Below are 57,671 nucleotides of genomic sequence, written 5' to 3'. Positions count from 1 at the left end.
ATGACAGATTCGAAAAAGCGCAATCTTGCAAGGAGATTTGCCCGGAAATGGACGGCCGCGAGCGCGGCTGTCCTGTTGGCGTTCCACTTGGCGGCCGTATCGCCCGTCTCCGCCGACAGCCCGGGCTTCGTGGAGAACATTGTCGTGAGTCAGGCAGGCTATAGCGCGGGGGATTACAAAGTCGCTTTTGTAACCGCTTCCGGGCCGCTGACCGACACTTCGTACGAAGTTTGGGACGGCGCTTCCGCGGTCGCTGCGGGAACGATGAAGGATGAAGGCGCAACGTGGAACAAGCGGGTGTACTCCATCGATTTTTCCGCCGTGACGCAGATCGGAACGGGTTATACGATACGCAGCAATGGGACTTCTTCGTACACGTTTCCGATTCAGGCGAACGTGTGGGACAGCTACAAGGACGAGATGACGGCGTTTTACCGGATTCAGCGGGCCAACGTCGCCACATCCGACGCCTATCCGGCCGGGTACAGCAGCGTCGCTCCCTCGCCGAAGGTTTTCCACCCGGCCGGACATCTCGACGATGCCAAATCGGCGGACGGGACGGTCCAATACGATCTGACGGGCGGCTGGTACGACGCGGGAGATTACGGCAAGTTCGCGGGCAACCAGTGGGTGACCGGGGAAATCGCGCTGGCGTATCTTCGTCATGCGGACGCGTCCGGCGTCCGGTTCGACAACGACAGCAACGGCGTGCCGGACTTGATCGACGAGGCGAGGTTCGGCAGCGAATATTTGCTGAAATTCGCCGACCAGCTCGGCGGAGCGATGTACGACCTGAGCAATAACGCCGGGTTCGTGCACCCGGAGAAGTCGACGGACAACGTGCCGGGAACGTCGGACGACCGGCAGCTTCGCAACCTCGGCGTCGGGGGCTCGGCGAAAGCGGCGGGCGCGCTGGCGGCGACGGCAAGGGCGATCGGGCATGCGCTTGCCAACGGGCACATCGATGCCGGTCTTGTCGCGGAGTTCGAGCAGTTCGCCGACGACAGCGCGGCGGCAGCGGAAGTATTTTACGACTACGCGGCGGCCAATCCGGACGGGCCGATGGGCTCGTATCCGACGCGCAATGGCGGACTTGCCAATTCGATGCTGTGGGCGGAGACGGAACTGTTTTTGCTGACAAGCGACGCCGACTACGGCAGTACCGCCGCCACGCGAATCAACGGACTGGCGTTCGGCGATCTCTCGACGACCGATTATTGGGATTTGCGGCCGATTTCGCTGGCGGAATTTTATCCGGTCGCGGATTCCGCAACGCAGGCGCATATCCACGACTTGCTGAAGCAGCAGGCGGAATATTTTATGTCGATCGCCGACGATACGCCTTACGGGGTGTACAACGATTATAACGATTTCGGCGTTAACGAGCCGCACGCTTCGTATGTGGGCGACGTGATCCGCTATTACGAGCTGTTCGGGGACCCTGCCGCGCTTCGCGCCGCGCTGAAAGGCCTGTACTGGATATTCGGGGCCAATCCGTGGAATATCAGCTGGGTGTCGGGCATCGGGGCCGATCACGTGGATTTCCTGCATACCCGGCTCGACGAAGAGGTTTACGACCGCAATAATACCGGCATTATCGTGCCGGGGGCGATGGTCAGCGGACCGAACTTCCGGGACACGAAGGACAAGAGAAGCGTAAGCCCCTGGTACGAAGATCGCCCGCTCTGGGCGGACGATATCGACCAGTGGCGGTATAACGAGTACAGCATCAGCATCCAGGCCGGACTGTTCTATACGATCATGGGCTTGATCGGCTTGGACGGAAGCTCGTCCGCGGGAGGCGCCGAGCCGGATCGGATCGTCATTACGTCTCCGAAAATCGGCGATTTTGTGACGGGGGACGTGACGATATTCGCCGAGCCGGATGACGGCGTGAGCGCGATTGAATACGCGGGAGCCGCTTACGCTCCAATGACGGTTGCCGGGGCCGTCTATACCGGGGTCGTCGCTACCGACACGAATGCGTCCTACGCCACGCGCAGAGTGACGGTCAGAGGCATCGACGCTGCGGACAAAATCACTTACAGCAACACGCATTTCGCCGTGGCGCCTCCGCTGCCGGATCCGTCCCATCCGCTGCTGTACGACGACTTCGGCAAGCTGGGAACCTGGGGAAGCCGCGGCGGCAACGAGGGCTGGGTCAACTGGTATAACCAGGACGGAGGCACGGGAGCTTACGTCATGACAACGGTTGACGGAAGGAGCGCGGGCAAATTCGCGCAGACCGCTTCGTCGTCCCGATCCCAGGCCAAATTCGAGCCGTGGAAGGATACGATCGATTTGTCCGGTTATCATTCCTTAAACGTGACGATGAAAAATCCGGGTTATCCGAACGCGCGCATTAAAGTGTCGGCGAACGGCACGAGCTTGTCCGGCGGGGCGATAGCGGTAGCGGACGAGTGGACGACGTACAGCTTCGATCTGGACCAGCTGTTCCCGCTGGACAACGTTCATCTTGAGCTATGGCTCAGCCAGACGGCCGGAGGTTACGGAGAAATCTTGATCGACGACATCACCGCCTCGAACGAGGAGAACGGAACCGCCCCCGTCCTGCTGGCGGATAGCTTAAACGCGGCGATGGGCAGCGAGGAGACCGAATTCGTCTTTGCCGTCTCTTATTCCGATGCGGACAATGACAGGCCGCACGTCGTGCAAGTCGTCATCGACGGCGTTATTCGCGACATGACGGCGGCGGAGCCCGAAGACAAGACGTATTCGGACGGCAAACGGTACGAGTATGCGACAACGCTGGTGCCGGGCGTTCATTCGTACTATTACCGGGCGACGGATACGACGACCGATGCGGTTCGCACCGCGGTTCAATCCGGCCCGACGGTCGTTCGCGGCTTCGTCGATACGGTACCGCCCGGCGCGCCGACCGGCTTGACTGCATTCGTCGTATCGTCCGGCCGGATCGATCTCGAATGGACGCCGCCGGCGGACAACGTGGGCGTGACGGGCTACTTGATTTATCGCGACGGAGTCGAAGTCGGCCAATCGGCGGGCGTTTCTTACCAGGACGCGAATCTGGCTCCGGATACAACCTATTTGTACAAGGTGAAGGCGTTCGACGCGGCGAGCAATCTGTCGGCCGAGAGCGCCGGGATCGCGGCGACGACGAAGGAGCTCGACGTGGAGGCGCCAAGCGCTCCGGAGGATTTGACGGCGACCTCGCTGTCGAGCAGCCGAATTCGGCTCGACTGGTCGGCATCGACGGATAACGAAGGCGTCGCCGGATACCGGGTTCTCCGCAACGGCATCGAAATCGCCACGACGACGGATACCTCCTATCTCGATACTTGGCTGGGGGCGGCGACCTCCTACAGCTACAAGGTCAGAGCGTTCGACGCCGACGGCAACGAGTCCGAGTGGAGCGATACCGTCGTCGGCACGACGGCCGCGGTGCCGGTCGAAGTCATCGTCGACAATACCGATACGGGCAGCGTCTCGATTGTCGGCGATTGGGCGGCCATCAGCTCCAGCACGGACCGTTACGGTGCGGATTACCTCGTCGACAACAATAACGGCAAAGGGACGAAAACCGTCTCCTACGCGCCGAACCTGGCGCCGGGCACATACAACGTGTACATGATGTATCCGGCGAACGGCAACCGGGCGTCGAACGTGCCGGTCGATATCGTTCATGCCGGCGGTACGGATACCGTCACCGTCAACCAGCGGACCGGCGGCGGAGGCAAGTGGAATCTGCTCGGCACGTACAGCTTCGCCGGCGGTTCCGCGGACAGCGTCGTCATTCGCACGGACGGAACGAACGGCTACGTCATCGCCGACGCCGTGAAGTTCGAGCCGGTGTTCGACGCCGTCATCGTCGACAATCGCGATATCGACAACGTCTCTATCGTCGGCGCCTGGACGTCGAGCAATGCCGGAACGGGCAAATACGGCCCGGACTTCCTGCAGGACGGCAACGCGGACAAAGGCGCGAAGAGCGTGACGTTTACGCCGGAGCTTGCCGAGTTCGGGAGCGGAACCTATCGCGTATACGCGATGTGGTCGTCGCACGACAATCGGGCGAGCAACGTCCCGGTGGATATCGTTCACGCGGACGGAACCGCAACGGTGACGTTGAACCAGAAAACCGGGGGCGGGGTATGGCTGCTGCTTGGCACGTACCGCTTCGAAACCGGAGCTCCGGGCAGCGTAACCGTGCGCACGGACGGAACGAACGGCTACGTCGTCGCGGACGCGGTGAAATTCGAGCCGGACCCGTACGCGCCGGGGCCCCAACCGTAATCTTCGTCGGCAACGATGCAAGGCTGTCCCGTAAGCCAACTATATAAATGATCCGTTTATTACCACGGGGATATATCTCCTTCCGCTGCAATGCACCCCAGAAAGTGACGAGAAGCTTCGCAGCTTATTCCGATTACTTTCCGGGGACCCCGAAGCGCGGTCATGAAATTAAGAATGGATTAACCCATAACAGGGTAATTTCATGACCGTATGAGGCAGGCGCTTCGCTCTACAGGAGATATATCCCCATTCTTTTTTCGATCATTTTAGTTACCCCGGCTTGCTTACGGGATAGCCTCAAGCATCGTTCAGAAGTCTCCAGGAGCTGGCTGCGCTGTTCGCTTCTTCGATAACATGTCTCATTTTTCTATGCGTTCTCCGAAAGCCCGACGACCTCTACTTTTAAATCCGCGCCGTATCGAACTTCGACCTTGACCGGGAACTCCGTGATGGAGACGCGCCCGAACAAGGTTGCCCCGAGCGTTCCGTCGTCCAATACGCGATAGTATACAATTGCTCCGTAGCCGATCTCGTCGTTCCAGAACGTCGCGTCGGCTTCGTCGTAGGTTTTCTCGATTTTCTCTCCGTTTGCTTCGGCGGTTACGCGTACGCTGCCGTTCCGTTTCTCTATCGAGGAGACGACTTTCGACTGGACGGCCTCCGCGGCGTCTTCCGCCGGAAGCTCGGCAAGCGTGGACGCATCCAGCACATGCAGCTCTTCCATATGCAGCTCCGTTCCGGTTCCCGTCGTCAGAATGACCACGATCTCGTCGCGGCCGTCCCGGTTCGCATCCGCCAGCCTGACGACCGGCTCATAGGAGGAAACGCTCGTCCACGGGAAAGAAGCGCTGCCGTTCGGGGTTCGAACGGTCAGTCCCTGGTAGCTCCCGTCTTTCTTCGGCGAGTCGGCCAATACGGCAACGGTTCCGTCGGCGGTCTGGCCTAATATTTCCTCGGCGTTCCCGCTCGCCGCCGCCTGAATGAACGTTCGAGAAGCAAGATCCAGACGGAACAGCCGAGCCTGCCCGCCTTCGGGCGTTTCGCCGCCCGGCCCCTCCGTCGTGGACAAGACCAACCTGCCGTCGCGGATTTCCGGCTCGTCGCCCGGCATGTAATAAGAATTGTCCAGCGTGCCGTCCGCCGTGACGAAGGCAAGTGGATAAGCGGCCCCGCCGTTCTTCTCGACCGCGAACGCGTAAAACGTCAGCGCGTGGCAGTCGCGATATTGCGGAACGAGCAGGAAGACGTCGGCGTCCGGAAACGTCAGCCGCAGCATGGGAGCAGGCTCCTCCGAAGGCTGGATAAAGGAAAGATCGGGCAAGGACGCGATAACCTCGCGAGACTCGTCGGTTTCATAGATCGCCTTGTAGCTGCCCTCGGTGCGCACATCCGTGTCGACGCCATAGCAGCTCGCCGCGCCGAGCGCCTCCCGCTTTTCCGGGACGGACGCGTCGGGCGTTACGATGATCCGGCCGCCGTCGGTCTCTCCAATCGCCCTGACTATGTCCGGATCTGCGGTCGGTTCCGCGTTTTCCGATGAGAGGGGGGCGGCGGGTGGCCAAGCTCCGCGAATCAGCAGCGTCGACGCCAACACGGCCAGTATGGCCATCGCGCTTGCGGAGGCGATCAGGCGGTTCCTTCTTCGTCTGCGAGATGCCCGATCGGCAATCCGCTTCTCGACGGCCGCCATATCCTCCAATCCGGGAGCCTGCCGTCCGAACGGGCCTTCGCCGGCTTCCGCATACCAATCCGGCTTGCCCCCGTCCTCCGTCCGTTCGTGATCGTTCCTCATTCCTGTTCCTCCTTCCGCTTGTCTTCGACGATTCGGCGAGCTCTGCTGAGCCGCGATTTGACCGTTCCCGCGGGAATCCGAAGAAGCGCCGCCAGCTCCTTGACCGGCAGGTCGTAAAGAATATCCAGCGTCAGCACCTCGCGATACTTGTCCGGAAGGTCCATCACGATCCTCCAGAGCTCGTCCGTTTCCTGTCGGGACCAGTAAGCGGCCTCGGCCGATTCGACGGTTCGTTCCTCCGCCGGCGGACGGGGCATGAGGGTGACCCTTCGCCAGAAAGCCGATCGCTTATAGCGGAACGCGGTATTGCGCGCGATGGCGAGCAGCCAGGACTTGAAGGAAGCCTGTCCCCGATAGGTGGCGATTTTATAATAGGATTTGATAAACGCATCCTGCGCGATATCGCGAGCCATTTCCCTGTCCTTGGTCAGGAAATAAGCGTAGTTCCATATTTCGCTCCAGTATTGTTCCATGATCTCCCGCAGCGTCCCGTTATCCATGGAGTCCATATGACGCAAATAATCCCGATCCACATTCTCACCTCATCAATAAGACTCCATCAACGGGCGATCGGTTCCCGCTTTTTCGAAAACGGGCTCTTTTTTTTGCAGCCCGAAGAAAGCTTCGACGGGACAACCTTCAGGAACCTTTCGATACCCGATTGGCTTTCACGTATTTCAACTGGGCGACGATAATGACGCTGATGATGACCAGCAGGAACCACGAGCTGATCTTGCTGAAGCCGACCAGCTGCCAGCTCTGGTGCTGGTCGGGGTACTTCCAGGCGTTAAAGAACGTGGATATATTTTCGGCCAACCAGATGAAGAGGCCTACGATGACAAAAGCAAGCGTCAAGGGCATTCTATAGGTTTTGTTTCGGACCCGATAGACGATCCGGGTTCTCCAGAACACGAGGAGTACGAGTCCCTTCAGCCACCAACGAAAATCGGGAATAAAGTGATGGGTGAAGAAGTTCAAATAGATCGCGCCGCCCAGCAGCAGCGAAGGCGCGAGCCCGGGCCAGCCCGTCATGTCCATCCGCAGTCTCCGCCACACCTGGCACATAAAGCTGGCGACGCTCGCATACATAAATCCGCTGTAGAGCGGAACGCCGAACAGCTTCGTATACGCCGGGTCGGGGTACGACCACGACCCCATATTCACCTTGTATAACTCGAGCGCCAGACCGATCAGGTGAAACAGGCAGATGACTTTGATTTCATCGCGCGTCTCCAGTCCGCTGCGGTACATGAGATATTGCACGGCCAGCAGGACCAGCAGAATAGCGTCGTAACGGGGGAGGAAGGGGACCCGCACCGCGTTGGAGAGCGCCAAGGTTGCGAAAATCGCAAGCGGGAAAATGCAGCTCATCGCCTGATGGTAGCCGAAATGCAGCAATTGAACGATAGGTTTCACTAAGTTGATCTCCCTGCGCTCAGGAGCGGGCGCTTTTTTTACTTATCATATGGGCGCGGCGGACAGGAAAAAAGAGAAATTAACCGAGGCGAAATTGCGTATTTTGAAAAAAATCCGCGCGGATACAAATTCGATACAACACGGATATTTCTTTGAAATAACTCCGCTTTATAGTGGGATTATCACACCTGCTATGAAAAAGGAGAAGAAGATAAGATGAAAACGAAGATGAGAAAATCCGTCGTAACGTTGATGGTAGCCGGAATGACCGTAGTTGGAGCGGCAGGCGCATATGCGGGAACGAGTCTGCTCCGCAACGGGGCTTTCCCCGGCGAGAGCGTGGCAATCGGGACGAACGCGCCGGAAACGGCTCCGACCGCCGAAGAAGGGACGGAGGTGTCGTACGGCGATGCCCAAATCCGGGAGATCCTCGAAGCGTTCTCTGCGTTCGAAGGGTTCGAGACGGCGTATGCGCCGACGCGAATGGCGAGCGGCGATGCTTATCGAAAAGCGGTCGCCACGGGCGACGGAGTGAATCTGGTGTTCGATCATATGCTCGTGAATGTCTCGCCGAGAGACTATTCCTACGAGTACGAAGGGACGACGGTTACCCTGTCCAACGGCGTACAGGGCAAGTGGTATACCCCGTCCGATACGCCGATGCTCAGCTTCAAGGCGGACGATCGCACCGTCACGATCAGCGCGAGCGACGAAGCGCTGGGCAAGGGCGAGATCGAGCGAATAGCCGCAAGCGTCGAAAAGCTGAGCTGAGTCGGCGGGCAATCATACAGGTTGACAGACTCCGTTAGGCCGTCATAAACTGAGGATAGTTAAACATTAAACAATCTGCAGGGGATGGAAAAATGGAGGAGCTTCGACGCTACGTGATCCGGCAGCCGCTTGAAATAGAAGCTTTTTTCGGCATCGTGGATACGACGGCGGAGCTGGTCGGCGTCTCGGAGAAATACTGGTCCTCGCTCGGACTGAACGGGGCGCGAATCCGCATACTGGTCGAGATCGCCAAGGCCGGAGGCTCCATTCTTCCCTCCGTCCTGGCGGCCAGAATCGGAGTGACGAAGGCCAATATCAGCGTTCTGCTCGTCCCGCTGGAGCAGCAGGGCTTTACCCGAAGCGCCGCTGACCCGCTAGACGGGCGCAAGCGCAGAGTCCTGCTGACCGAGAGCGGGGAGAAGCTGCTGCTGGACGCGCTGCCGGGCAACCGGGCCGTCGTCTCCGCGCGGATGAACGCCCTGGACGAGGACGAGCTAAAGCTGCTGCTGTCGCTGCTGCGCAAATTGCAGAGAAAGAAGGAGTAAGCTTCTTCTTTATCGCCATTTGGTTAAATATTTAACTATTTTGCATGCGGGGAGAGGATCGTTTCATGAAAATCGCATTGACGGGTTCCACCGGAAAATTGGGAGGGATGATACTGAAGCGGCTGCTGCTTCGCTGCCGAGCGCAAGATTTGATCGTTAGCGTCAGACGGCCCGAAGCCGCGGAGGACTGGAGGGCTTCCGGGATCAGCGTCCGGTATGGCGATTACGATGCGCCGGAGTCTCTCGAGCCTTCTTTTCGCGGCGCCGACAAGCTGATGATGGTGTCCTCTCCAAGCACGGACGAGACCGTTCGCCTTCGCCAGCACCTTTCCGTCATCGAAGCCGCCCGCCAAGCCGGCGTCGGGCATATCGTCTATACGAGTATTTTTGCGCCGGAGAAGGGGAAATTGCCTGTCCACGAGCTTCACAGGAATACCGAGCAGGCCATACGCGAATCGGGGATCCCCTATACCTTTCTGCGCAATGCCTATTATACGGATATCGTGCATTTTCTGGGGATCAGGGAAGCGGCCGCAAGCGGGATTCTGCTCAGCCCTCCCGGCCATTGGAGCTTTAATACGGCCTCGCGCGAGGATCTGGCTTCCGCGGCCGCAGCCGTTCTTACGGAGGAGGGCCACGAGGGCCGGACCTACGAGCTGACCCCGCCCCGAACGTGGAATCTGGCGGAGCTGGCCAGAGCCCTGACGGAAGCGACCGGCCGCAAGGTCGTCCACCGCAAGGACCCGGACTATCACAACGGCATCTATCGGATGCTGCCCTACTCCGATATGAATGTCGTATCCGACGACTTGTCCAGGCTGGTCGGGCGGCCCCTGCGCTCCGTTGCCGACGAGGTGCGGGAGCTATTCGGATAGGCCGTGAACGAAGCTTCCGGAAACCGCAAGCCCGCGCTGCGAAATTCCGAACTCGCGGCGCGGGCTTCCTCGGCAGGCGGCTACCCCTTGATCGAACCCGCCAGCAAACCTCGAACGAAGTAGCGGCTAAGCAGCACATACACGAGCAGCGTCGGCAGCGCCGCGAGCAGCGCTCCGGCCATCTGCACGTTCCAATGCACGATCTGGCTGCCGGACAAGTTCTGCAGAGCGACCATGATCGGCTGCTGCTTCTGCGTCGTCAGCGTGACGGCGAACAGGAATTCATTCCATACGCTCGTGAACTGCCAGATGCACACCACGACGAATCCGGATACGGACAAGGGCAGCATGATTCTGCGGAAGATGCCGAAAAACCCTGCGCCGTCGATTCTCGCCGCTTCCAGCATTTCCGTCGGGATGCCGACGTAGAAGTTCCGAAACATGAGCGTGCAGATCGGAAGGCCGTAGACGACGTGAACGAGCACGAGCCCCGGGATCGAATTGTACAGCTTGATCTCCTGCATGAATTGGATCAAGGGAATCAGAATGCTCTGGTAAGGAATAAACATGCCGAACAGAATCAGCGCGAACAAGACGTTGGAGCCGCGAAAAGTCCATTTGGACAACACGTACCCGTTCATCGCCCCCATCGCGGCCGACAGCGCGGTCGCCGGAATGGCCAGCCAGAAGCTGTTCCGCAGGTTCGGAAGCAGCTTGTCGTAGGCTTCATGATAGCCGGAGAAGTCCAGGCCGGCCGGCAGCCGCCACATCCGGTCCAACGTAATCTCGTCCAGCCCTTTGAAGCTCGTGACCAGCATAATATAAACGGGAACCAGGAAGAACGCGGCCAGGACGACGGCCAGCGGGTACAGCAGAACAGGGGGAGATATTTTCTTGCTCAACTAACCCCGCTCCTTTCGAAAGCTCGAAATCAGATAAGGGACGATCAGCAGGGAGACGAGCAGGAGCATGATCATGGCGATCCCGGACCCCTGGGCATAATGATTGCCCCTGAACGTTGTTTCGAACATGTACACGCCGGGAACGTCCGTGACGAACATGGCGCCCGGTCCCGTCATGGCGTAGACGAGATCGAATATTTTCAAGGAAATGTGCGCCAGTATAATGATCAAGCTCATCGAAATCGGCTTTAGCTGCGGCAAAATGACCTTGCGGAAAATTTGATTTTCCGTGGCTCCGTCGATTCGGGCGGCTTCCCGAAGGTCGTCGGATATCGAGCGCAAGCCGGCCAGATACATCGCCATCGCGAATCCCGACATTTGCCATACGGCGGCCAGGACAACGGCAATGACGGCCAGGGGCAGGCCGAAATCGATCAAGCCGAGAGACAGCTTGGGCAGAATCGCGGTGCTGGTGTACCATTTGGGCACAGCGGATGCGCCCAGCGATTTCAGGACGAGATTAACGCCGGTCCCCGGGTTCAGCACCCACTGCCACACGACGCCGGTAACGATAAAGGAGAGCGCCATCGGAAACAGGAAGACGTTCCGGAAGAAAGCCTCTCCCTTGATTTTCGAATCCACAACCGTAGCGAGGAACAGTCCGCACAGCATCGTCAGTCCGATGAAGAACGCGGTAAAGGCCAGCGTGTTCCGCAAATCGGATTGAAACCGGAAGTCCCGGAACAGGAAAGCGTAGTTGTCCAATCCGACGAACCCGGTGGTTCTGACGAGCGTATTCCAGTCGGTGAGCGAGACGTATCCCGTCCAGGAAATAAATCCGTATACGAAGATCGCAATCGCCGCTGCCGACGGCAGCAGCATCAGGACAGGGATCGCTTTCTCGGATTTGTGCATCATTATGTCGTGCCTCCCATAGGGAAGGGCCAGATGCGCAGCTTCCCATCTGACCCCGTCAGTCGTTATTGAATGCTGGAAGCTTGAGCGGCTTTTAAGGTCTTCAGGGCTTGGCCGACATCCCCATTGGTGACGAAAATATTGACGATCTGATTGGCCTGCGTCGTAAAGCCTTCGGGAGCGGCCGAGCCGTGCGCCATGCTCGCGGCAAGCTTAGCCGTCTTGAAGTCTTCGATCGTCGACTGGCCGTATACGTCGTATTTCGATACGTCCGCATCGAGTCGTGCGGGAATGGAGCCCTTCAGCGGATTGAACACGTCCTGTCCTTCGACGGAACCGAGCACCTTCAGCCATTCTATGGCGTTGGCTTCGTTCTTGGCTCCTCTCGGAATCGCGAACGTATCCGTAATGACCATGAACAAGCCGTTCGTATCCGGCGTCGCCGCCCAGCCGAAGTCCTTGTTCGCTTCCAGCTTGAGGTCGGTCGTGAAGTAGCCCTTGGCCCAGTCGCCCATAATGTTCATGGCCGCTTCGCCGTTGGCGACGAGTTGAGCCGCGTCCTGCCAGTTGCGGGCGGCATGATCGTCGTTCACATAGGTGAGCATTTTCTTGAACAGCTCCAGCGATTGTTCCACTTTGGCGTCGTCGAAGGAAAGCTCGCCCGTCCACAGCTTCTTGTAATCGTCGGGACCGAGTACCCCGAGAAGGACGTTCTCGAGCACCATCGTAGCCGTCCACGGCTCTTTGTCTCCAAGGGCAAGAGGGGTAATCCCTTTCGCTTTGAGCGCGTCCGCGGCCTGGAAGAATTCGTCGAACGTGTTCGGGGCTTTCAGCCCGTTGTCGTCGAATATTTTCCGGTTGAAAAAAACGACGTTCCCGCGGTGAATGTTCACCGGTACGGAATAGATCTTGCCCTCGCTGCTGACGAGGTCGATCAGGTCCTGCGGGAATTTGTCCATCCAGCCTTCCGAGGCGAACAGATCGTTCAGCTCGATCACCTTGTCCGCCGCCACCCAACCGCTGTTGAGCTCCGCACCGCCGTGCACCTGGAACGCGTCCGGCGGGTCTCCGCCTTGCATGCGGCTGGCCAGGACGGCCTTCGCGTTCGTGCCGGCGCCGCCGGACACCGCGGCGTTGATGACTTCGATATCCGCGTGCTTGCCGCTGAACAAATCGATCAGACCGAGCAGCCCGGCCTCTTCTCCGGCGCCCGTCCACCAACTGAAGATTTCGACCTCTCCTCCGCCTGCCTGGGAAGCCGGAGCGCTGGCCTCAGGCTCCGGCGACTTCGACGGAGAACCCGAGGCGGACGGAGAGGCGCTGCCGGCCTCGTTGCCGCCGCCGCAGGCCGACAGCAGCAAGCTTGTCAACGCCACGGCGGTCACCGTAAGTCCCCATTTTCTTTTCACCTTAAAATGCCCCTTTCAGCTTAGGATGAAAGCGTTTTACGAATTCATCATAACCCGGACGGAGCGGCGGAGATAACGCGGTGGTTCTATCTTTTCTTCCGATATTTTTCACAATGACGGGTCTTAGGAGCGATAATGGGCATTCCGGTACTCGCCTGGGGTCATCCCCGCGTTCTTATGAAACCATTCGCTGAAATACCGGGGATTCGGGTAACCGACCGCCGCGCCGACCTCGTAAATTTTCATGCCTTCTTCGCTCAGCAGCAAAGCTCTCGCCTTGTCCATGCGGATCTCGGAGAGCAGCTCGACGAAGGATTTTCCCGTCTCCTGGCGGAATAACCGGCTTAAGTAATTGGGCGTGATGAACAATTCGTTGGCGATGTCCGCCAGGTGCAATTCCTCTCCGTATCGGGTCGTCAGGAGATGGATTGCTTTCTTGATCAGATAGGAGCCGGGTTCTTCCGCGTTGACTGCCGCGCCCTCGTTTTCCGACGGCCCGTTCGGGGTCGCCGGTGCCTGGGCCTCATCAACCCTCCGTTTCGCCTTGAGCAGCGCGGCTTCGATTTCCTCGACCTCCGTCGGCTTGAGCAGATAGTCGATCGCGCCCAGCCGCAGAGCCTCCTGCGCATATTTGAAATCTTCGAAACCGCTTAGGAAAATCACCTTGGGCGGCGTACACTCCGGGCGAACGCTCCTGCGTTCGTGAAGCTTGGCCAGCAGTTCCAGTCCGGTCATATTCGGCATGCGAATGTCGGACAGGACGATGTCCACCGATTCCCGTTCGAAATAAGCGTAAGCTTCGGCTCCGTCCTGAAATACGCGTACGAGCTCGATCCCGAGCTTGCTCCAGCCGATATATTCGCTTAATCCTTCGCGGATCCAGGCTTCGTCGTCGATAATGGCGGCTCTGTATCCGTGCTTCGTCATTTTCGATCCCCTCTCGTTCCTTTATTTGCCCGACAACCGGTTCAGATCGTTGGTCGCCTCCTTCATCGCGTCTTCGGGAGAGCTATCGAGCGTATAGATTTTAGCCAAAGCCTTCTCGGTGATTTCCACCATCAACGGATAATGCGTAATCGAAGGCTCCGAGCGGGCGACCTTCATGCTGTCGAGAATAAGCTGGAAATCCGGCCGCGTCGACTTGTACGCCGGATCGGACAGAATCGAGCGGCGCGCCGGAACGCCTCCGGCTTTCACGTATCGCTCTCCGCCTTCTTTGCCCGTAGCATAGGCCAGAAACTTCCACGCCCACTCCCGATGTTTGGAGTTGGCGTTAATGGCGAACGTCCAGCCGTGCTGGAACGGGACTCTGCGAACGATCCCTTGCTCGTCCTTGATGCCGGGCAGCATCGCGATCCGGATGAGAGGGCCGAACGGGCTGTTCCGGTCGGATTGGATCATCGGATAGGCCGAATTCCAGAACGGCGCGGCCATCGCCGCCTCCCCGGACAACAAGGCGTCCCGGGTTTTCACGAAATCCCAGTAGAGAAGATCTCCGGGAATCGCCTTGCGCTGCAGAAGCTGCTGCACGTACCTCGCCGCTTGCACGGAGCCCGGTTCGCCAAGCCGCGAATGGCCGTCCCGGTCGCTTATGAAGTCGCCTCCGAACGTCCACAGCAGGGAAGCGAATATTTTCGTTCGCTCCTCCGGAATGACGGCGGGCATGACCAGGCCCCACTGGGTCGGAGATTGCGGGTTGCGGCTCTGCGAGAATTGCTCCGCGAGCTCGTACACTTCGTCCCAAGTCTCCGGAGGCTCCGGAATAAGATCGCTCCGGTAGTAGAGGAAGTGGGTGCTGATGTCGGTAGGAAGCGCATAAATCTTCTCTTGGTAGGTGTACACGGCCAGCAAATCTTGCAGATCGAAGGTCTCTTGGTCCGTTAACGCGGGATCGCGGATATAAGGGTCCAAGGGCAGTATCGCCCCCGCGGAGGCCAGCTCCGCGATGGAGGTATTCGGCACGAACACCAGATCGAAGGTGTCCGATCCGGCCAGGAGCTGGGTTCCGACGGTCGTAAAATAACCGTCCCGGCCGACCTCGATCAGCTCGGCGCGAATTCCCGTCGCCTCCTTGAAGGGCGCCAGCAGCTCCCGAAGGGCGGCCGACTCCGTCCCGGTGCGAATCAGCACCTTGAGGGAATCGGCTGCCGCAGGCTCCGACGGGACCGTCTCCACGCTCCGGTCCAGCAGTACGATTCCGCCCAGCGCCCATAACGCCATCAGCGCGAAAGCGATCGACAGCCATACGTTCAATTTATTTCGCGTCATTCGGCTATCCTCTCCGTCGGCAGACTTTTATAAGGGAGGGTGACGGTAACGAGCGTTCCCCCGTCTTCTCCGGGCTCCACGGCAAGGCCGTACTCCGGTCCGAACGCCATCTGAATCCGGCTCTGCACGTTGCGCAAGCCGACGTGATCGTCCGGAGAGTCCCCGTGCAAAATGCGATAGACCTTCTTCGCGTCGACCGGGGCCCCCGAATTGAAGATCCCGATGCGGACCAGCCGGCCTTCCTTCCGCGCGGCAATCCGCACGATTCCGCCTTCCGGCATCCGGGAGATCCCGTGCTCCAGCGCGTTCTCGACGAGCGGCTGCAGGAGCAGCGGAATGATGGCGGCATTCCTGGCCTGCGGGTCCAGCTCGATATGATGCCGAACGCGATCGCGGTAGCGGAACGACTGGATAAGCAGGTAATTTTCCAAATGTCCGAGCTCTTTGTCGAGCGTCGTCCACTCCTGCCCGGAATTCAGCGTAAACCGGAAAAACTTGCCCAGCGCGGCGACCAGCTTGCTGATCGGCTCCGCTTGATGCTTCTTGGACATCCAATAAATCGTGTCCAGGGTGTTGTACAGAAAATGGGGTTGTATTTGCATTTGCAGCGTCTGCAGAAGCGCCTCGCGTTTTTCCTTCTCCTTCCGTTCGTTATCCTGCATCAACTGCTGGATGCGATCCATCAGCCGATTGAAATTCCGCTGCAGAATCCCGATTTCGTGAATCGACCCTTGAATGTCCCGCACGTGCAGATGGTCGAGTGAGGTCGAGGACATCATGCGGGCGAGCTGAATGACGGGTTTGGATAGAGCCGCAGCGAGCATGACCGAAATCGCGATAAAAACGACGGTGCCGAGCACGGCCATAATCAATAAATACCGCAAAATCTTCTGGTTGGCGCCCAGCAGCTCGCCCATAGGGACGACGGCGGTCATCTTCCAGCCGCTTATCTCCGAAGTCGTATAGGACAGCAGCCACTCGTTCTGCAGCTTGACCGTTCCGCTTCCCTGGCGCGGCAGAGCTTTGACGGCATCCCGGATCGATTCGTTCCGCAGCAGCTCGGCATCCTGCATATAGACGATTTCCCCCTCGGGATCGGTGACGAGCAGCGCCCCGGTGGAGCCGATCCGGACGTTGGCCAGCGAATCGCCCAGGAAGCGGTCGTTCAGCTGGACCATCAAGTGGCCTCGCGGCTCCGAGAAATTGCTGTCGATCAGCTTCCGCACCGCCACTACCGAGTCCCGCACCGAAGTTTCGAACCCGCTGGTCGGCCGGAAGGCGGCGCCGCGCGCGCCGAACCAATTCATTTTCAGCGGATTGCCGTCCACGGTTTCGATAATTTGCCGGTAATTTTCTTCGTTCATTTGCTTGGCCCATTGATAGGTGTTGTCCGTCGATAGAACGATCTTGTCGGGCGTGATGAAATAAACCGTCTGAATGTGATCCAATCGGCCCCGGAACAAATCGTAGTAGACCGTCTGCTGAAATTGGCGGTTGGCCTCCTGCAGCTGGTAGGGGGTATGAAGCGGCGAATCCAGAAAATCGAGCTGCCGCTGGTAGAGCAGAGACCACGTGAGGCGATCGATCTCCGTCAGATTGGCGTCCAGCGCTTTGCCCGTCTGCTGAACGGTCTGAGCGAGAAATTGGCCGACCTGGCTTTGGAAGATTTGATTTTCCTTCTTGTAGGTGACGAAAGTAATGACGACCATCGGAACGATCATCAGCAGCAGAAAAATGAACAAGAGCAGGGTTCGAATGGAGATCGGCTTGGACAAGGAAAACATAGCGTTCCGGCATCCTCCTTTGACGGCTTGGGCGGCATAAGAACGCATAGCGAGGAATCGCTTTCATGGTGTATCTCAAATGGTATGTCCGATTCCACATTCTGTCAACTGACGCGGTTGGATGTTCGTGATCCGGCCATTTTCTGTCGGCGAAGCCTATCAAAAAAAAGGAAAATCGGCCCCGTTCGCAGAAAGAAGAAGCATGGACTGGAAACCTATCCTATCTCGTTACAGCCTCCGCATCGCGGGGAATCCGCAGGATGCCGAGGATTTGGCGCAGGACGCATGGCTTAAGCTCAGCGCGGCGCTGGGAAGACAACCGGACAGGCCGATCACCAAGGCTTTTCTTTACCGTATCGTCACAAATGCCTGGATCGACGGTCGAAGAAAGCGGGCGGTAAGGGCGGTCTCGTGGAAGCCGGGAGACGACGCGGGTTCTTCGGACCCTTCCCTGTCCACCCGGGAATTGCTGGAGGCGCTGGCCGAGCGCTTGCCTCCCCGAATGGCCGTTATTCTGCTGCTCATGGACATTTTTGATTTTACGGCGAAGGAAACGGCAGCTCTCATCGGGATGAGGGAAGGGGCGGTGCAGGTCGCTCTCGGACGCGCCCGACGGAGATTGAGGAGTTTGGCTGCCGATTCCGCGCCCGCCAAGCCCGTTCCCGGTTCTCCTCTCGGGCCCGTCCGTTTCGACGCGTTGGTCGAGGCGTTCCGCGAACGCGACCCGGGGAGGATGATCAGGGCCTACTTGGGCTTGTCTAGGGACGGCATTCGGTTGTCCGGGCTGCGGCAAGTCGACGGGAGGCTGCATTTTACGTTCCAGGATTCGGACGGCAACCGGTTTCAGATCGTTCAAAAATAATTTTCGGATCGCTGTTTGGTTTTTTTCGTTTCCTGCGTTTGTTGTGGTGCGGGTAATCGAAACGAGAAGGGATGATGGAGATGTCGAACGGATCGCGCGAATGGTCGGCTGACAATCTGAAGAGAATTTGTTCGGTGTACGTACCGGTAAAACAGCCGTTGAAATCGGCCGCGTGGTGGCAGCGGAATTTCGGATTGGAGTATGCCGTGCCGTTTAATCCGGCGGAGTCGCAAGCGATTCTGAAGCTTACCGACGGTCAGTGGCTGCACCTGGTGGAGACGGACGGGGAGATCGATAACCAGTTCCCGAACAAGGCCGGGTACGAAATGTTCAGGTTCACCTTCGAGGTGCGGGAAATCGAGCGCTTGTACGACCGCCTGCAGTCGAACGGCGTGAAGGTGGAGGATCTTGCGGACCGGGAGAGCTGCGGGATTAACTTTGTTTTCTACGACCTCGACGGGAACAAGTATGACGTGAACGAGGTCGTTCACCTGCATCGCGCTCCGGAGGAAGTCGAAGCGTTGAAGGCTCGTTTGTTCCATTATGCGAATTAAGCGGAGGGACTGTCTGGCAACTAAACAAAGGCGTACTGAAAGATGATCGATGGAATTGTGAGTCGCATCTATCTCCTTCCGCTGCTATACGATCCTGAAATTTTGATCTTGTAAACCCGTCACAGGGTCATTTCAGGAACGTATGAGGCAGTCTCCAGGAGATAGATGCTTCTTTTTTTCCTCGATCATCTTGTACGCTTTTACTTGCGAGACAGATGGCTCCTTTCGTTATTGTCCAGACAGTTCCGCCGCGACTTCGGCCGCCACGTGTTCCCAAGCTTCGTCCAGATCGCGGATCAAGTCGTCCGGGTTTTCCAAGCCGACGTGCAGCCGCACCAAGGCACGCGCGCCGGGTGCGCCATAGCCGGCCGGAGCCGGATTGGCGGTGACCAACGATTCGAAGCCGCCCCAGCTGACGCCGATTTTGAAGTAGCGCAGACGATCGGCCCAAGCCCGCATCGTTTCGGCGGACTCGGCGGATTCGAACGAGAATAGCCCGCTCGTACCGTCCATCTGCCGTTTGGCCAGTTCATACTGCGGATGCGACGGAAGCCCGGGATGGTTGACGCGCAGCACGTACGGCTGCCGGCTCAGATGCTCGGCGACCTTAAGCCCGCTGCGTTCGTGGCGTTCAAGACGCAGCGGCAGCGTACGCAAGCAGCGTTCCACCTGAGCGGCCGTATGCGCGGTCATAACGCCTCCGAGCAGCATATACTCCCCTGCGGCGATCCGGCCGACCAACTCCTTCGAGCCGCTGACGACGCCTCCCAAGCTGTCGCTCTGCCCGGAAATATATTTCGTGATCGAGTGAATGACCAGATCGATTCCCAGCTCCAGCGGCCGTTGGAAGACCGGAGTCGCCCAGGTGCCGTCAATGGCGGTGACGATGCCGCGGCTGCGAGCCAGCTTGGCGCATGCGGCCAAATCCTGCAGCTGGAACAGCATTGTAGAAGGACTCTCCAGATACAGCAGCTTCGTATTCGGCCGTAGCGCGGCTTCGATCGCCTCCAGCGAACTGCCGTCCACGAATGTCGTCGCGATCTGGAAGCGGGACACGTAGTGTTCCAGGAAGTGCCGGGTAGGCCCGTAAGCCTGGTCGACGCAGACGACATGGTCGCCCGCTTGCAGGTTCGACAGAATCGTGGCCGAGATCGCCGCCATGCCGGATGCGAAGCACTTGGACATTTCCGCGCCTTCCAGCTCGGCCAGCTTGTCCTCGAGGTACCGAACGGTCGGATTGTTTCCCCGGGAGTAGACGTGCTGCCGATGTTCGTCCATATGCGCCTGCGCGAACCGATCATAGGTATCGAAGGAAAACAGGCTCGTCTGGTAAATCGGAATATGAATCGCTCCGTGATGCCTGCCGTCGTACGGATCGTGCGCGACCGACGTATAGAGATTTTCGCGATGGTTGATCTTATGCATAGTACGCATCCTCTTTCTAAACGGATCGGCTCTTGGCGTCAGCCTCCGAGCTTGCCCGACTGCGAGTGATTATCCTTTGACGGCGCCTTGCGTCAGCCCTTCTACGATGAAGCGCTGCGCGATCGCGAACAGCACGACGGTAGGGATGACGGACATCATCGTGCCCGCCGACATGGCGCCCCAATCGATGTCGAATTTCATAACGAACGAGTTCATCGCCACGGGCAGCGTCTTCAGCGCCTCGTTATCGATGAACATGACGGCCATGAACAATTCGTTCCAGTTTTGAACGAAGGCGAAAATAAAAGTAGCGGTAATGCCGTTTATCATCACCGGCAGAATAACGCGAACAAGCGCCATCAGCCGCGAGCAGCCGTCGATCATGGCCGCTTCCTCCAGGCTTTTCGGAATACGCTCGAAAAACCCTTTCAGCAATATGGTCGAAAACGGGATCAACCCGACGGTGTACATGAGAATAAGCGAAAAACGCGTGTTGATCAGGTCCATTCTTGTCATCAGCATATACAGAGGCCCCAGCGAGACAAAGCCGGGCAGCATCTGAGTCAGGAAAAAGCCGAGCATGATCTGACCGTGTCCCCGGAAATTAAATCTGGCCATGACATAGGCGCTGAGCACGGAGATCACGGAGACGATCAGAGCCGCCGTCAGCGCGACGAGCAGGCTGTTGGCGATATAGATCTGGAATTTGGAAACTCGAATGATGTCGGCATAATTCTGCCAGGTCAGGGCGTCGGGCCAGTAGCGAATCGGGTAAGTGAAAATTTCCTTTTGCGGCTTCAGAGACGTTATGGCAACCCACAGAAGAGGGAATACCATGAGAATCAAATAAATGCCCAAGGAGACCGACTTGAGTCCGCTCATCGCGTATCGTTTCATGCTAGAAATCCCCCAATTTCCCGGCTCTGGTCACCGTTAAATAGAAGATCGTATACAGCAGCAGTATACCGATCATGACAATGCCGATCGCGGAAGCCGCTCCGTAATCGCCGCCGTACATGATGCGGTCGAGCATGAGCGAGGACAGAATGTGCGTCTTGCCGGCCGGTCCGCCGTTCGTCAAGCCGTAAATGATGGACGGGTCGTTGAAAATCCAGATCGCCCTGAGCAGCGTTGTCGTGAGCACCGTCGGCATAATATAAGGAAGCGTAATGTTGAAAAGCTTGCGCACGCCCCCGGCTCCGTCCATGCTGCCCGCCTCGTAAAGCTCGGAAGGAACCGATTGAAGCGCGGCCAATAGCATAATGGCGAAGAAGGCGATGCCGTACCAGACGTTGGCTACAATGACCGAAAACATCGCCCAATTCGGATCCGACAGGAAGCCGATCCGCTCGTCGATGAGACCGACCCGCAGCAGCAAATCGTTAATGACGCCGATCTGGGAGTTGAACAGCCATTTCCAGATCAGGCCGATCAGAAATCCGGACAGCGCCCAAGGGTAGAAGACGAACCCCTGAAACAAGCCGCGTCCGCGAAACTTTTTGTTCAGCATCAGCGCGATCGTCAGTCCGATCACGAATTGCAGGATCAGCGACACGAATACCCAGTAGGCGCTGTTGGTGAGCGCTCCGAGGAACTTGGGATCGCTGAAGATGCCTTTGAAGTTGTCGAAGCCGATAAAATGAACATCCGTCAGATCGAACAGCTGATAGTTTTGGAAAGCCATCACGATGCCCCGTCCGAACGGATAATACGTAAAAGTTACCACCAACAGGAGAGCCGGCAGCAAGCTAAGCGCGATGAACTTGCTGGACGAATTGCGCGAAGCCGACAGCCGCTTCGACAGGAAAGACAGCCGACCGTTCATCATGTTCACCACCCTTGATCGCAAATCGTAAAAAGGTAACAACAGGCGGCGGAAATCGGCCGCCGCCCGTCCAGGAGAGCTTATTTGCCTTTATAGTTCGTTCTTTCGTTGGCCCAGAATTCGTCCCACTTCTTCAAGGTGTCGTCCACGGAAGCGCTGCCGAGCAGCATCGCCTGGCCGGTCTCCATGGCGACTTGTCCCCATTTGCCCGTACCCGGATATTTCGTGTTGGCTTTCAGGTTGACGTATTCCTCCGGCTTGCCCGCCATCTCCAGCAGCGACTTGTACATCGCATCCTGGAAGAACGGATCTTCGCTTGCGCTGGTGTGAATCGGAACGAGTCCGGTCGCTTTCGCGAAATCGGTATTCTCCTTCGGGCTGGACAGGAACTGGATCAGCTTGAAGGCCGCCTCTTTGTTCGCGGAGTAGCTGGTAACGCCCCAGCCCGCTCCTCCGGCGGACACGAACGATTTGCCGCTCGGCCCCTTCGGCATTGGCGCGGTGCCGACCGTGCTGATGTCCATTTTCTCCTTCAGCGACGGAATCACGTCCGGGTCCTGCAAAATCATCGCGGTTACGCCGGAGGTGAAGGCTTGAACCTGCTCGGAGAAGCCCCAGTTGATCGAATCCTTCGGCGAGCCTTCCTTGAACAGCTTGATGTACAGCTCCACCGCTTGCTTGGCTTCCGGCGTGGAGAACATCGTATGGCCGTCCTTCAGGAAGAGCGAATCCTCATGGTCGATATTGTCGAAGTTGTAATTCTGGACGATGGCGTCAGGAACTCCGTTGGCTCCCGAGCCTCCCCGGAACGAGAAGCCGTAGCGGTTTTTGTTCGGATCGGTCAGCTTGATCGCGCTTTCGACAAGCTCTTCGTAATTCGTCGGCGCGGCGAGTCCGGCTTCCTCGAACCAGTCGGCGCGATAGAACAGCTGGCGCTGATACATTCCGTTAGGAATAAAATACAGCTTGTCTTCGAGCGAACCGACCGACTTGGCTACGTCGGTGATCGTGCCGTAATCGCTCCAATCCGTCACATAATCGTTAAGCGGTTCCAAATAGCCGTTGTTGGAGAACTCGGATACCGTCAAATCCCGCACCTCGAGCACGTCGAGGTCTTGCTTGGCCGCCAGCATCGTCTTGATCTTGTTATCGGCCTGATCGAACGGGGGCGAGACCAGTTCGACCGTGATGTTCGGGTTTTCAGATTGGAATCTGGAGAGCATTTCCTTCAAGTAAGCCGTGCGATCCGGACTGGTCAGACTTTCGATCATCCGCAGCTTGACTTGTTTTTCCTTGCCGCCTTCGCCGCTTGCTCCGCCGTTTCCGGCAGTATTGGCTTTATCGCCGCCGCAGCCGGCTAAGACGCTTAAAAGCATGACCCCCGCAACCGTACCGGACAACACTGCAGTTTTTCTCTTTACCGCCATCTCTTTTGGCCTCCTCTTTTGCATATCGACCTCAATCCATAGCAATCGGACAGTCATCCTGTCTGATAGGTATAAGTGTAAAAGAAAGCGCTTTACTCTGTCAATAAAAAAATCTTAATCTCTGGAATTGGGCAAACGGCAGCGGCCTGCAAGCGGATACGTTAATACGTTCTGATAATTTCTTCGATCCGGTTCATCATTCTGTTGAATTCCGCCAGCGCGCGTTCGGGCTCGTGCGCGGCGATGCCGTTGAACATCAATCGGTGATAAGGATAGGTTTCGTCGAACAGCCGCTTGTCGCCGAGCGGTTCGTTGAAAAACTTCTCGTACATGCCGGAGATCGACTCGAGCACGCTGAACAGAATCGGATTGGACGCCGCCCGCATGACGCTGCGGTGAAACGCCAGGTCGATTTTCGAAGTGTCAAGGTCGGCCATTCTCCGTCTGTCGTATTCCCGTAAAATTTCCTCCAGCTCGGCGATTTGAGCCGGGTTGATCCGCTTGGCCGCCAGCTCGACCGCTTTGCCCTCGAGTGCCCGGCGCACATCCAGAATCGACAGCAGGAATCGCTTCTCGTTCTCTACTTTGACTTTGCCGGCGAAGCGGTAGGTGTCGACGTCGCGAACGAAAATGCCTTTGCCGTTGACGACGTTAACGATTTCAATCGTCTCCAGATGCCGGAGCGCTTCGCGCAGCGATGATCGGCCGACGCCGAACATCTTCGTCATTTTCTCGACGGAGGGCAGCTTGTCTCCTTCCTGGAGCTCTTTCTCTTCGATATATTTTTGAATCTCCTGCGATACCAATTCGTGCATCAATTGCTTCTGAATTTTCGCCACAGCCGATCACTCCTATCCGAACGACTAGATTTCCCCCGCTTTAATCAGGAGAATCATAGATGATGGAAGCGCAAATTGTCAAGACTGACAAGGGTTGGCTGCTTGCGAAATGAGTATCCGCGCCCCGGTCTCCGCACCTATTCTGATGCCTGTCGGGCTGTGATAAAATAGAAAAAGAGTTATCTTCACCTGGAGGAGAGGAAAAGGAGGAGACTATATGACTCTGGGATGGATTATTGGCGGAGTAGTCGCGCTTTCGATTCTGAGTTTCTTTTTGTTTACATTTCCGATACTGAGGAGGGGAATGAAGCAGAGCGGGCGCGAGGAGCGGGCGGTGGCGAAGAAGGTGCAGGCGGACGGAATTCCCGCTCGGGCCGTCGTTCGTTCGATTCAGCCGACCAACTCCATTCTTGGCAACGAACCGGTCGTCGTTCTTGAATTGGACGTGCATACGAGCGAAGGCGAAATCAAGCGCGCGGTCGTCAGAACGGCCATTTACATGGTACATATCCCCAAGTTTCAGGAAGGCTGCGAAGTGAACGTCAAATACTCCGAAGGCCCGCAGGGGCTTTCCGTCGCGGTGGAAGGGGCTTATCTCCCCTGACCGCGGAACGTGCGGACAATCTGTTGGACGATCAGCAGCGAAACTCCGGCGAACACCCAGATGTCCGCGAAATTCATCGTCGCCATCTCGGAGAAATAGAGAAAGTCCGTCACTTGATTGTAGATCAGCCGATCGACGGCATTGCCGAGCGCTCCGCCGATGATCAGGGCTGCGCACGCCTGCACGAACGTTCCGCCGAGCTTCCCTCGCCGCCGCGCATAGATCGCGGCGGCCGCAAGCGCGAGGACGAGCACGGCGAGAGCCCTCCCCCACCCGTGAAAGAGGTTTCCGGTAGAGCCCGTGTTGACGAGATGAATCAGCCGAAAGCCGATCCCCGGTATCTCCGTCGTTTCCCCAAGCTCCAGCTGCATGCGGATCGCCGTCTTGGTCGCGATATCGATAACCAGCGCCGCTGCGATAATCAGGTAGAAATACACCGCAAATCCCCCTTGTTTTATTCGATTCCGGAGTCTGACAACCCCCTCATTGAGATAATCATATACGCAAAGCAGCGACAAGGAAATGAGAGAATGGAAAGGATAGCTTTTCCAAATGTGAAGTTCTTAATAGTCGCTCCCAAAATATTACTGCAGAATGATTCCAGACCCGACGGTTATTCCCGCCGCGACAGCCTCTGAAAATACATAATTGAAGGTGGAGTCCAGATGAATTCGTTGCTTAAGCCTTTTATTGTTCTGATGTCCCGACTGAAATACGCCCAGAAATTCGTTCTGCTTAGCCTGCTTCTAATCGCCCCATTGATTTTGCTGCTCTCTCTGCTGCTGTCGGAAATGCAAAAGGATATTCGATTCAATAAAAAAGAACAAGCGGGCGTCAACTATATCGAGCGGCTGTTTCCGATCATTCTCGATATTCAGCAGCACCGGGGTTTGGTGAACGGTTACCTGAAGGGCGACGTGAATTCCAAACCCGCAATAGAAGAGACGAAGAAAAAGATTGACGCGCTTGTCGCCGAGCTTCAGCAGGAGGAAGGCGAACAGGCGGCCCGGATGAACGTGGCGCAGCTCTGGAGCCGGGTAGTGGACGAATGGCGCTCCTTGAACTCGGAGGCAACGGGGCTTGCGGCAGAAGAGAGCTTCCGGCGCCATTCCGAGCTGATCCGGCAGGTGCTCGACCTGATCGGACACGTCGGAGACGAGTCGGGTCTTACGCTGGACCCGGAGGTCGATACTTTCTTTATTTACGACGTGATCGTGAACCGTCTGCCCCTCTTGATGGAGCTGTCCGGTCAGGTACGGGGACAGGGCAACGGAATTCTGGCCAGCAAGCGGCTATCGGAAAACGAGCGGATCGACTTGATGATCATGAGACGCCAGGCCGAGGATGCGCTGGAAGGAATTCAGAAGGCGTTGACAAGAATCGGAGAGATCAACGCCCAAGCTGAAGCCAACGTCAAGGCGAGCGGCAGCGCAAATGTCGAGTCGGCAGAACGGTTCTTCGGAATGCTGGACGACGGAATTTTGCAGGCCGGCTCCGTCATGACGATGAAACCGGCCGATTTCTTTGCCGGGGGAACGCAGGCCATTAACGGTTCCGCGGAGTTCTTCCAGGTGATGACCCGCGAGATGAACCGCCTGCTGGACGAGCGGTACGACGAGCTGAGCGCCAGCCGAACGCTTACGCTGATCGTGGTCGGAGCCGCGCTGCTGCTGGTGGCGCTGTTCTATCTCGGGTTCTACGGGAACGTGCGGCAGACGATTCGCGCGCTGCAGGCCGGCGCCCAAAAAATGGCCAAAGGAGACTTGTCCGAGCGCTTCGAGCTGCGTACGCGGGACGAGCTGCGTTATGTCGGCGAGTCGTTTAACGATATGGCGGACGAGCTGAACGCGCTGCTGCTGCGCAATCAGGAAATATCGGAGCAGGTCGCGGCCGCCTCTCAGCAGCTGTCCGCGCTGGCCGTGGAATCGACGACGGTGACGCAGCGGATCGCGGAATCCGTCGGTTCGATATCCGAAGGCGCCGACGGACAGCAGAAGGTCGCGGAGGAAAATGCCCAGGCAATGGGCGAGGTGGCCGCCGCGATTACGCGGATTGCGGAGACCGCCTCCGACGTGGCGGAGTCGACGGCGCAGATTACGAAGGGTGCCGCCTCCGGCGAGGCCAGACTGCGCGAGACCTACGAGCAGATGACGGGCATTCGGGAGTCGGTGCTTCATTCCAACAGCCTGGCGATCCGGCTCAACGAGCATTCCGACGAGATTGCCGCGATTGTCGCCGCGATTATGGACATTTCCGCCCAGACCCATCTGCTGGCGCTTAACGCCAATATCGAGGCGGCGCGGGCCGGGGAACACGGTCAAGGCTTCAGGGTGGTGGCCAACGAGGTCAAGAAGCTCGCGGAGCAGGCGGCGCTATCCGCCCGGTCGATCGCCTCGCTTGTCGGGAACGTTCGCGAGCTGCTGGCCCGGGTGACTTCGTCGATGGAGGAATCGACGGCCGTAACGGAGCGCGGCATGGCGGCGAACAAAGATGCGATCGAGGCGATCGGTACGATCTTAAGCTCGATCGGCCAAGTCGTGGCATACGTTCAAGAGGTTTCCGCCGCCGCAGAGCAGGTATCGGCCGGCACGGAGCAGGTGACGGCCGCGATCGGCGAGACGGCGGGCATCGCGAAGCATACGGCGGACGAGATGAGGGAGGTGGCCGCCGCGACCGAGGAGCAGCTGTCTTCGATGGAAGAGGTCCAATCCTCTTCGGAGATGCTCAGCTCAAGCGCTCAGCAGCTGCAGGACGAGCTTGGCAAATTCGTTTTGAAGCGCAAGTAGCGCGCAGAACAGGGCCCCGCACTTTGGGGCCTTGTTCTATGCTTCGGGGAAGAGACCCGTTCCCCGCCGCCCGATAAATCTGTTACACTGATTAAGAAAATCGAACGGCCGGCTTCCAGAGCGCCGGTTCGGTATTTTGCCTACGGAAATGGAGATAGACCATGATTCGGATATTCAGACGACTAATCGGCGCGCGGATGCGCCCGGGACTGGCCTCGCTGCTGGTCATTCTGGCGATCGTGCTGACGGGCTGCGGCGGCGTGCTCGAGAATCCCTCTTCGACGACGGCGCCCTCGTGGTCCTCGGCTGGGACGGAGCGCGCTTCGCCTGCGGTCGAAGCGGAGCTCGGGCAGGAGAATTCGTCTCCGCCGACCGGCTTCCGGGAGGTGGCGGACTATATCCGACGGCATCATGAGCTGCCGGATAACTTCATTACGAAGAAGGAAGCGGAGGCGCTCGGCTGGGTTCCCGCCCAAGGCAATCTGCACAAGGTCGCCCCGGGAAAGAGCATCGGCGGAGACCGCTTCGGCAATCGGGAAGGGCTGCTGCCCAAAGCCAAAAACCGGATCTGGTACGAAGCGGACATCCATTACGAGCAAGGAACGCGCGGCGCGGACCGCATTCTCTATTCGAATGACGGCTTGATCTATATGACCGTCGATCATTATCAATCGTTTACGGATATTACGGAGAAGGGCAGCATCCCGGAATGAGCGCGATTGTGGAGCTTAGACAGTCGGAGGCGGATCGCCGCGAGGACGTTCACGAATGGCTGGCGGCGGAGCTTGGCTTGCCCGAAGGATACGGCCGCAACCTGGACGCGTTATGGGACTGCCTGACCGGATATTTGCCGAAGCCGCTGAGAATCAGGTGGATTGCGGACTCCGATGGCGAGGCGCGCTATTCCGCGATCGTAGGGACGTTTCGCGACGCCGCGGACGAATACGACGAGATCGACTTCGAGTACCTTCCGGCGAGGTGAAGCGAATATTCAACCGAATCTTTCGAAGCAACCCATGAAGCTTCGAAAGATGTCGGCCTGTCATCGATTGCGGCAGAAAGCCAAAGGACGAAAAGCTGTACGAATGGGAGGGGCTGTCCCCTTGTTCTCTATGTCGGCAGCTTTAGCTTCTTTGGCTCTTTATTTTCCACGGGAAAGGGAAGGGGCGCATATGGAGGAGTTGCGGGATTTCTACGATCGTATCGGCGCGGAGAACGGCTGGGATTTCAGTCGGGTAAAATGCATTTCGGAAGGGGTAAAATGGGACTTCTACGACGAGGTGGCTAAAAGGTGCCGCAAGTCGGATTTTCTGCTGGACATAGGGACGGGCGGCGGGGAGCGGCTGCTCTCTCTGGCCGATGCGGCTCTGCTGCTGGTGGGGATCGACAACGCGGCGGGCATGGTCGAGACGGCGCAGGCGAATGCGGCGGCTTCGGGCAGGGACAATGTGCGGATTCTGCCGATGGATGCGAAGCGGATCGAGTTCCCGGACGGTTTTTTCGACGTGGCGTCTTGCCGACAGGCGCCCTTCTTCGCGGCGGAAGCGGCCAGAGTGCTGAAGTCCGGCGGCGTTTTTCTGACTCAGCAGGTGAGCGAAGGGGATAAACACAATCTGGCGGAGGCTTTCGGGAGAAGCCAGACGACAGCCGAAGACGGCGCCTTGCGGGACAAATACGTTGGCGAATTGACCGAGGCCGGATTTCGCGAGATTCGCACGATGGAATACGATGCCGCGGAATATTACGAAACGGTCGAAAACCTCGTATTTTTGCTGATGCACACGCCTATCGTCCCCGACTTCGGCAAGATCGAGGGGGATTTTACCCGATTGCATCGTTTTATCGCCGAATACCGAACGGATCGGGGAATTCGCACGAATGCCAAAAGATTTATGATCTCGGCGCGCAAGTAAGCCGTTGATTGTCGAGACGTAAAGGAATTTGTCGACTCCATGTCGAAGGAGATCATATCGAAAGCTTGTCCGGATTTCCAAGCAAAAACGCCTGCGGCGTCCTTAGGACGGCGAGCGCGTTTTTGTCGGAGACGATACAGACAAGGATAAGGGTGAAACTTATAAATTCTGTATCGTGGACAAAGCCTCAAAGCGGCAATCTGTTTATTGGCTAACAAAATCGGCGGACCGCGGAGGTGTAGGATGGAAGAATTGCAGCGGCTTCAGGAGTTGGCTTCCCGCTATTCTCGGCTGACGGATCTTTCGTTCGATCCCGTAATTATCTACACGCAGGATGCCCGAATTCGTTTCGTGAACGATAAGGGGCTTATTATGCTGAAGGGAACGCGGGACCAGGCGCTTGGACAGTCGATCTTCGGCTTTGTGCTGCCGGAATATTGGGAGGTTTTGAAGCAGCGCATCGCGCAAATGCTCCAGGAAGGAAACCAATCCCCGCCGGCGGAGATCCGGATTCGCAATTCATTGGACGAGCTGCTTGACGTGGAAGTGACCGGCATCGCCATTCCGTACGAAGGGCAGCAGGCCATCCTGGCGATTATTCGCGACATTACCGAGCGCAAGAAATACGAGCGGGACATCGAGTATTGGGCTTATCACGACGAGCTGACCGGGCTGCCGAATCGCCGTTGGTTCGATCATCACGTGCTCGGGCCGACGCGGCAGCACGAAGCGGACGGGCCTTCCGTCGGCCTGATGTTTATCGATTTCGACGATTTCAAGCATGTCAACGATTCGTTGGGGCACCATTTCGGAGACCTGCTGCTGCAGGAGATCGCCAACCGGCTTCGCGAGGACGAGAGCGATCGCCGAATCGTCGTTCGCGCGGGCGGCGACGAGTTTATGTTCGTTCTGCTCGACATGGACAGCCCGGACCAATTGCTGGATTGGAGCGAGCGCATATTGGCGCGGTTCCGGGTTCCGTTCCTGCTGCTGGATACGCCGATCCATTCGACGTGCAGCATCGGGATCGCCTACTCCCCGGAGCACGGGACAACCTCCCAGCAGCTGCTGAAGTCGGCCGATATTGCGCTGCACCGCGCGAAGCTTCAGCGCAATTGCGCCGTCATGTTCGATCCGCAGATGGAGCAGGTGTCGGTCAATCGTCTCACGATAATCGATGAGCTGCACAAAGCGCTGGAGCACGGCTGGTTCGAGCTCCATTATCAGCCGCAGATCGATCTTCGCTCCGGTGGCATTCGCGGCACGGAGGCGCTTATCCGCATGAACCATCCGCGCAAGGGAATGCTGCCGCCGGCTTATTTTATTCCTACCGCGGAAACCAGCAGCCTGATGATTCCGATCGGAGAATGGATTCTGCAGGAGGCCTGCCGCCAAAACATGGCCTGGCAGAGCCAGGGACTCCGGCCGATGACCGTATCGGTCAACGTCGCCATCTGCCAGTTCCAGGAGGAAGCGTTCGCCGACAAAGTGATTCGCGCCCTGGAGCGCTCCGGAATGCCGGCCGAATTGCTGGAGTTGGAAATCACCGAAAGCTGCGCAGCGGACTCGGCCCGCCTGGAGCAGGTCCTGCAGAAGCTGAAGCCGCTTGGCGTGCAGGTCAGCATCGACGATTTCGGCACGGGATACAGCTCGCTCAGCCAACTGAGCCAAGTCAGCATCGACAAGCTGAAAATCGACCGTTCGTTCATCCTGCAGATGATGGAGCACAAGAAAAGCGAAAATCTCGTCAAAGCAATGATTACGATGGCGCACAATCTGCAAATCGAGGTGGTTGCGGAAGGGATGGAGGCCGTCGAACAGGTGGAGATGCTGCGCCTCTGGGGATGCGATACGGCACAGGGCTACTACTTCTCCAAACCGATTCCGGCGGAAAAGCTGCTCTCCGTATACCGCGAATCAAAAGGCGATTCGACGATGTAAGAGGCCCGGCCTCCTCTACAGATCCGCTTCCAACAAGCCTAAGCCCAACCGTTCAAGGTTGGGCTTAGGCTTGTTGGCTTGGCGGACGTACTCGCTGTCCTTGGGATTGAGCTTGTTCACCGATCGTCCCGTTCGAGTGGAGCGGAGGACCTGTATGAGGTTCGAGAGCCGGGCGGCTTCGCTAAGCCCATATTTCGTTCGCATGAATGACGAAGTCCGGAAAAATCGAGACCGGGATCGCGTCATCCATGCTATAAGATTCGAGCGTCTCATACTTGCCGTTCGCTGACAGCGTGTATATCGTAACGATCTTTTCCGACGGGTACACAATCCAGTATTCTTTTACGCCCGATGCTTCATAAAGCGACTTCTTCGTCGAGATGTCCAGTTTGAGACTGCCCGGCGAAATAATTTCGACCACAAGATCAGGCGGTCCCTTGCAGCCCCGATCGTCCAGCTTGGACACGTCGCACACCACCGTAATATCCGGCTGCACGACCGTATCGGTATCTTCATCCGCTACACCGGGCTTCGGCAGGCGGACGTCGAAGGGAGCGGGGTAGACCTCGCAGGTTTTTCCGCGAAGATAGGTTGCAAATTTAGTCCCTAAAGCCATGAGTATTTTTTGATGCATTCGCGAAGGAGCAGGAGTCATATTGTAGACGTCACCATCGATCAGCTCAATCCGCGCGCCTTCCGGCCACCGCAAATATTGCCGATAAGTCAGCTTGGGCTGTTCCAGTGGCATGCTCATCGTCTTTCCCCCATTCGGATAATACCCTTATTCTCATTATAGCATAGATCGTAAAACGCCAAACGTAACCGGATGGACGGGAAGAGAACTTCAAATCATCGATCAAGATGCGGCAATCTCGCCGTGCCGGCCGCTTCGGCGCAACGTTCCGGGCGATCCCCTCGTCTAAGTTAGCAAAGGAGTTATCTGCGACTTGTGGGGGGGCTGGCAGCGTGGCGCGAAAAGGGATTCTGCTGCTTGCGATGGCGGCGGCGATTTTGTCGGCATGCAGTCTGGGGGGAGCCGGGGACGGGAAGCGCGATCGGGTGCCCCTTCCGGAGAATGTCGTGTCGATGGCCGTATTGGACCGCGAAGGCGTCGTTCTGCGCGAGCACCTGGAGGGCGATATCCTTCGGCGGTTGCTGCAAGGAATGAAGAGCGCGCCCTCTTCCTACATCGGCGATCCCGAGCAATCGGGCGAACCTTACGGGCTGGTGGTGCGCGGCGCGAAACAGACGCGAACATTCGACATTCAGGATATGGGCCGGACGAATAGTTTGGATGTCAGCGCGAAGCTCTACGCCGCGCTCCCCGGCGAGGAGCGCGGGCGGGCCTGGGAGCTGAGCACGGAGTGGATGCAGCTGCTGCTCGATCCGGCGGCCGAGAAGGCGGAGGCGGAGCTGTTCGCAACGGTCGAGGAAGACAGCGACAGCGTTATTCTGACGGCCAATCGCGATATCGATGCCGAATCCGTCCGGGAGGCCATTCAGGGCTCGCTGCTGATTCGTTCGGATGCCGCGAGCTCTGCGAAGCCGGAGTACAAGCTGACGGATTCGCGCCGGATCGTCGTTCGGTTCCCGGATTTGCCGAAGGGAACCCAAATTCAGCTGCGGCTGGACGAGGTGAAAAGCAAAGAGGGAGAACGGTTCTCCGTTCGTTCTTCGCAAGGCGACGGCAAGGTTACGGTTCGGCAGGGCCGGGCCTGGAGCGGGTTGCGCTGGGTCGATACCGACGGGCAAACCGTGTACGAGCACGGCTTCGATGCGGCTGCGCTGATTCAGATCGCGCGCGATTCCGCAGTCGAAGACCGGGCAGTTCTGATTTATAACCGGGACGGCACCGTATACCGGTTGTTTCCGGAAAGCCGGGATATCCACGACGTTACCGTGCAGGGATGGGGCGATCCCGAAGCGAAGGGGTACAGCGATGACGGAGTCGGCTCGCTTTATTCGTTCCCCGATGCGACGGAAGCGGGATTCTATGTCGCCCAAGGGCTGAAAACGGTCTATTACGTCAATCCGTCTAACGACACGAAGCGGTCGATCTATGATTCGGAGAGCTCCATCTACGGGATGGCCGTGTCTCCCGACGGACGGCATATCGCCGTCTTGGCGGATTCGGAGTCCAACCTCGGTCCCATAGCGGATCTGACGATTGTGGACGCGCAGGGCGAGACGGGGTCGACATTTCCCCAAGCGGCGTACGTCGGGCACAGTGAAGGCTGGCACTTGATTTATCCGGTCGAATGGATCGACGCGGATACGGTGGCGGTCCCTCTATTCGGCACCCCGGAGTTCCCCTCCTCCAGGGGCAAAGCGCTGTTTCATTACCGTCAAGGGCTGCTGTCGAAGGAAGAAGCCCCGGTGCTGCCGGAGGCGGCGTTGGCTCTTCTGCAGTCGGAGCTCGGCGAGGCAGCGGCTGCGCAGATTGTGTGTACGCTTCCCGATCCGAACGACGAGCAGGCCCGGGATTACGTCGTTTCGCTGTCGGGCATCGGGAGCTATCTGGTCGGCCTTGACGACGGCAAGGTTACGCGGCTGGGCGCCGGAGAGCCGATCATGTGGACGTCGGACCGGCAAATCGTCGTATGGGACTCTACGGAAGGGAAATCCGTGAGCGTTGTCGGCTTGGAGTAGGTTGTGGCGAATATTATTTTTGGAAATTCGAATCACGTTTATAGAAACAATCATTGATTCGTCGGTTGTCCCGTGCTAAGATGGTAAAAAATATGCAAAAAAAATAAACTCGGTCGTGAAGCACACGCCGCTCTTTCTCCTGATGAGCTCAGGGGAATGGGCGGTTTTTTTATTTTTCAGGCGATCGGACGAGCTGCGAGGAGGAAGGGCAATGGGCACAGGCATAGATCACGCCAAAATGCTGGCAAAGGGGCTTAATCCGGCAATGGTAGAAGAAATGACCGGTTTGCCGGCAGAACGAATCGATCAGCTTAAGACATCGGTGTAGCAGGTTGTTCGGTTGGACGACGAACTTCGCAAATCGTTTTAATAAAGCTCGTCTTGCAAGCAAAGCCCTTGGCCAAGCCGGGGGTTTTGCTTTTCTATTTTTTCCGGTTCAGAAATGATTCAAATCCGGCAGCTATAATGAATAGGAATCATTTTACAACGATAATGGAGGATGAGTATGGGCTTGTCTGCGAAAAAGGGATTGGCGGAGTTTATCGGCACCTTCGTGCTCGTATTGTTTGGCTGCGGCAGCGCGGCGACTGCCGGAGGGAACCTGGGCAATCTGGGGATCGCTCTGGCGTTCGGTTTGTCGATCGTGGCGATGGCGTACGTTATCGGCCCGATTTCCGGCTGCCACATTAACCCGGCCGTATCCCTCGCGATGCTGATCAGACGCAAGTTGTCCGGCGCCGACTTCATTCTGTACGCGGTCTGTCAGATTGCCGGGGGCTTGGCCGGCGCGGCGGTGCTGTACGCGATCATCGATTCGACGGGCGCAGCCGTTGTCAGTCTGGGCGCGAACGGCTTCGGAGAAGGCTATGGCATCGGGATTTCGCTGGCGATGGCAATCGTTGTGGAAATCATTCTGACCTTTGTTTTCGTGTTCACGATCTTCGGCGTTACCTCGGAGGAGAGCAACGGCAGAGTGGCGGGACTGGTGATTGGCCTTACGCTGGCGTTCGTGCACATTTTGGGCATCGCCTTGACCGGAACCTCGGTGAATCCCGCCCGCAGTCTGGCTCCGGCTTTGCTGCTGGGCGGCACGGCTCTGGAGCAGGTCTGGGTGTTCCTGGTCGCGCCTCTGGCCGGCGGCGCACTGGCGGCGATCGTTCACAAATCTCTGAGCCGCAAGTAGGCCGCTGCGGAACCGGCCCGGCCGGCGGCCGCGCAACGACGTAGCCGGGAGCCCTGCAGAGAAGTCTGCGGCGGCTCCCGGCTGTCGCGGGTTTAAAAGCAGGAAAAGGATTCGATTCTTCGCAGGTCGAAGCCGGAGAACATCCAGAAAAATCCGTTCCAGCGAAATCCGGAGACGGACGTTCGTCCGACGAAGACCGGGTAAAACCAGAAGCCGGGCCCGCCCCGCGGCCAAATATAAGTCTGGCGAAACAAACATCCGGAGATGGCGCCCGGATCGATCGCCAGCGCCGAGGCGAGCGGCTGCTGCGGAATCGTCTGCGGAGGCGGGGCCGTCGGAGCTTGCATCCCGCCTTGGGGGCCAAAGGGAGGCGTAATAGCCAAAGGAATCTCACCTTCCTGTTCGTGATGGGCCTTACAGCAACGAAATCGTCAGAAGATTAAACAGGACCAGAGGAAGCACGAAGTTGGAATAAGGATTGACCGGTCCGGGGAAGAAGGCGCGCGAGCAGCCTTCATTGGACAACGTCAAATACAGAATACCGTTATGACAATGGCGGATGTATCCTTCGTAGACTTCCCCGTCCATCGTCTCGACCACGACCAGCCGATTGCAGTGGCGGCCGCACAGCTGATGCAAGTGCTCTCTCACCGAACGCAAGGTCCGATGAACCTGGGAATCGCACTGATAGATCGGTTTCAGCTGCTGCTGAACCTGATTGGACGAACTCATTCTAACGACCTCCGTATTTAGTGCATGGAGTATTCTATGCGTTGGCCTAGTCCGGGGTTACGGCTGGCTCTGCAGGCCCTTCGCGGGGCCGCACTACGTGCCGCTTCCGAGCTCCGTCGTTTCCGAAGGCAGCGATGTTTGGGAAGGGGAGGGAATCCGCGAGCAAGCATGTGCCTTGCGAAAAGGAGGAGCCGCGGAGGTTCGCTTCGATTCCCGACTTCCTGATCCTGCTGAAAAAGGCAGCGCCCGCGGCCCCCGTATCGGGGAGCGAAGGCGCTGCCTTTCATGCACTTGCACGCGCTACAGCAAAGCGGCCAGAGCGACGGCCAGCTCGGCACGGGTGAGCTGAGCGCCCGCGCTGCTTAGAGCAACCGGCTCTTTGCCGATTAGAGCGGCGTAACGGTCGAGGATCAGCTGCATATGCTCGGCGGAGAGATTGTCGTCGGGACGGAACTTGCCGGTATTGTCGCCCTGCACGATCCCGTTATCGATCGCCCAGCCGACGTAACCGCTGTACCACGTCCCCGGCTTGACGTCGGGGAACAGCTTGCTCTCGGCCGTCTCCGCGCCCAGCAGTCTCCCCAGCGCCGTAATGGCGGCGGCGCGGCTCACCGGAGCGTTCGGGGAGAAGCTGGACGCCCCGGTTCCGTTCATGACGCCTTTGTCGTACAGCGCCTTGATCGCGTCGTAGGCGCCGTCGCCGGGGGTGACGTCCGCGAAGGGCAGGCCGCCGATCGTGAATTGCCATTGCGATACGCCGACATATTCCGCGTTGCCGGACACGACGGCGACGGTGAGACGGTAAGTGCCGTCCGCCTCGGGCAGAATGTCCGAGAAGGAGCCCTGGAGCTCGGACAGCAGGCGGGTCTCGGAATAGTTTTCCGAAGGGACGTCCGTTACGGTAATCTGAACGTCCTGATCGGGCACGTCCGCGCTGGCCTCGATAGACGTCAGCTGCGGCTTGCTGCCGGACGCCGAGCCGGTCAGGCCGGCTCCGCGATTGACGCTGAAGGTCACGCGCTGCTTGCCCGAAGCGTCGGCGGAATCGGAGATGCCGGAGAAGCTGTGCACCGTGTCGGTAATGACGAACGCGGTGGAGCCGACAGCGTCGGGATCGGCGCTCTGCTCATTCTGCCACGGATTGAATCCCTCCGGGAAGTCGGGCATGCCTTCCGGTCTCGGCCCCGGAAATTCGCTTCCCTCGGGAGGCGCCTGCCCCGGAACCGGACCGCTGCCGCCGGCCGGCGGAGCTTCCCCTTCCCCGGGAGCCTGGCCGTTGCCGGGCCGTTCCCCGAATCCGAATCCGCCCATCATGCCGAAGGAATTGCCGGTATACTGCTGTTGAACCTCGTTGATATACACATGGTATTCGGCGTTCTTGGCCAGCTCCGGCGAGCTGAAGGTCACGCTTTGGAACGCTTTGTCCGCCGTGTGCGTCAGCAGGACTTGGCCGCTTGCGTCCGTCAGCTTGACGACGCTGCCCGCGGCTTGCGTCGAAGCGAAAGCCAGCTCGATGAACGTCTGCTTGGAGGCGGAGCTCGACGCATCGTTGCGGGTGCCGAGCGCGATGACCGTTCCCCCGTTAAGGGCGATGTCCATGTCCGCGTCTATGCCGCCGTCCGGGCTTCTCTCGTTGGACTGGGTGACGACCGTCCCGCCGTTGATCGTCAAATAGCCGTTGGAGTCGATGCCGTCTCCTTCCGCGCCGAGTCCGGCGTTCACCTTCAGGTAACCGCCGTTGATCGTCGTCACGGAGATGCGGTCTTCGTTCGTGTTGATGCCGTCGTCCTGCGACTTGATGTCGAGGTTCCCTCCGTTGATCGTCAGATGCAGCTCCGAATCGAGCCCTTCGTTGTCTCCCTCGATATACAGCTTTCCGGTTCCGGCGGATTCGCCGGAAATGCTCATCGACATTTTGGAATAGAACGCCCCGTCATACTTGTGCAGCTTTTTGGTCGTTCCTTCCTTGTAGATGCGGGCGACGTGGGAGCCGATCGCTTTGTTGACCGAACCGTCCGCCAGCACGACCCGCGCGCCCGCCTTGGACAGATCGGTGACGCCTTTCGTATCTTCCGTGGAGCTGTAAGGCTCGTACACATTGTAGAAAATGACGGCCGGCGCGACCGTGCTGGTAATGTCCGCCCCGTCCAGGATCAGGACGACAACCGCCGTCGGATCGTCAGCTGCTTTCTCGCCAAGGTCGACAGCCAGTTGGCCGTGCGACAACGTGCCGGATACGCGGTAAGTCCCCGGCTGGGTGATCGTTACGACCGTATGCGCGGCCGCTTCTTCGGCGGTGTGTTCTTCGGCGGCGGTTCCTTCCCCGTAGGCGCTGCCTTGTCCGGCTTTGTAATAGACAATATCCGCTCCGACGTATACGGCGGAGCCGGGGTCGGAGGACGCCGCTTTTCCGTCTACCGTTATCCCGCCGTCGGAGAGCCGGATAACGGTTTCGCTCTCTGTGCTCGCAGCCGATACGGACGCGGCGCCGGTCAGAGCGATCAGCAAGGCGAAGAGCAGGGTCGAGGTTCGTTTCAGCATGTATGGGGCACTTCCTTTCGCTAGGTATGCCCTTACTGTAACGGTCGAGTCTTAAATGAAACTTAAATGACGCCCGCACGCCCTCCGCGGTTGTTAGCCCCGACAAGCTCCGCACAGCGTCGGGGCAGCCGATTCGCGAAGGAATGGGGATATATCCCATGTTAATAAGGGGATCATTTTATTCCCTCAGCGTATGCTTTTGCGGTACTGATCGGGCGATAAGCCCTTGATCCTCTTGAACAGTTGGCTAAAATAAGAAGCCGAGAGCCCGCCGAGCTGTGCGGCGATTTCTCCGACGGGGAGCGACGTATTGGCCAGAAGCACGCAGGCTTCCCGAATGCGGCGCCTCGTCAAATAATCGGACGGCGTCATGCCGGTGGACTTCTTGAATACGTGGGAGACGTGGTAGGGGGACAGATGGAGACCGGAGGCCAGCGCCTCCAGCCTGAACGGCTTCTTGTAGTGGGCGTCGAGCCATTCGGCGATCCGCTCCGCGTGCGAGCGGGCGCGCGAAGGAAGATCTCCGGCCGTCTCGTCCGCGAAGAGATGCTTCTTCAGCAGGCGAAGCAGCGAGAGCATCAGCAGGCCGACTTCCTCCTCCCTGTCGGGGGCAGTCTCGCCGGCTGCGTCGTGAAGCTCCAGCAGCAGCTCCGCCAGCGGCGTGTCACGCAGCGAGGGGAAATACTGCCGGGGAAGATAGCCGTTCCAAAGCATGCGAAAAAACTGTTCCAGCTCGGGGAACGGGGCGAGATACCGCAGCACGAATTGCGGATCGAACGTCAGGTTGGAGCGAACGTAGGCGCGATTCGGCAGCGGCGGAACGGCTACCCGGTGCAGCTGATAGGGCTGGAACCAGACCAGGGAATGAGCCTCGATCGCGTACGTCTGGTTATCTACCCGAATTTCGCCGTGGCCTTCGTAGATATAGAGAATTTCGATCCCCCGATGCGCGTGGTGCCAGTACGACTCCGGATCGCTGTGCTTGTGGCGGTACAGGAACAATCCGGGCTCCAGGCCGATCGGCGTAAGTTTGTTCATGGCGTCAAGCTCTCCTTGTCCGGTGCGAATCCGCTTCCTTACATTATACGGAGCAACGGAGAGCGGGCGCAACCGGAGGAGAGCGGCTGTCCCTGCTTCGAGATAGCCGCTGCCGAGATTAGCGTTCGTACCAGTAGCCGGGCGTTCCTTGATGAAGCCGGAGCAGCGCTTCGAGATAGAAGTAATCTCCCCAGATGACGAAATCGTCGGGAGAGACCCCCCCTCTGACCGAGTAGGAGCCATGGCGCAGAAAACCTTCTTCCTCCGGATTGCCCGCCGTAAAATAGCGCTCTGTCAACGCGGCCGCGGACCGCTGGGCCCAATCGAGCAGATCTTGCCGCTCCGGGTCGTCCGCCGACAGATGGCCGGCAATCTCGAGCATGCCGCACGCGGCGATGGCCGAAGCCGAGCTGTCGCGCGGCGTGCCCTCTTGCTGCGGCACGTCGAAATCCCAATAGGCGACATCGTCCTCCGGGAGATGGGCGACAAAATAGCGGGCCATTCTGACGGCCGTTTCCAGAAAAGAAGGCTCTTGCGTATAGCGGTAGGCGAGCGCGAAGCCGTATATGCCCCAAGCTTGTCCCCTCGTCCAGGTAGAGCCGTCCCGGAAGCCTTGATGCGTCCCGCCGCGGACGGAATCTCCCGTCTCCTGGTCGAAGTAGAACGTGTGATACGAAGAATCGTCTCCCCTCACGAGGAAGCGCCGGCTTTTCTCCGCATGAATGCGGGCTCTCTCGGCGTAGATCGGATTGCCGGTCTGCTCGGTCGCCCAGAACAGGAGCGGAAGATTCATCAGACAATCGATAATGATGCGGCCGCCGTTATCGGGGTCCCCTTCCGGGCCCCAAGCCTGGAAGAGCTGCGAAGTCTCCCGCCACCGCTTCATCAGCGTGTCCGCCGCCTGCAGAGCGACTCCCCTTGCCTGCTCGTCCTTTTCCAAAATCCACTGCGCCTTGGCGGACAGCGAATACAGAAATCCGATATCGTGGTGATCCAGCTGCCGGTTCTGCTCCAAACGGCGCTTCATGGAAGCGACGGCGTCGACCGCGGCTTCGCGGATGGCCGGGTCCCGACCGTACTCGTAGGAAAGCCACAGAATGCCGACCCAGAAGCCTTCCGTCCAGGACGTTTGATCCTCCAGCTCGTATTTTGGGGTTCCTTTGCTGACGAGCGGGAACTTCTCGGTGAAGCGGGGAAGGTTGGCCGTGGTCGTGCGCAGAGTCCGTTCGATAGCGGCTTGCCAGTTCATTGGGTTCGTGCCTCCTTAAGGGCTCGTTTCTTATTTTCGACTCTATTATAGGGGGCTGAGGCCTTCGATTTGTTGCGCGAGTCTGTCGCTGTATTGCGATTTATGGAGCGGGGATTGATCGGGGAGCATCCGGGACGAATTGTTTAGAAAAGGTTGAGAGCCAGGACGCTACAATGAGCCGAACAACATGCTGAACTCTATCGGAGGAATTCCAATTGAACAAACGGATGAAGGCCAGCCTTATCGCGGTTTTGACGTTTTGCCTTGTTTTCTCGTTAGGCTCGATTGCGGCTGCCGCGCCGGCGAAAATCACGTTTAATCTTTCCAGCGTGGCGGGAAAGCCGGGAGAGGAGGTCACCGTTGCGCTGACAGTCGATATTCCGAACGACGGATTCTACTATTATTACGAGCCGTACGTAGACTGGGAGCTTCCGACCGCAGATCAACGATTCGGAAATTGGGTGAACGGTACTTCGATCAACCTGTTTCTGACGATCGCGGATGATGCCCCTTCGGGCAGCTATTCCGTGTATATAGACCGTCAGTACACGGCAGTGACAAGAGGCCCTACGGACATTACGATCAACCAGCCGGTTACCGACTACGCGGATGTCGCCGGAACGGTAACCGTTCATAAGCAAGCGGCGGTCGGCATCGCCAGCGGGACAGCGGGCAGTCTGGTGAGCGTCCCCGTGACGACCAATTCCATGGAACCGATCGGCTATTACGACCTGACGATTCCTTACGATCCAAGCGCGCTGGAGGTAAGCGTCGTAACGGCGACTTACGGGGGAAGCTTCGACTACCAGGACGAATCCGGGCTGTTAAAGGTTACATGGGACGGTCAAGCCGATAACGCTTCGATCGCGAACGGGGAGCTGTTCAACGTCGCGTTCAAGCTTAAGACGGATTCGCCGCTTGGAATCAAACCGTTGGCGATTGCCGCGGGAGCAGCGTTTAAGGATCCGGCAGGGAGCGCCATGTCTCCGTTCTTTACGCGCGCGGGTTCGGTCGAGGTGACGCCCAATCTTGCGCCGATAGCGGGGGACGTTGGCGTGACGGGAACGGAAGTCGTCGGTCAGACGCTGACGGGAACTTATTCCTATTCGGATCACGAGGAGGATACCGAAGACGCGTCGACGTTCAAATGGTATCGCGCGGACAATGTCGGCGGGGCCAACGAACAGCTCATTCCCGAAGAGAGCGCGACCGCGTATACGCTGCGGCCGGCGGACAAGGGGAAATATATCCGGTTCGAGGTAACGCCTGCGGCGAATTCCGGAACATCTCCCGGCATTCCCGTGAAAAGCAACTTTACGGGGCAAATCGCAGCGCTGACCTACCCGGTTGCATACGACGGCAACGGCGCGACTCTCGGCAGCCTGCCCACGAATCCGCAGAGCTACGAGGAAGGCGAAGTTATTGAAGCGCTCGGAAATACCGGCGGCCTGGAGAAGCCTCACCACGGCTTCGCGGGCTGGACGCTTGACCCGTTGAATGCAGGAACGCTGTATTCGTCGGGGGATCATCTGACGATCGGGACAGAATCGATTACCCTGTACGCCAAGTGGGTCGTTAATCAATACACGGTCTCGTTCCATTCGAACGGCGGCAGCGCGGTAACGGAAGTACAGGCCGACTACGATACGGCGATCGCGGCTCCGCCGCGCCCGAATCGTTCGGGGTATTCCTTCGCCGGCTGGTATAAAGACGAGCAATTGACTCAGGCCTGGAGCTTCGATGCCGATAAAATCGCCGGCGACACGGAGCTTTACGCCAGGTGGTCCCGGAATTCCGAAAACTCCGGCGGCGGGGCGCCGACGGCTCCGGCAGCGGATGAAGGAAACTCTGTCAACGTACGGGTCAACGGCGAAGAAGGAATCGCGGGTACGCTGACAACAACGACGGACAAGGGGCGCACGACTTCACTCGTTTCGTTGGATCGGACGAAGCTGGCTGCCCTGCTGCAGTCCGCGGGACCGGGAGTCAAGCTTTCGATTCCGGTCGCCGGCGCCGCGAATAGCGCAGCCGTGGAGCTGAGCGGAAATTCCTTGCAAGAGCTGGGAAGCAAGCAGGCGATTCTCGAATTCAGGACGGACAAGGGAACGTACGTCCTGCCCGCATCTCAGATTCGCCTTCAAGAGATTGCTCGCCAACTGGGCGCGTCGGCCGATCTGGAGCAGATCAAGCTTCGAATCGAGATCGCGGATTCTTCCGGCGAGCTTACGAACGCGTTCCAAGGCGCGGCCTCCAGGGACGGCTTTACGATTGTCGCCCAGCCTCTGGAGTTTCGAGTGTCCGCGGCAAGCGGAAGCCGATCCGCGGAGATTTCGACCTTCGGCAATTTCGTGGAACGGGAGATCGCTTTGCCCGGCGGCACGGACGCCAACCGGGTGACGACGGGTGTCGTAGTCGATCCGGACGGAACGATGAGGCATGTCCCGACGAAGATCGTGGAAGAGAACGGACGGCAGGCGGCTCTTATTCGCAGCTTGACGAACAGCTCCTACGCCGTCATTTGGAATCCGGTCGAATTCAAGGACGTGGCGAACCATTGGGCGAAGGACGCCGTTAACGACATGGGCTCGCGCCTCGTGATCGGCGGAGCGGGCGAGGGACGGTTTAATCCGGACCGGGATATTACCCGCGCCGAATTCGCGGCAATCGTCGTTCGGGCGCTGGGTCTTAAGCCGGCGCAGGGGACGAGCTCCTATGCGGACGTCGATTCGGAGGCCTGGTATTATACGGCGGTCGAGACGGCCAGGACGTATAAGCTTGTAAGCGGGTATGCGAACGGAGAGTTCCGTCCGGCGGAACGGATCACGAGAGAGCAAGCGCTCGTGATTCTTGCCCAGGCGGCGAGACTGACCGGATTGCAGGAGAAGCTTCAATCGGAGGCGCTTCCGGCGCTTGACGGCTTCTCCGATGCGGACCAAATTTCCGCATGGGCGAAAGCGAGCGTGGCCGAAGGCCTGAGGGCGGAGCTCGTGACCGGTCGGAAGGATAACCGTTTGGCGCCGAAAAGCTATATTTCCAGAGCCGAAGTCGCCGTGCTCGTTCAACGGCTGCTGAAGAAATCCGACTTGATCTGATCGCGGGACGATCCCCCGTTCGGTTGCCATCCTTAAGTCCGCCAGACGGATTTGGGGATGGCTTTTCTTCTGCGCGGTTATCCCCCGCCCTCCTTCGAACGCGATCCGATCAAATAGCCGATAATCGTCGATTCCACGGGCAGGACGACAAGCGTCCACATTTCCTTTAATCCGAAATCGGGCGAACGGTATTTCTCGGGCGTCAGCGTGTAGACCAGCGCGATCAGAAGAACGGCGAGCGAGACCGTACCCACGATGTACAAGCGAACGTTGTCCCCCGAACCGAAAAATCTGCCCAGGAAGCCGAGCTCGGCTTTGCGCTTCTCGCTTTCCGAATTGGCGGCGATAATCTTGCTGGCGACCTTCGGGTCCTGAATTTCGATTTTATTCACGTTCCGCCACCCCCTCTCCCGCGAAAAAGGTGAACGCAAGCGACCAGTTTGTCGCCTCATAATTAATCGTAACCTCGTAACGGAGAGAAAGAGTGCGGTTGTTCAGAACGCCGATCTGGATAATATCGCGATTGCCGATCGGCTTGCCCTTGGGGAAGTTGACGCAGGCGATGCGCACCTCGTTGTAGCGGACGAGCCGGATATCGGTCGTAAAATCGTCCCTGTCCGCTTCGTATTCCACGCAGAACACGAACTTCAGCGGATCGTGCTCCTCCGACAACGTAATTTCGATCGGCCCCATCCCGTAAGCAAAAATTCGGCCGTGGTAGACGGCCTCGTAGCCTTCGGACGTGATTTTCATCGTAACCCTCTCCCCGCCGCGATTGGTCTTCGTACGAGCTCCTGTCCTTCTATTTTACGATCGTGAGCCCCTTCGCATGACTGAATCGGTTCATCCTGCCCGTTTTCCTGTAATTTCCACGCCCTCTGTGGTAACCTTGATCTATTGTCGGACTCCTCGCTTCGACGCGGGAAAACCGCAAAAAACATCAAGAACGTCCGTTCGCTTCGGGCTACAATGATAGAGAAAGGAGGTCGCCGGGTGTCAGCGTACGAGGATGCGATTCAACGCGTGGTGGACGAGATCGAAGCCCGCTTGGGAGAGGAATTGAGATTTTCCGGTCTGGCGCGGCTGTCGCATTTTTCGGAGTTTCATTTTCACAGGGTGTTTCATGCTCTTGTGGGGCTGCCCGTCATGGAGTATGTTCGAGTTCGCCGATTGGTTTGCGCGGCTCAGCGGGTTGCCTATTCCCAAGACAGGCTGCTGGATATCGCAATCGACTGCGGATTCGGCACTCCCGAGACATTCACCCGCGCGTTCCGCAAGCTGTACGGAATGACGCCTGGCGACTACCGCAAGAAAGGCCTTCGTCCCCCGGAGTATCCCAAGGTCCGCGTGCGGGAACGAAAGCTCAATCCTTATTTGGGAGGAATTCGCATGGAGTATCGCATCGTTACCAAGCCCGCCTTCGATGTGATCGGCTATTCGCTTCGTACCAGAACCCATGAAGGCGAGAATCACCGGGACATTCCCGCGTTCTGGGGCAGGTACATGCAAGAGAAAATGGGTCAAAACCTGTATGGGCTGGCCGTCTCGAACGTGGAGTACGGCATCTGCGACGACTTCGACATGGAGTCGGGAGAGTTCAGCTACATCATCGGCGTGGAGGCCAAGGAGGGCGCGGAGGCTCCGGAAGGGACGGTTAAGCGCCATTATCCGGAGGCGACATACGCCGTATTCACGACCCCGAGAGTCGCTCACGATCGGTTCTCCGAATCGATTCAGAGCACTTGGGGCGTCATCTTCAGCGAATGGTTCCCCAACTCCGGCTACGAGCACTCCGGCGGCGCCGAGCTGGAATATTACGACGAGCGCTGCTGGCAGGATCGCAACGAACTGCTGGAGATGGACATCTACATTCCGGTCAAGCCGAAGGCGTAGGCCATCCGTTGTGCGACTGCCGTATTCAAAGTCAGGCCATAAGCGAATAAAGCTCGGATGATGCGCTCGCCCTTCATGGGGCGGGCGTTTCACTGTCTATTTTCAATCCATCGCCCCGCCGCCCCGCAGATGCGCCGAATAAGCCCATGCTGCGTGCTTATCACCCACGTCGCCCCGCAGATGCGCCGAATAAGCCCGTGCCACGTGCTTATCACCCTCATCGCCCCGCAGATGCGCCGAATAAGCCCATGCCACGTGCTTATCACCCTCATCGCCCCGCAGATGCGCCGAATAAGCCCATGCCACGTGCTTATCACCCTCGTCGCCCCGCAGTTGCGTCGAATAAGCCCATGCCACGTGCTTATCACTCTCGTCGCCCCGCAGTTGCGCCGAATAAGCCCGTGTCGCGTGCTTATCCCAGAACGGACTTCGAGAAAGAAGGAGTTTGTCTGCAATCTATTTATTCCGTCTAAAAAAATCGGAATAAGCGGCTATTCAAATGACCGATCTCGTGATATAGTAATTTTGTAATTTTAATTACACGTAAGCGATGAGGAGAACCATGCCTAAGAAAAAAAGCACCGCCGTACTTTCCATCCGACTGGACGACGAAGCGCTCAAGGCCGTGGATCTGCTCGTGGAATCAGGTCTTGAATCCAATCGCTCGCGAGCGGTCACCCACTTCGTGAATGTGGGAGTGCGAGCTTCCCACGATTTGCTCGTGCGGGCGAGGGAGCAGGCCGACAATCTTCAACGGCTGCGCAACGAGATGTTCGAGGCGGTCAAGCTCAGGGACATCGACAAAGTCGCCGAGCTGATCCACCGGGATGCGAGCTTGGTGAACGCCAGCAATCCGCAAGGGGAAACTCCCGTGCTGCTGGCCGCGTTCCTGAGGGCGAACGACATTAAGGAGCTGCTGCTTCGCAACGGGGCGGGCAAGTTGAACGTGTTCGAAGCCGCCGCCGTCGGGAACAGCCCGCGAGTGAAGGAACTGCTCGACCAATCGCCGGAGCTGCTGAACAGCTACAGCCACGACGGGTTCCCGCTGTTGTCCCTGGCCGTGCACTTCGGCAATACCGATACGGTGGAGCTGCTGCTCAGCCGCGGGGCCGACATTCACGCCCGCAGCCGCGACGGCAGCCTCAACAATACGGCGATTCACGCGACCGTGTTCGGAGGCTACGATCACCTCGTCGACCTGCTGGTGAAGCACGGGGCGGACATTCATTCCCGATGCGAGGGCGAGCTGAGAAAAGCCTTCAACGTTCTGCACGTGGCGGCTTACTTCGATAAAGCGCCGCTCGTGGAGAAGTTCCTCGGCTACGGAGCCGACAAGACGGCGAAGAACGCCGATGGCCGGACGCCGTACGAGCTGGCGGTCTCCCTGGGGCATACCGCTTCCGCGGAGCTGCTGAGAATTTGATCCGACAAGCAAGATCAACTACATACGACAACTCGACCGGACAGACGGAGAGGCGCTGAACTGCAAAGCGGCTTACGTCTGTCTTTTTGTCGTATCCGAAAGAGAGGGAGAGCTTCATGCAATATCGGAAATTGGGAAGAACGGGGTTAAAAGTATCCGAGGTCAGCTTGGGCACGATGGCGTTCGGGAGATGGATCGACGAGAAGGCGTCCGGCGAGGTGCTGGATGCGGCCTTGGAGGCGGGGATTAACCTGATCGACACCGCGGACGTGTACGGAAGCGGGATGGACACGGGCGACCGGTCGCGATTCGGCGAGTCAGAAGCGATTCTGGGACGTCTTCTGCAAGGACGCCGAGACGAGATTCTGCTCGCGACGAAATTCCACGCCCATGTAGGTCCCGGCGTCAACGACGGCGGCCAGAGCAGGTATCATGTTTATCGCGCTCTGGACAACAGCTTGCGGCGGCTGCAGACGGATCACGTCGATCTCTATCAGGTTCATTCGTTCGATCCCGAGACGCCGATCGAGGAGACGCTGCGGGCGTTCGACGACCTGGTGAAGCAAGGCAAAATTCGATATCTTGGCTGCTCCAACTACGCGGCCTGGCAGCTCGCCAAGGCGCACGGGGTCAGCGCGCTGCACGGCCTGCATCGGTTCGAGAGCGTTCAGCCGGAATACAGTCTCATCACGCGGGGAATCGAACGGGAGCTCGTGCCGTTCGCCGAAGCCGAGAAGGTCGGCATTATCAGCTACAGCCCGCTGGGAAGAGGGATTCTGAGCGGCAAGTACCGCAAGGACGAAACGCCTCCGGCCGATTCCAGACTCGCTCTGGGCGAGAAAAGGCTGGAGCTGCTTCTGGAGTCGAACCCGGCATACGCGCTCGTCGAAGAGATCCGGCCGCTGGCGGAAGCGAGAGGCTGGACGCTGGCGCAGTTCGCACTCTCTTGGGTGCTCAGCCATTCTTACGTGACCTCCGCGATTCTCGGAGCCTCGAAGCCGGAGAACATTCGCGACTCCCTTCAGCATGCTCACGAGAGGCTGACCCCCGAAGAATTGGCGGAGATCGACATCATTTCCCGCCGCATCGGTCTTTTTTTGAGTTAAAACCCTGTTTTCCCATAGATAAACTAAGTATAGGAGAATGAAAACCATGACTCAATCCAAGCGTCAACTTCATCTCGGCCTGTTTTTGTTCTCGACAGGCTATCACCCGGCGGGCTGGCGGCTGCCGGAAGCGGTCGCCGACGGCGCGTTCGATCCCAAGTTCCTGCACCGGGTCGCTCAGCGGCTGGAGCAAGCGAAATTCGACTTCTTCTTCCTCGGAGACGCGCTCGCGACGAGCGCGGACATGCAGCACACGTTCCCTTCGCAGATGGTGCGCCTCGAGCCGTTCACCATGATCGCCAATATCGCGGCGGTGACGGAGAAGATCGGCCTGATCGTGACAGCGAACACGACGTATTCCGAGCCGTACACGGTAGCGCGCCAGACAGCGTCGCTCGATTACTTGAGCGGAGGGCGTCTCGCGTGGAACGTCGTAACCGGCATGGACGTGCGCGCTGCCCAGAACTACAGCCGGGAGAAGCACTGGGACAATTCCCGCCGGTACGACTACGCGGACGAATTCGTGAAGATTGTACAGGAGCTGTGGGATTCCTGGGAGGACGACGCGTTCGTCCGGGATAAGGAGAGCGGCACGTTCGTCGACGGAAGCAAGGTGCACCGGATCGACCACGTCGGCGATCACTTCTCCGTGACCGGTCCGCTGAACGTGGCGCGGCCGCCGCAAGGGCAAATTCCGCTGCTCAACGCGGGCACCTCGGAACGCAGCCGCGATCTGGGTGCGAAGCTCTCTAGCGCCGTGTTTACGGGGCAGATCTTGATCGATCTGGCGGAAGAGTTCTATAACGAGGTCAAGTCGAAGGCCGAGCAGTACGGTCGGAAACGGGACGAGGTGTTCATCCTTCCGGGCCTCGTGCCTCTAGTCGGCCGCACCTCCGAAGAAGCGCGAGCCAAGTACCGCGAGTTGAACGGCTTGCTCGTGACGAACTACGATCTGGCTCCATTGTCCGCGAGAATCGGCATCGATCTCTCTTCCTATCCGCTGGATGGGCCGCTGCCGGACCTGTCGCTCTCGTCGCTTCCGGGCAATGAAGCGAGAGGATTCGTCGAGTTGGCGCGGAGGGCGGAAGGCCGGGAGAACATTACCGTGCGGGAGCTGTTCCACTACTTCGCCGCCACGTCGAGAGGGCATTTGCTCATCGTCGGAGACCCGGAGCAGATTGCGGATCAGATGGAGGAATGGTTCGTCCGGGAAGCGGCGGACGGGTTCAATATCTGCCCGCCGTACATGCCGGGCGGACTCGACTTGTTCCTCGATCTGGTCGTGCCGGTGCTTCAACGCCGCGGGTTGTTCCGGACGGAGTACGAGGCGGACACGTTTCGCGGGCACTTCGGCCTGTCCCGCCCCGAGAGCCGTTACGCCCGGAAGGCGACGCTGCAGGGCGCGGGCGAATAGAGGCGAGCAGGTCCCGCGAATCGGCGGGCTGCATGGAGAGGGGCGAACAACCGTATGGTCAACAACAAGCGCTACAGGTGGCGCATCGTAATCGGGCAAGTCGCGCTGCTGCTCGCTTGCCTGGGCATAATCGAATACCTCGTACGGGCGGAAATCGTCGGCAGCCTGTACCTGTCGAAGCCGACCCAAGTCGTCGACGAGATCTACAAGCTGTTTTCGAACGGCGAGATTTTTCATCATTTGCTCGTCACGCTGCAGGAATTTTCGGTGGGGTATTTGCTTAGCGCCTTCGCCGGAATCGCGACCGGGATGTTCCTCGTTCTCGTGCCACATGCGGAGACATTCCTCCGACCGTTCCTGTCGGCGCTTCTGGCGATCCCGAAGGTTACGATCATCCCGCTGTTGATGCTCTGGCTCGGTATCGGGTTGTCGCACAAGGTGGCTATCGTGTTCTTGTTCTGCTTTTTCACGATTGCCTTCAATACGATTACGGGCATCAAGCAGACGGCGGAAGCCCACCTCAAGGTGGCAAGAGTATTCGAAGCTTCCAAGCTGCAGACGATCGTCAAAGTGATTCTGCCGTCGGCCGCACCTACGATCTTCGTCTCGCTGAGGGTGTCGGCGGCAACGGGGCTTGTCGGAGCGCTGTTCGGGGAGATGGTGGCATCGAAGGACGGGCTCGGGAATTTGCTCGTTCAGGCGACTTCGCTGTACGACACGGCGAAAGCCTTCGCGATCATTACGGTCGTGACGGTCGTGTCGGTGCTCATTATCGGGGTGATCGATCTGCTGGAGAAACGGGTCGTGCTCAGATGGAAGTCGGCGTAAAACATATTCATTTTTAGAGGAGAGAGAAACCATGTTGAAGAGAAAATGGACAGGGTCGGGAATCGTTGCGGCGGCGCTAGCGCTTGTTCTCGCGGGATGCGGTAACGGTAATCATTCGGGAGGAGCGGCATCATCGCCATCGGCGTCCCCGAGCTTTTCGCCGTCTGCATCGGCCCCGGCTTCGGAGAGGGCTACGGCGGAGCTTCAGAAGATCAGATACGCGCCGTTTAACGGGGTGAGCGGACTGGCGGTTCGGTACGGGATCGAGAAAGGCTTTTTCAAGGACGAAGGGCTGGAAGTCGAGCTCGTCTCCACGCAAAATCCGATTGAAGCGCTCACGAGCAAGGACGTCGACATCGTCGACGTCGCGACGACCAACGCCATTGTGGCCGCAGGCAAAGGCGCTCCGATCAAGATCGTCTCCTCGATGTTCCGTACGAAGGGGCCGTTCTATCTGGTCGCGAAAACGGGCATCGAAAGCGTCGAGGACCTGAAGGGCAAGACGGTCGGAGCGGCGGCGCTCGGCAGCGGGCTGGACGTGTATACGCAGACGATTCTGAACAAGCACGGCCTGAGCAAAAACGACGTGACGTACCTGGCCAACGGAGTCAACGAAGCGGCGTACGCCAGCCTGACGTCCGGTCAAGTCGACGCCACGATCATTCACGAGCCTTTCGCCTCCCTCGCGGAGATCGAAGGAACCGGCAAAATTCTCGCCAAGGGCTGGGATTACCTGCCGACGTTCCACACGGGCGTTCTCGCTTCGCGGAAAGATTTTATCGACGAGCATCCGGACCTCGTGGAGAAGCTGCTGCGCGCCTACTTCAAGTCGCAGGAATACGCGAAGAGCAACCTGGACGAATACAAGGAGTTCTTCCTCCAGAACGTCAAAATCGACGCGGGTGCGGTGGACAAGGCGTTCGAACGCGAGAACGTGCTCTGGGAAAACAACCCGGACGTCGATCTGAACGCTCTGCAGGACACCCAGCAGGTTCAAGTCGATCTGGGCTTCCAGGACCAGGTGTATGAGGTTAAGGATTTGCTGGATCTGCGGTTCATTCCGAAAAATTAAGCGGGACGAGGTGATCGTATGGCAGGGTTCTCGATTCGGGGCGTTTCGAAGGTATACGGCGGGACGACTCCGACGGAGACGCTCTCCAACATCGATCTGACGATCGAGGACGGCGAGTTCCTGAGCATTCTCGGTCCCAGCGGCTGCGGCAAAAGCACGCTGCTCGAAATTTTGGCCGGCTTGCAGCTGCCCACCTCGGGCGAAGTCTGGTTCGACGGGGAGAAACTGAAGGGTCCCGGCATCGAACGGGGCGTGGTGTTCCAGGATCCGTCGTTGTATCCGTGGAGAACGACCTATAGGAACGTGGAGTTGGGCCTGGAGCTGCGGGGCGTCGCGAAAAACAAGCGCAGGGAGGCGGCGCAGCGGTATCTGGATCTGGTAGGACTGCGAGGGTTCGAGCATAAGTATCCTCACCACTTGTCCGGCGGAATGAAGCAGCGGGCCGGTCTTGCGCGGGCGCTCGCGAACGCTCCGGAGGTACTGCTCATGGACGAGCCGTTCGGCGCGGTGGATCACCTGACCCGATTGCAGCTGCAGGACGATCTGTTAAAGATATGGGAAGCGGAAAAGAAGACGGTCGTGTTCGTTACGCACGACGTGTCGGAGGCGGTGTTCCTGGGAGATCGGGTGGTGCTGCTGTCGCCCAGGCCGGGGCGGATCAACCGGATTTTCCAGGTTTCGAAGCCCCGTCCGCGCAAGCGCGACGATATCGAGCTGCTGAAGATCCAGAACGATATTTATGCCGCCATTCATGAAGTGAAGTCGCCGGAAAGTGTGGAATTTACGATTTGATTCTATATGAATTAAATCAAAGTATCTCGAAGACGGCCCGATGGAATGGAGAAAGGGAATGGTTTTGCGGCGACGCGAGTTTTGGCATTGAGTTGCATACCAATGAAGGTCTTATCCATCCAAGCAACTCAAAAAAGCCGGTAAAGCCTTCCCTTTCGGAATGTAATGAGTATTGGTTCAACTTATATATTAATGCGGAGGAGCGTGGAGAAAAATGGCATCGACTAACGTGGTGAGTGTGGAGCAGTTGAGGAACAGGTTGGAGAGCGGCGAGCGGATCGCGCTGCTGGACGTTCGGTTTAATCCGAAGGAGCCGGCGTATGGCCGGGAGGCTTATACGAAGGGACATTTGCCGGGCGCCGCATTTATCGACTTCAAGGCGAATCTGACCGATCCGGCGCAGGAGCACGGAGGGCGAAGCCCGCTGCCAGCTCCGGAGCGGCTGGCAGCGCTGTTCGGCTCGCTGGGCATCGACCGCGAGACGGCCGTTGTAGCCTACGAGGACGGCAACGGGCCGGCCGCGTCGAGGCTGTGGTGGGTGCTCCGATATTTGGGAGCGGAGCGCGTGCAGGTGTTGGACGGCGGCTATTCGGCCTGGACGGCCGCCGGGGGTGCGGTTGAGGCGGAGCCGGCTGCGGCCGCGGCTCCGCGGGAGTTTGTGCCCTCGCCGAGAGCCGGTTGGCTCGCGGGCGTGGAGGAGGTGCGGCGAGCGTCAGCCAGTGGCGAGGCGAAGCTCGTGGATTCTCGCGACGCGGCCCAGTTCGCGGGGCGCGAAGCGCCGTTCGATCCGGTAGCCGGGCATATTCCGGGAGCGTCCAACTATTTCTGGAAGGACGCGCTGGAGGCGGACGGAGCCTGGAAGTCGCCGGAGCAGCTTCGCGAGCGCTTCTCCGACCTGCCGCAGAGCGGCGAGATCATCGTCTACTGCGGCTCCGGCATCTCGGCCACTCCGAACGTTCTTGCCCTTCACGAGGCCGGGTACGAGAACGTCAAGCTGTATGCGGGGAGTTGGAGTGATTGGATTAGTTATGAGGAGAATCCCATTGCCACCGGTGACAAGTAAGAGCCGAGCAGTACGTAGATGTTAAATACATCGTCAAGTGGCTTGTGAGCTCAGGCGATGTATTTTTGTGCCCTGAAGTCAACAGAGAATCAACAAGGGGTTTCTGAAAGTACTTACAGAATGAGGCCAATCAAACGCTTGCTTGTATCCTCCGTGACTCCATTTACAGACAGAGAGCCAGGAATACCTATTGTTGCGGTAGTAAACTCCGGCTCAGCATACGAATAAACAATATATAGAGAAACAAAAAAGCTAATCAACTCAAAATCAACGGACCGTGTTGTTCTTACGATAAAAAACTAAGTGAACGGGGGGCTTGTAGTCATTCCCTTGTGTTAGACAGTGTGCAGTCCAGTTTATGTTGGATTAATAATATTTGACCGAAGGTGATTTTTTCACATCACCCAAGAGAGGGAGTGTAATAAGGAAACTAACAAATTTCAGATTTATGGATGATAGAGTATAATATGTAGCTAACTTACAACAGGATTGAGGGCGACGATAGTGACTCCAGAAGCGAAGGCAAGATTGCCTATTTATTAAGAAGCTAATTGCAGCCAGAGAGGTTTTTCAAGACATTGGCTCTAATCTGCGTATCGCGGATTAGAGTCAACAGAGAAACAATTGACGTATAGCCTGTTTCGGTTAGTAACTACAAAATTGGGACATTGTAGTTATGAGGGCTTAGGACCTTTGTGTTATGACGGAATATCTAAGAGAGTAGGCTGGATGGCATGCTCGATAGATGAATCATATAGTATAAAAGGAGGGGAATTGTAGAATGGTGGAGAATAATACTACATATCCATAATAAGGAATGAGGGATTTGAATGGATGTTAGAATTCTTAGAGGACTCTTAAAAGATGATGAGCATTCTCTGTTAGATTTTAAAACGATTTTTTATGATATTCAAGATTTCAAGAGCAAAACAGATTTTGTAAAGGATTTAATTTCATTTGCTAACTCAACGATTATCAATCAAGGTTATATTATTTGTGGAATCAAAGACGATGCAACGGGGAATAAAGAGATCGTTGGAGTTGATTCTAAAACTTCAACAGATGACGCTAAGTGGATTCAACTACTAAGTAGCTATACTAGCCATCCAATCGAGTTTAAGATTAAAAAGATAAAACTTGACGTAGAGAACAGGTACATCGTAGTGATCGAAATAAGTACCAATCAAAAACGTCCTATAATTTGTACAAAAGATGCAGGAGAGAAATTAATTAAAGGAAACATATACTATAGAAATGGATCTACAAATGATACAGCGAAAGATTTAGTCACATTAGAGCGGATAATTCAAAAAACGCAGCAATTAAATGAAAAAAATCCTCAGTTCGACCCTACATACAATAAATATTCTAAATTTCCCACGGCCCCTTATTACGAATTTTTCGGCAGGAAAGAGGAAATGGCCGATATAATGTCAAAATTGGTAAATCACCATAAAAATTACCTATTATCGTTGACAGGTGATGGTGGGATTGGTAAAACGTCAATTGCATATAAGATCGCTGAACAAGTAAAAAGTGATATTGAAGTTGGCAAAGGAGATTTTGATGACGTAATTTGGATCAGCGCAAAGGATCAAAGAATATATTTCGATGAGAGGAGAGAACTAGATAGGGAGTTTAATTCACTTGAAGATCTTTATAATAAGATTCTACTAGTTTTCTATGATCTAAACTTTATAAAAGGCTTGAGCACCAAAGATAAACTGAACTACGTAAACGAAGCTTTGAATGGGAATAAATTTCTGTTTGTGCTTGATAACTTAGAAGTGTTCTCTGATGAGGACTTGTCCGAGATTAATGATTTTATAAAAGACACCCCACATGGACATAAGTTTTTACTAACTTCTAGACATGATTTACGCGTACAAGAATTTGTACCAATTAAACAATTTGGCACAGATGTTACAAAGCAATATATAGATAATGTTATTTTTGAATTAAATAAGAATGAACAGGGGAAAGTAGATGAACGAGAAATTAGTTTAAGATTTACAGAATTCTACGAATTGACTAACGGTAATCCACTCTATATTAAGTTTTTTATAGCTCAAATGCATAGGGGAAGGAATCTAAATGAAATTTTAGAAAGAAGAAATGTTGAAAGTGAGAAGCCATTAAAAGCATACTGCTTTGACTCCACCTTATTTAATCTTAGACCTGATGAGTTGGTTCTAATGTACTCTTTAGCTGTGTCCGAATACGGCCATCTATCATTAAATGAATTAATAGGGGTTACCAATTTAGAGCGAGTGCAATTACAGAAAGTGTTAGAGGATTTAATTTCAAATTCGGTAGTATATAAAGAATTTATTAAAGGACAACAAGTATACTTACTTAATGCATTGTTAAAAAGCTATCTGCTGGAAGAAAAGAGGATTCCAGGAGGGGAATTTAATAGGTTAATACAGCGGAGTAGGGCTTTTAGACTATACGACAAAGATATTCCGGAAGAATTTGCGTTTAATTTTGGTTTAAAAACGATAATAAATAAGAACGAAATTATGTCCTTTAATATGTCACTAGAATTGTTATCTAACAAACAAGGGATGGAGGATAATGTCGATTCAATTAGTAAGCTCTACGCAGGCAATTATTTGATGGCTCTACGCCAGACTCTTGGAGACTTGATTCAAGATAAGGCTAGATTCTCCATTTATAACGAAATAAATACAGAGTTTGTTCATGCATCAAATTTTGTGGCTTATGATGAGTTAAAAGTTATGCTAAACGTATGGAAATCGTTGCTTTACATGTCAATAGGAAAACATGATGATGCAATACATGATATAAACTTCGTAACCCAATTGACGTATGAACATAAAAGCTTACTGGCAGTACTTAAAGCCTCAGCACTAAGTAAGAAGGCTGACGAGGAGTATCGATTGCAACGTTATACTAAACACGATGACCTTCGTGATGAGGCAAATGAGCTTTTTATTGCAAATATTGTAGATTTCGTTGCAAAACCTTATTTTTTCTGTATCAAAAGGAATATATTAAGATGCTATCATGCAAACTCAAAGCATTTAAAGAATAATAATCAAGAATATAGAGATTTTACACCTTATGTAACTGATTTTGATTTGCTCAGAAATATTCATTTCTCTTAACATTAATTTAATACATTATGATTATATAAGGTTAGCCAGCTTAATTGTCTGGTTAGCCTTTTTTTGATTTAGGATTGCCCCGGCAGGTAGTCGGCAAGGTGCATCCTGCTGGGGCTCTATAGAGATCGGCATACGATCTTAAAATCACGAACGTGCAATCGACTTGACGGTAGAACTGGGACTGATCGGTGAGACGAGAAGCCCTGTTCGATTTTGTAAAGTCATGAAAAATGTTGCATCATGCACATCAAAGGCAATTAAGGAATGGAAGAAACGTCCACTGTAAGGCGTGTGTGCGGTCGTGTTTCCTGGCCGCGATTCACTTCAAAGTGAAGCAGGATGGCGCCATCGTGAACAAAGCAACTTACATTGTGATCGGTATTGATCTGGACGGCGACAAGGATGTACTGGGGATGAGGATCGCTGAGAACAACGAAAGTTTAATTTATAAGGTTGCTTTTATTTTTAACTATAAGCAGTTAGGATGTTATATATAGGAAATAAAGTCTGAAAGAGTTGGGGGTTAACCATGAATTTAGCAATTTTGTTAGGGGTAAGTGATTATAACGAAATTGATTCACTACCGGGTTGTCGAAATGATGTGAAGTTAGTGTATGATTTAGTTCAGAATACAGATAGATTTCAAGATATTCTATACCTTGCTAATAATACAACGAGTAATAACGTTAAGGAAAAACTCGCGGAGTTTACATTAAAACATAAAGGTAACTCGGAAAGCATCGATGAAGTATTTTTCTACTATACTGGTCATGGATTATTCTCCAAAGAAGAGTTTCACTTGGTGCTAAGTGATTATAATTCGTCTTGGTTAAATAGGACAACGTATAAAAACAGTGAAGTTGATGATTTATTAAAAGGTTTAAGTCTCAAATTAACTGTAAAAATAATTGATGCATGTCATTCAGGAGTTAAGTATGTAAAAGATGTTAATGACATGGAAGTAACTAAGGTACTTAATGCCTCAACTTTCGCAGCATGAAATCGGCAGACAAGCCTTGATATAACTGGGCAAACCAGCCATCCAATTCTGGAGTTGACGCTGAATCATTGCCGAAATCGAATTTCCTGTCTTCGTGGCGATTTCGCTAATGAGATTGAGCAGTTGTTGTAGGGCCTCCGTCCAATCCAGCGTACTGACCTCGTCGCATAGCAAATAAAACAAACCGCCGAGCGTGCGCGCATCCGTACTTTGCCGATGCTGCCAGGCCAGTAGAATATAGCGTGAAAACACAATCGTCGTGTGGCTGATCAGCAAATCGTAGGAGCGGCCTTGAAACTCCTTCTGCAAACGAAGCAGCGACTTGGTACATTTGAAA

General features: G+C 56.8%; 50 protein-coding genes and 1 pseudogene (2 of these 51 cut by a window edge). 27 read left to right on the top strand and 24 right to left on the bottom strand.

The genetic code is table 11. The features are described 5' to 3' along the window. Positions 1 to 4,275: the 3' portion of a golvesin C-terminal-like domain-containing protein gene (locus ACFFT4_RS02175; RefSeq protein WP_378044691.1), read on the top strand. It extends 45 nt beyond the left edge of the window; the window shows 4,275 of its 4,320 coding nt (coding positions 46–4,320); its start codon lies off the left edge, out of view; its stop codon occupies positions 4,273 to 4,275. A 367-nt stretch (positions 4,276 to 4,642) separates the two neighbouring features. Here ACFFT4_RS02175 and ACFFT4_RS02170 read toward each other — a convergent pair whose 3' ends face one another. The 3 genes from ACFFT4_RS02170 to ACFFT4_RS02160 form a co-directional block, all read right to left on the bottom strand. Then, on the bottom strand, positions 4,643 to 6,067 hold the full coding sequence (locus tag ACFFT4_RS02170; RefSeq protein WP_378044689.1) for a hypothetical protein: 1,425 nt from the start codon (positions 6,065 to 6,067) through the stop codon (positions 4,643 to 4,645). Beyond that, on the bottom strand, positions 6,064 to 6,600 hold the full coding sequence (locus ACFFT4_RS02165) for an RNA polymerase sigma factor (RefSeq protein ID WP_378044688.1): 537 nt from the start codon (positions 6,598 to 6,600) through the stop codon (positions 6,064 to 6,066). The genes ACFFT4_RS02170 and ACFFT4_RS02165 overlap by 4 nt, the downstream gene beginning before the upstream one ends. Before the next feature lie 106 nt (positions 6,601 to 6,706). Beyond that, positions 6,707 to 7,483, bottom strand: coding sequence for a DUF817 domain-containing protein (locus tag ACFFT4_RS02160; protein ID WP_378044686.1), 777 nt, complete (start codon positions 7,481 to 7,483; stop codon positions 6,707 to 6,709). Between the two features lie 216 nt (positions 7,484 to 7,699). On the opposite strand from ACFFT4_RS02160, the gene ACFFT4_RS02155 reads away from it, so the two are divergent. The 3 genes from ACFFT4_RS02155 (at position 7,700) to ACFFT4_RS02145 (ending at position 9,674) form a co-directional block, all read left to right on the top strand. Next, complete coding sequence (locus ACFFT4_RS02155) at positions 7,700 to 8,254, top strand: hypothetical protein (protein WP_378044684.1); 555 nt, start codon at positions 7,700 to 7,702, stop codon at positions 8,252 to 8,254. A 92-nt stretch (positions 8,255 to 8,346) separates the two neighbouring features. Continuing rightward, positions 8,347 to 8,799 carry a MarR family winged helix-turn-helix transcriptional regulator gene (locus ACFFT4_RS02150; RefSeq protein ID WP_378044683.1) on the top strand — a complete coding sequence of 151 codons (453 nt, stop codon included), beginning with the start codon at positions 8,347 to 8,349 and terminating at the stop codon, positions 8,797 to 8,799. 65 nt (positions 8,800 to 8,864) lie between these two features. After that, positions 8,865 to 9,674, top strand: a complete 810-nt coding sequence (locus ACFFT4_RS02145; RefSeq protein WP_378044681.1) for an SDR family oxidoreductase — start codon at positions 8,865 to 8,867, stop codon at positions 9,672 to 9,674. Positions 9,675 to 9,754: 80 nt separating this feature from the next. Here the strand turns inward: ACFFT4_RS02145 and ACFFT4_RS02140 are convergent, their stop codons facing one another. From ACFFT4_RS02140 to ACFFT4_RS02115, 6 genes are all read right to left on the bottom strand, one after another. Further along, the gene (locus ACFFT4_RS02140; RefSeq protein WP_378044680.1) at positions 9,755 to 10,576 is read right to left on the bottom strand and encodes a carbohydrate ABC transporter permease; all 822 of its coding nucleotides are present in this window, start codon (positions 10,574 to 10,576) and stop codon (positions 9,755 to 9,757) included. Next, entirely contained in the window at positions 10,577 to 11,494 is a 918-nt protein-coding gene (locus ACFFT4_RS02135) for a carbohydrate ABC transporter permease (protein WP_378044679.1), read from the bottom strand. A gap of 62 nt (positions 11,495 to 11,556) precedes the next feature. Next, entirely contained in the window at positions 11,557 to 12,849 is a 1,293-nt protein-coding gene (locus ACFFT4_RS02130; RefSeq protein ID WP_378044745.1) for an ABC transporter substrate-binding protein, read from the bottom strand. Positions 12,850 to 13,023: 174 nt separating this feature from the next. After that, positions 13,024 to 13,827: a response regulator transcription factor gene (locus ACFFT4_RS02125; protein WP_378044677.1), complete on the bottom strand. Its 804-nt coding sequence runs from the start codon at positions 13,825 to 13,827 to the stop codon at positions 13,024 to 13,026. A gap of 21 nt (positions 13,828 to 13,848) precedes the next feature. Next, positions 13,849 to 15,168, bottom strand: a complete 1,320-nt coding sequence (locus tag ACFFT4_RS02120; RefSeq protein WP_378044675.1) for an ABC transporter substrate-binding protein — start codon at positions 15,166 to 15,168, stop codon at positions 13,849 to 13,851. Then, positions 15,165 to 16,952, bottom strand: a complete 1,788-nt coding sequence (locus ACFFT4_RS02115) for a cache domain-containing sensor histidine kinase (RefSeq protein WP_378044673.1) — start codon at positions 16,950 to 16,952, stop codon at positions 15,165 to 15,167. Before ACFFT4_RS02115 ends, ACFFT4_RS02120 begins: the two co-directional genes overlap by 4 nt. 202 nt (positions 16,953 to 17,154) lie before the next feature. Here ACFFT4_RS02115 and ACFFT4_RS02110 point away from each other — a divergent pair, with 202 nt between their 5' ends. Both ACFFT4_RS02110 and ACFFT4_RS02105 read left to right on the top strand, forming a co-directional pair. Continuing rightward, positions 17,155 to 17,814 (top strand): RNA polymerase sigma factor, encoded by a 660-nt coding sequence (locus tag ACFFT4_RS02110; protein WP_378044671.1) that lies wholly within the window; start codon positions 17,155 to 17,157, stop codon positions 17,812 to 17,814. An 80-nt stretch (positions 17,815 to 17,894) separates the two neighbouring features. Next, positions 17,895 to 18,368 (top strand): VOC family protein, encoded by a 474-nt coding sequence (locus ACFFT4_RS02105; RefSeq protein ID WP_378044670.1) that lies wholly within the window; start codon positions 17,895 to 17,897, stop codon positions 18,366 to 18,368. A 228-nt stretch (positions 18,369 to 18,596) separates the two neighbouring features. Here ACFFT4_RS02105 and ACFFT4_RS02100 read toward each other — a convergent pair whose 3' ends face one another. From ACFFT4_RS02100 to ACFFT4_RS02080, 5 genes are all read right to left on the bottom strand, one after another. After that, positions 18,597 to 19,793 (bottom strand): trans-sulfuration enzyme family protein, encoded by a 1,197-nt coding sequence (locus ACFFT4_RS02100; protein WP_378044669.1) that lies wholly within the window; start codon positions 19,791 to 19,793, stop codon positions 18,597 to 18,599. 69 nt (positions 19,794 to 19,862) lie between these two features. Further along, positions 19,863 to 20,690, bottom strand: a complete 828-nt coding sequence (locus ACFFT4_RS02095; protein ID WP_378044668.1) for a carbohydrate ABC transporter permease — start codon at positions 20,688 to 20,690, stop codon at positions 19,863 to 19,865. A 1-nt stretch (position 20,691) separates the two neighbouring features. Beyond that, positions 20,692 to 21,618 carry a carbohydrate ABC transporter permease gene (locus ACFFT4_RS02090; protein ID WP_378044666.1) on the bottom strand — a complete coding sequence of 309 codons (927 nt, stop codon included), beginning with the start codon at positions 21,616 to 21,618 and terminating at the stop codon, positions 20,692 to 20,694. An 80-nt stretch (positions 21,619 to 21,698) separates the two neighbouring features. After that, a complete protein-coding gene (locus ACFFT4_RS02085) occupies positions 21,699 to 23,045 on the bottom strand; it encodes an ABC transporter substrate-binding protein (RefSeq protein ID WP_378044665.1) in 1,347 nt (448 codons plus the stop codon). 161 nt (positions 23,046 to 23,206) lie between these two features. After that, on the bottom strand, positions 23,207 to 23,884 hold the full coding sequence (locus tag ACFFT4_RS02080) for a FadR/GntR family transcriptional regulator (protein WP_378044663.1): 678 nt from the start codon (positions 23,882 to 23,884) through the stop codon (positions 23,207 to 23,209). Positions 23,885 to 24,188: 304 nt separating this feature from the next. On the opposite strand from ACFFT4_RS02080, the gene ACFFT4_RS02075 reads away from it, so the two are divergent. Continuing rightward, the gene (locus ACFFT4_RS02075) at positions 24,189 to 24,488 is read left to right on the top strand and encodes a hypothetical protein (protein WP_378044662.1); all 300 of its coding nucleotides are present in this window, start codon (positions 24,189 to 24,191) and stop codon (positions 24,486 to 24,488) included. Here ACFFT4_RS02075 and ACFFT4_RS02070 read toward each other — a convergent pair. Then, positions 24,476 to 24,925, bottom strand: coding sequence for a signal peptidase II (locus ACFFT4_RS02070; RefSeq protein WP_378044661.1), 450 nt, complete (start codon positions 24,923 to 24,925; stop codon positions 24,476 to 24,478). The genes ACFFT4_RS02075 and ACFFT4_RS02070 overlap by 13 nt on opposite strands. A 228-nt stretch (positions 24,926 to 25,153) precedes the next feature. On the opposite strand from ACFFT4_RS02070, the gene ACFFT4_RS02065 reads away from it, so the two are divergent. The 5 genes from ACFFT4_RS02065 (at position 25,154) to ACFFT4_RS02045 (ending at position 31,128) form a co-directional block, all read left to right on the top strand. Next, positions 25,154 to 27,274, top strand: a complete 2,121-nt coding sequence (locus tag ACFFT4_RS02065) for a methyl-accepting chemotaxis protein (RefSeq protein ID WP_378044660.1) — start codon at positions 25,154 to 25,156, stop codon at positions 27,272 to 27,274. Between the two features lie 161 nt (positions 27,275 to 27,435). Further along, positions 27,436 to 27,987, top strand: coding sequence for a ribonuclease domain-containing protein (locus ACFFT4_RS02060; protein WP_378044658.1), 552 nt, complete (start codon positions 27,436 to 27,438; stop codon positions 27,985 to 27,987). Next, on the top strand, positions 27,984 to 28,256 hold the full coding sequence (locus ACFFT4_RS02055; RefSeq protein ID WP_378044656.1) for a barstar family protein: 273 nt from the start codon (positions 27,984 to 27,986) through the stop codon (positions 28,254 to 28,256). The genes ACFFT4_RS02060 and ACFFT4_RS02055 overlap by 4 nt, the downstream gene beginning before the upstream one ends. 190 nt (positions 28,257 to 28,446) lie before the next feature. Continuing rightward, positions 28,447 to 29,187: a class I SAM-dependent methyltransferase gene (locus tag ACFFT4_RS02050; RefSeq protein WP_378044655.1), complete on the top strand. Its 741-nt coding sequence runs from the start codon at positions 28,447 to 28,449 to the stop codon at positions 29,185 to 29,187. Between the two features lie 243 nt (positions 29,188 to 29,430). Next, positions 29,431 to 31,128, top strand: a complete 1,698-nt coding sequence (locus ACFFT4_RS02045) for a putative bifunctional diguanylate cyclase/phosphodiesterase (protein WP_378044653.1) — start codon at positions 29,431 to 29,433, stop codon at positions 31,126 to 31,128. Between the two features lie 181 nt (positions 31,129 to 31,309). Here ACFFT4_RS02045 and ACFFT4_RS02040 read toward each other — a convergent pair whose 3' ends face one another. After that, a complete protein-coding gene (locus ACFFT4_RS02040) occupies positions 31,310 to 31,882 on the bottom strand; it encodes a Uma2 family endonuclease (RefSeq protein ID WP_378044652.1) in 573 nt (190 codons plus the stop codon). Positions 31,883 to 32,094: 212 nt separating this feature from the next. On the opposite strand from ACFFT4_RS02040, the gene ACFFT4_RS02035 reads away from it, so the two are divergent. The 3 genes from ACFFT4_RS02035 to ACFFT4_RS02030 all read left to right on the top strand — a co-directional run bounded on the left by ACFFT4_RS02035 (position 32,095) and on the right by ACFFT4_RS02030 (position 34,960). Further along, a complete protein-coding gene (locus ACFFT4_RS02035; RefSeq protein WP_378044650.1) occupies positions 32,095 to 33,777 on the top strand; it encodes a hypothetical protein in 1,683 nt (560 codons plus the stop codon). 211 nt (positions 33,778 to 33,988) lie between these two features. Further along, the gene (locus tag ACFFT4_RS35410) at positions 33,989 to 34,105 is read left to right on the top strand and encodes an Rpn/YhgA-type helix-turn-helix domain-containing protein (RefSeq protein ID WP_512699935.1); all 117 of its coding nucleotides are present in this window, start codon (positions 33,989 to 33,991) and stop codon (positions 34,103 to 34,105) included. A 183-nt stretch (positions 34,106 to 34,288) separates the two neighbouring features. Next, positions 34,289 to 34,960, top strand: a complete 672-nt coding sequence (locus tag ACFFT4_RS02030; RefSeq protein WP_378044649.1) for an MIP/aquaporin family protein — start codon at positions 34,289 to 34,291, stop codon at positions 34,958 to 34,960. A gap of 92 nt (positions 34,961 to 35,052) precedes the next feature. Here the strand turns inward: ACFFT4_RS02030 and ACFFT4_RS02025 are convergent, their stop codons facing one another. From ACFFT4_RS02025 to ACFFT4_RS02005, 5 genes are all read right to left on the bottom strand, one after another. Further along, positions 35,053 to 35,343 carry a transporter gene (locus ACFFT4_RS02025; RefSeq protein WP_378044647.1) on the bottom strand — a complete coding sequence of 97 codons (291 nt, stop codon included), beginning with the start codon at positions 35,341 to 35,343 and terminating at the stop codon, positions 35,053 to 35,055. Between the two features lie 31 nt (positions 35,344 to 35,374). After that, positions 35,375 to 35,692: a hypothetical protein gene (locus ACFFT4_RS02020; RefSeq protein ID WP_378044645.1), complete on the bottom strand. Its 318-nt coding sequence runs from the start codon at positions 35,690 to 35,692 to the stop codon at positions 35,375 to 35,377. Between the two features lie 300 nt (positions 35,693 to 35,992). Beyond that, the gene (locus tag ACFFT4_RS02015; RefSeq protein WP_378044644.1) at positions 35,993 to 38,233 is read right to left on the bottom strand and encodes a carbohydrate-binding domain-containing protein; all 2,241 of its coding nucleotides are present in this window, start codon (positions 38,231 to 38,233) and stop codon (positions 35,993 to 35,995) included. Between the two features lie 186 nt (positions 38,234 to 38,419). Further along, a complete protein-coding gene (locus tag ACFFT4_RS02010; protein ID WP_378044642.1) occupies positions 38,420 to 39,271 on the bottom strand; it encodes a helix-turn-helix transcriptional regulator in 852 nt (283 codons plus the stop codon). 118 nt (positions 39,272 to 39,389) lie between these two features. Continuing rightward, positions 39,390 to 40,520, bottom strand: coding sequence for a glycoside hydrolase family 88 protein (locus tag ACFFT4_RS02005; RefSeq protein WP_378044640.1), 1,131 nt, complete (start codon positions 40,518 to 40,520; stop codon positions 39,390 to 39,392). A gap of 215 nt (positions 40,521 to 40,735) precedes the next feature. Between ACFFT4_RS02005 and ACFFT4_RS02000 the strand changes: the two genes are divergently transcribed. Continuing rightward, positions 40,736 to 43,612 (top strand): S-layer homology domain-containing protein, encoded by a 2,877-nt coding sequence (locus ACFFT4_RS02000; RefSeq protein WP_378044638.1) that lies wholly within the window; start codon positions 40,736 to 40,738, stop codon positions 43,610 to 43,612. A 77-nt stretch (positions 43,613 to 43,689) separates the two neighbouring features. Here ACFFT4_RS02000 and ACFFT4_RS01995 read toward each other — a convergent pair whose 3' ends face one another. Further along, positions 43,690 to 44,004, bottom strand: coding sequence for a hypothetical protein (locus ACFFT4_RS01995; RefSeq protein ID WP_378044636.1), 315 nt, complete (start codon positions 44,002 to 44,004; stop codon positions 43,690 to 43,692). Next, on the bottom strand, positions 43,997 to 44,365 hold the full coding sequence (locus tag ACFFT4_RS01990; protein WP_378044634.1) for a DUF6864 domain-containing function: 369 nt from the start codon (positions 44,363 to 44,365) through the stop codon (positions 43,997 to 43,999). Before ACFFT4_RS01990 ends, ACFFT4_RS01995 begins: the two co-directional genes overlap by 8 nt. Before the next feature lie 240 nt (positions 44,366 to 44,605). Between ACFFT4_RS01990 and ACFFT4_RS01985 the strand changes: the two genes are divergently transcribed. The 11 genes and pseudogenes from ACFFT4_RS01985 (at position 44,606) to ACFFT4_RS01935 (ending at position 57,334) form a co-directional block, all read left to right on the top strand. After that, positions 44,606 to 45,505: a GyrI-like domain-containing protein gene (locus tag ACFFT4_RS01985; RefSeq protein ID WP_378044632.1), complete on the top strand. Its 900-nt coding sequence runs from the start codon at positions 44,606 to 44,608 to the stop codon at positions 45,503 to 45,505. A 562-nt stretch (positions 45,506 to 46,067) separates the two neighbouring features. Further along, complete coding sequence (locus ACFFT4_RS01980; protein ID WP_378044631.1) at positions 46,068 to 46,928, top strand: ankyrin repeat domain-containing protein; 861 nt, start codon at positions 46,068 to 46,070, stop codon at positions 46,926 to 46,928. Between the two features lie 116 nt (positions 46,929 to 47,044). Beyond that, positions 47,045 to 48,034: an aldo/keto reductase gene (locus ACFFT4_RS01975; RefSeq protein WP_378044629.1), complete on the top strand. Its 990-nt coding sequence runs from the start codon at positions 47,045 to 47,047 to the stop codon at positions 48,032 to 48,034. A gap of 46 nt (positions 48,035 to 48,080) precedes the next feature. Further along, positions 48,081 to 49,448, top strand: a complete 1,368-nt coding sequence (locus ACFFT4_RS01970; protein WP_378044628.1) for an LLM class flavin-dependent oxidoreductase — start codon at positions 48,081 to 48,083, stop codon at positions 49,446 to 49,448. Positions 49,449 to 49,502: 54 nt separating this feature from the next. Beyond that, positions 49,503 to 50,276, top strand: coding sequence for an ABC transporter permease (locus ACFFT4_RS01965; RefSeq protein ID WP_378044627.1), 774 nt, complete (start codon positions 49,503 to 49,505; stop codon positions 50,274 to 50,276). Between the two features lie 31 nt (positions 50,277 to 50,307). Next, entirely contained in the window at positions 50,308 to 51,348 is a 1,041-nt protein-coding gene (locus tag ACFFT4_RS01960) for an ABC transporter substrate-binding protein (RefSeq protein WP_378044626.1), read from the top strand. Between the two features lie 18 nt (positions 51,349 to 51,366). After that, a complete protein-coding gene (locus tag ACFFT4_RS01955) occupies positions 51,367 to 52,140 on the top strand; it encodes an ABC transporter ATP-binding protein (RefSeq protein ID WP_378044624.1) in 774 nt (257 codons plus the stop codon). 214 nt (positions 52,141 to 52,354) lie between these two features. Then, entirely contained in the window at positions 52,355 to 53,203 is an 849-nt protein-coding gene (locus tag ACFFT4_RS01950) for a sulfurtransferase (protein WP_378044622.1), read from the top strand. Between the two features lie 830 nt (positions 53,204 to 54,033). Then, on the top strand, positions 54,034 to 56,334 hold the full coding sequence (locus ACFFT4_RS01945) for an RNA-binding domain-containing protein (RefSeq protein WP_378044620.1): 2,301 nt from the start codon (positions 54,034 to 54,036) through the stop codon (positions 56,332 to 56,334). A gap of 253 nt (positions 56,335 to 56,587) precedes the next feature. Beyond that, positions 56,588 to 56,774: pseudogene (locus ACFFT4_RS35370) on the top strand (transposase); the annotation flags it as partial. Positions 56,775 to 56,863: 89 nt separating this feature from the next. Then, positions 56,864 to 57,334, top strand: a complete 471-nt coding sequence (locus tag ACFFT4_RS01935; RefSeq protein ID WP_378044616.1) for a caspase family protein — start codon at positions 56,864 to 56,866, stop codon at positions 57,332 to 57,334. Here ACFFT4_RS01935 and ACFFT4_RS35405 read toward each other — a convergent pair. Continuing rightward, positions 57,317 to 57,671 carry the 3' portion of an IS4 family transposase gene (locus ACFFT4_RS35405; RefSeq protein WP_512699934.1) on the bottom strand. Its footprint extends 236 nt past the window's final position, so only the last 355 of its 591 coding nucleotides appear in the window; the start codon falls outside the window, past its right edge; it ends in the stop codon at positions 57,317 to 57,319. The genes ACFFT4_RS01935 and ACFFT4_RS35405 overlap by 18 nt on opposite strands.

It is taken from the genome of Cohnella cellulosilytica, assembly GCF_042431195.1.
GTDB classification, from domain to species: domain Bacteria; phylum Bacillota; class Bacilli; order Paenibacillales; family Paenibacillaceae; genus Cohnella; species Cohnella cellulosilytica.
The sequence above is the reverse complement of the archived record's forward strand: the minus strand, read 5'-3'. Positions and strand labels throughout refer to the sequence as shown.

Coding starts and splice junctions, on each gene's coding strand:
- ACFFT4_RS01965 (WP_378044627.1), top strand. CDS start 49,503: ATGGTCAACAACAAGCGCTACAGGTGGCGCATCGTAATCGGGCAAGTC.
- ACFFT4_RS01935 (WP_378044616.1), top strand. CDS start 56,864: ATGAATTTAGCAATTTTGTTAGGGGTAAGTGATTATAACGAAATTGAT.
- ACFFT4_RS02170 (WP_378044689.1), bottom strand. CDS start 6,067: ATGAGGAACGATCACGAACGGACGGAGGACGGGGGCAAGCCGGATTGG.
- ACFFT4_RS02150 (WP_378044683.1), top strand. CDS start 8,347: ATGGAGGAGCTTCGACGCTACGTGATCCGGCAGCCGCTTGAAATAGAA.
- ACFFT4_RS02060 (WP_378044658.1), top strand. CDS start 27,436: ATGATTCGGATATTCAGACGACTAATCGGCGCGCGGATGCGCCCGGGA.
- ACFFT4_RS02065 (WP_378044660.1), top strand. CDS start 25,154: ATGAATTCGTTGCTTAAGCCTTTTATTGTTCTGATGTCCCGACTGAAA.
- ACFFT4_RS02010 (WP_378044642.1), bottom strand. CDS start 39,271: ATGAACAAACTTACGCCGATCGGCCTGGAGCCCGGATTGTTCCTGTAC.
- ACFFT4_RS35410 (WP_512699935.1), top strand. CDS start 33,989: ATGGGCACAGGCATAGATCACGCCAAAATGCTGGCAAAGGGGCTTAAT.
- ACFFT4_RS02105 (WP_378044670.1), top strand. CDS start 17,895: ATGTCGAACGGATCGCGCGAATGGTCGGCTGACAATCTGAAGAGAATT.
- ACFFT4_RS01990 (WP_378044634.1), bottom strand. CDS start 44,365: ATGAAAATCACGTCCGAAGGCTACGAGGCCGTCTACCACGGCCGAATT.
- ACFFT4_RS02155 (WP_378044684.1), top strand. CDS start 7,700: ATGAAAACGAAGATGAGAAAATCCGTCGTAACGTTGATGGTAGCCGGA.
- ACFFT4_RS02110 (WP_378044671.1), top strand. CDS start 17,155: ATGGACTGGAAACCTATCCTATCTCGTTACAGCCTCCGCATCGCGGGG.
- ACFFT4_RS01980 (WP_378044631.1), top strand. CDS start 46,068: ATGCCTAAGAAAAAAAGCACCGCCGTACTTTCCATCCGACTGGACGAC.
- ACFFT4_RS01975 (WP_378044629.1), top strand. CDS start 47,045: ATGCAATATCGGAAATTGGGAAGAACGGGGTTAAAAGTATCCGAGGTC.
- ACFFT4_RS02145 (WP_378044681.1), top strand. CDS start 8,865: ATGAAAATCGCATTGACGGGTTCCACCGGAAAATTGGGAGGGATGATA.
- ACFFT4_RS02015 (WP_378044644.1), bottom strand. CDS start 38,233: ATGCTGAAACGAACCTCGACCCTGCTCTTCGCCTTGCTGATCGCTCTG.
- ACFFT4_RS01960 (WP_378044626.1), top strand. CDS start 50,308: ATGTTGAAGAGAAAATGGACAGGGTCGGGAATCGTTGCGGCGGCGCTA.
- ACFFT4_RS01945 (WP_378044620.1), top strand. CDS start 54,034: ATGGATGTTAGAATTCTTAGAGGACTCTTAAAAGATGATGAGCATTCT.
- ACFFT4_RS02090 (WP_378044666.1), bottom strand. CDS start 21,618: ATGAACGGTCGGCTGTCTTTCCTGTCGAAGCGGCTGTCGGCTTCGCGC.
- ACFFT4_RS02125 (WP_378044677.1), bottom strand. CDS start 13,827: ATGACGAAGCACGGATACAGAGCCGCCATTATCGACGACGAAGCCTGG.
- ACFFT4_RS02075 (WP_378044662.1), top strand. CDS start 24,189: ATGAAGCAGAGCGGGCGCGAGGAGCGGGCGGTGGCGAAGAAGGTGCAG.
- ACFFT4_RS02100 (WP_378044669.1), bottom strand. CDS start 19,793: ATGCATAAGATCAACCATCGCGAAAATCTCTATACGTCGGTCGCGCAC.
- ACFFT4_RS02120 (WP_378044675.1), bottom strand. CDS start 15,168: ATGACGCGAAATAAATTGAACGTATGGCTGTCGATCGCTTTCGCGCTG.
- ACFFT4_RS02095 (WP_378044668.1), bottom strand. CDS start 20,690: ATGAAACGATACGCGATGAGCGGACTCAAGTCGGTCTCCTTGGGCATT.
- ACFFT4_RS02045 (WP_378044653.1), top strand. CDS start 29,431: ATGGAAGAATTGCAGCGGCTTCAGGAGTTGGCTTCCCGCTATTCTCGG.
- ACFFT4_RS02085 (WP_378044665.1), bottom strand. CDS start 23,045: ATGGCGGTAAAGAGAAAAACTGCAGTGTTGTCCGGTACGGTTGCGGGG.
- ACFFT4_RS02050 (WP_378044655.1), top strand. CDS start 28,447: ATGGAGGAGTTGCGGGATTTCTACGATCGTATCGGCGCGGAGAACGGC.
- ACFFT4_RS02115 (WP_378044673.1), bottom strand. CDS start 16,952: ATGTTTTCCTTGTCCAAGCCGATCTCCATTCGAACCCTGCTCTTGTTC.
- ACFFT4_RS02020 (WP_378044645.1), bottom strand. CDS start 35,692: ATGAGTTCGTCCAATCAGGTTCAGCAGCAGCTGAAACCGATCTATCAG.
- ACFFT4_RS02040 (WP_378044652.1), bottom strand. CDS start 31,882: ATGAGCATGCCACTGGAACAGCCCAAGCTGACTTATCGGCAATATTTG.
- ACFFT4_RS02055 (WP_378044656.1), top strand. CDS start 27,984: ATGAGCGCGATTGTGGAGCTTAGACAGTCGGAGGCGGATCGCCGCGAG.
- ACFFT4_RS02135 (WP_378044679.1), bottom strand. CDS start 11,494: ATGATGCACAAATCCGAGAAAGCGATCCCTGTCCTGATGCTGCTGCCG.
- ACFFT4_RS01950 (WP_378044622.1), top strand. CDS start 52,355: ATGGCATCGACTAACGTGGTGAGTGTGGAGCAGTTGAGGAACAGGTTG.
- ACFFT4_RS01970 (WP_378044628.1), top strand. CDS start 48,081: ATGACTCAATCCAAGCGTCAACTTCATCTCGGCCTGTTTTTGTTCTCG.
- ACFFT4_RS01955 (WP_378044624.1), top strand. CDS start 51,367: ATGGCAGGGTTCTCGATTCGGGGCGTTTCGAAGGTATACGGCGGGACG.
- ACFFT4_RS02005 (WP_378044640.1), bottom strand. CDS start 40,520: ATGAACTGGCAAGCCGCTATCGAACGGACTCTGCGCACGACCACGGCC.